Source organism: Mycoplasma tracheobuteonis (assembly GCF_054456995.1).
In genome coordinates, this window is sequence record NZ_JBTKTG010000001.1 from 57672 (window position 1) to 115342 (window position 57671).

Annotated in this window: 52 protein-coding genes (2 of these 52 cut by a window edge); 42 read left to right on the forward strand and 10 right to left on the reverse strand. The window is 29.1% G+C overall.

Annotated features, from left to right (window positions below):
* The 3 genes from ACX1M8_RS00205 to ACX1M8_RS00215 all read right to left on the reverse strand — a co-directional run.
* Positions 1-659 carry the beginning of a GDSL-type esterase/lipase family protein gene (locus tag ACX1M8_RS00205; protein WP_458836537.1) on the reverse strand. Its footprint begins 10351 nt before the window's first position, so only the first 659 of its 11010 coding nucleotides appear in the window; the start codon lies at positions 657-659; its stop codon lies beyond the left edge, outside the window.
* 189 nt (positions 660-848) lie between these two features.
* The gene (locus ACX1M8_RS00210; RefSeq protein WP_458798009.1) at positions 849-2105 is read right to left on the reverse strand and encodes a hypothetical protein; all 1257 of its coding nucleotides are present in this window, start codon (positions 2103-2105) and stop codon (positions 849-851) included.
* A 2-nt stretch (positions 2106-2107) separates the two neighbouring features.
* The gene (locus ACX1M8_RS00215) at positions 2108-2524 is read right to left on the reverse strand and encodes a S1 domain-containing protein (protein WP_458836538.1); all 417 of its coding nucleotides are present in this window, start codon (positions 2522-2524) and stop codon (positions 2108-2110) included.
* A gap of 363 nt (positions 2525-2887) precedes the next feature.
* Between ACX1M8_RS00215 and ACX1M8_RS00220 the strand changes: the two genes are divergently transcribed.
* From ACX1M8_RS00220 to ACX1M8_RS00245, 6 genes are all read left to right on the forward strand, one after another.
* Complete coding sequence (locus tag ACX1M8_RS00220; RefSeq protein ID WP_458616185.1) at positions 2888-4225, forward strand: coiled-coil domain-containing protein; 1338 nt, start codon at positions 2888-2890, stop codon at positions 4223-4225.
* 128 nt (positions 4226-4353) lie between these two features.
* Positions 4354-5727 carry a glycine--tRNA ligase gene (locus ACX1M8_RS00225; protein ID WP_458834981.1) on the forward strand — a complete coding sequence of 458 codons (1374 nt, stop codon included), beginning with the start codon at positions 4354-4356 and terminating at the stop codon, positions 5725-5727.
* A gap of 17 nt (positions 5728-5744) precedes the next feature.
* The gene (gene dnaG, locus ACX1M8_RS00230) at positions 5745-7574 is read left to right on the forward strand and encodes a DNA primase (RefSeq protein WP_458836539.1); all 1830 of its coding nucleotides are present in this window, start codon (positions 5745-5747) and stop codon (positions 7572-7574) included.
* A gap of 8 nt (positions 7575-7582) precedes the next feature.
* Complete coding sequence (locus ACX1M8_RS00235) at positions 7583-9100, forward strand: RNA polymerase sigma factor (protein ID WP_458836540.1); 1518 nt, start codon at positions 7583-7585, stop codon at positions 9098-9100.
* A 1-nt stretch (position 9101) separates the two neighbouring features.
* Positions 9102-9896, forward strand: a complete 795-nt coding sequence (locus ACX1M8_RS00240) for a Nif3-like dinuclear metal center hexameric protein (protein WP_458616181.1) — start codon at positions 9102-9104, stop codon at positions 9894-9896.
* 152 nt (positions 9897-10048) lie between these two features.
* On the forward strand, positions 10049-11140 hold the full coding sequence (locus ACX1M8_RS00245; RefSeq protein WP_458835898.1) for a DNA-methyltransferase: 1092 nt from the start codon (positions 10049-10051) through the stop codon (positions 11138-11140).
* A gap of 123 nt (positions 11141-11263) precedes the next feature.
* Here ACX1M8_RS00245 and ACX1M8_RS00250 read toward each other — a convergent pair whose 3' ends face one another.
* Positions 11264-13384 carry an ATP-dependent Clp protease ATP-binding subunit gene (locus tag ACX1M8_RS00250; protein ID WP_458836541.1) on the reverse strand — a complete coding sequence of 707 codons (2121 nt, stop codon included), beginning with the start codon at positions 13382-13384 and terminating at the stop codon, positions 11264-11266.
* Positions 13385-13671: 287 nt separating this feature from the next.
* On the opposite strand from ACX1M8_RS00250, the gene ACX1M8_RS00255 reads away from it, so the two are divergent.
* Positions 13672-13974 carry a hypothetical protein gene (locus ACX1M8_RS00255; RefSeq protein WP_458616966.1) on the forward strand — a complete coding sequence of 101 codons (303 nt, stop codon included), beginning with the start codon at positions 13672-13674 and terminating at the stop codon, positions 13972-13974.
* A gap of 178 nt (positions 13975-14152) precedes the next feature.
* Here ACX1M8_RS00255 and ACX1M8_RS00260 read toward each other — a convergent pair whose 3' ends face one another.
* The 3 genes from ACX1M8_RS00260 to ACX1M8_RS00270 form a co-directional block, all read right to left on the reverse strand.
* A complete protein-coding gene (locus ACX1M8_RS00260; protein ID WP_458836542.1) occupies positions 14153-15064 on the reverse strand; it encodes a site-specific integrase in 912 nt (303 codons plus the stop codon).
* Between the two features lie 80 nt (positions 15065-15144).
* A complete protein-coding gene (locus ACX1M8_RS00265; RefSeq protein ID WP_458836543.1) occupies positions 15145-18288 on the reverse strand; it encodes a type I restriction endonuclease subunit R in 3144 nt (1047 codons plus the stop codon).
* Positions 18289-18300: 12 nt separating this feature from the next.
* Positions 18301-19473, reverse strand: a complete 1173-nt coding sequence (locus ACX1M8_RS00270; protein ID WP_458836544.1) for a restriction endonuclease subunit S — start codon at positions 19471-19473, stop codon at positions 18301-18303.
* 94 nt (positions 19474-19567) lie between these two features.
* Between ACX1M8_RS00270 and ACX1M8_RS00275 the strand changes: the two genes are divergently transcribed.
* The 3 genes from ACX1M8_RS00275 (at position 19568) to ACX1M8_RS00285 (ending at position 21197) form a co-directional block, all read left to right on the forward strand.
* Positions 19568-20074, forward strand: coding sequence for a restriction endonuclease subunit S domain-containing protein (locus tag ACX1M8_RS00275; protein WP_458836545.1), 507 nt, complete (start codon positions 19568-19570; stop codon positions 20072-20074).
* A 49-nt stretch (positions 20075-20123) separates the two neighbouring features.
* Positions 20124-20612 (forward strand): restriction endonuclease subunit S, encoded by a 489-nt coding sequence (locus tag ACX1M8_RS00280; RefSeq protein ID WP_458836546.1) that lies wholly within the window; start codon positions 20124-20126, stop codon positions 20610-20612.
* Positions 20613-20834: 222 nt separating this feature from the next.
* Positions 20835-21197 carry a hypothetical protein gene (locus ACX1M8_RS00285; RefSeq protein ID WP_458836547.1) on the forward strand — a complete coding sequence of 121 codons (363 nt, stop codon included), beginning with the start codon at positions 20835-20837 and terminating at the stop codon, positions 21195-21197.
* A gap of 34 nt (positions 21198-21231) precedes the next feature.
* Here the strand turns inward: ACX1M8_RS00285 and ACX1M8_RS00290 are convergent, their stop codons facing one another.
* Entirely contained in the window at positions 21232-23871 is a 2640-nt protein-coding gene (locus ACX1M8_RS00290; protein WP_458836548.1) for a type I restriction-modification system subunit M, read from the reverse strand.
* A gap of 243 nt (positions 23872-24114) precedes the next feature.
* Here ACX1M8_RS00290 and ACX1M8_RS00295 point away from each other — a divergent pair, with 243 nt between their 5' ends.
* The 17 genes from ACX1M8_RS00295 to ACX1M8_RS00375 all read left to right on the forward strand — a co-directional run bounded on the left by ACX1M8_RS00295 (position 24115) and on the right by ACX1M8_RS00375 (position 41487).
* Positions 24115-24885: a hypothetical protein gene (locus ACX1M8_RS00295; RefSeq protein ID WP_458836549.1), complete on the forward strand. Its 771-nt coding sequence runs from the start codon at positions 24115-24117 to the stop codon at positions 24883-24885.
* Between the two features lie 209 nt (positions 24886-25094).
* Complete coding sequence (locus ACX1M8_RS00300; RefSeq protein ID WP_458810654.1) at positions 25095-26318, forward strand: replication-associated recombination protein A; 1224 nt, start codon at positions 25095-25097, stop codon at positions 26316-26318.
* Entirely contained in the window at positions 26318-27274 is a 957-nt protein-coding gene (gene pheS, locus ACX1M8_RS00305; RefSeq protein ID WP_458836550.1) for a phenylalanine--tRNA ligase subunit alpha, read from the forward strand. Before ACX1M8_RS00300 ends, pheS begins: the two co-directional genes overlap by 1 nt.
* On the forward strand, positions 27264-27932 hold the full coding sequence (locus ACX1M8_RS00310; RefSeq protein ID WP_458616988.1) for a uracil-DNA glycosylase: 669 nt from the start codon (positions 27264-27266) through the stop codon (positions 27930-27932). Before pheS ends, ACX1M8_RS00310 begins: the two co-directional genes overlap by 11 nt.
* Positions 27932-30160 carry a phenylalanine--tRNA ligase subunit beta gene (locus ACX1M8_RS00315; RefSeq protein ID WP_458836551.1) on the forward strand — a complete coding sequence of 743 codons (2229 nt, stop codon included), beginning with the start codon at positions 27932-27934 and terminating at the stop codon, positions 30158-30160. The genes ACX1M8_RS00310 and ACX1M8_RS00315 overlap by 1 nt, the downstream gene beginning before the upstream one ends.
* On the forward strand, positions 30161-31423 hold the full coding sequence (glyA, locus tag ACX1M8_RS00320) for a serine hydroxymethyltransferase (protein ID WP_458810650.1): 1263 nt from the start codon (positions 30161-30163) through the stop codon (positions 31421-31423).
* A 91-nt stretch (positions 31424-31514) separates the two neighbouring features.
* Positions 31515-33797, forward strand: coding sequence for a lipoprotein 17-related variable surface protein (locus ACX1M8_RS00325; RefSeq protein WP_458836552.1), 2283 nt, complete (start codon positions 31515-31517; stop codon positions 33795-33797).
* A gap of 58 nt (positions 33798-33855) precedes the next feature.
* Positions 33856-34617, forward strand: coding sequence for a hypothetical protein (locus tag ACX1M8_RS00330; RefSeq protein ID WP_458807073.1), 762 nt, complete (start codon positions 33856-33858; stop codon positions 34615-34617).
* A gap of 142 nt (positions 34618-34759) precedes the next feature.
* Positions 34760-35896 (forward strand): methionine adenosyltransferase, encoded by a 1137-nt coding sequence (gene metK, locus ACX1M8_RS00335; protein ID WP_458616999.1) that lies wholly within the window; start codon positions 34760-34762, stop codon positions 35894-35896.
* Positions 35896-36339, forward strand: a complete 444-nt coding sequence (locus ACX1M8_RS00340; RefSeq protein ID WP_458798062.1) for an NUDIX domain-containing protein — start codon at positions 35896-35898, stop codon at positions 36337-36339. The genes metK and ACX1M8_RS00340 overlap by 1 nt, the downstream gene beginning before the upstream one ends.
* Before the next feature lie 343 nt (positions 36340-36682).
* The gene (locus ACX1M8_RS00345; RefSeq protein ID WP_458617003.1) at positions 36683-36934 is read left to right on the forward strand and encodes a hypothetical protein; all 252 of its coding nucleotides are present in this window, start codon (positions 36683-36685) and stop codon (positions 36932-36934) included.
* Complete coding sequence (locus ACX1M8_RS00350; protein WP_458617005.1) at positions 36934-37587, forward strand: diadenylate cyclase; 654 nt, start codon at positions 36934-36936, stop codon at positions 37585-37587. The genes ACX1M8_RS00345 and ACX1M8_RS00350 overlap by 1 nt, the downstream gene beginning before the upstream one ends.
* A complete protein-coding gene (mgtE, locus tag ACX1M8_RS00355; RefSeq protein WP_458798063.1) occupies positions 37587-39044 on the forward strand; it encodes a magnesium transporter in 1458 nt (485 codons plus the stop codon). The genes ACX1M8_RS00350 and mgtE overlap by 1 nt, the downstream gene beginning before the upstream one ends.
* Before the next feature lie 8 nt (positions 39045-39052).
* Positions 39053-39376 carry a hypothetical protein gene (locus ACX1M8_RS00360; protein WP_458617009.1) on the forward strand — a complete coding sequence of 108 codons (324 nt, stop codon included), beginning with the start codon at positions 39053-39055 and terminating at the stop codon, positions 39374-39376.
* A gap of 17 nt (positions 39377-39393) precedes the next feature.
* Positions 39394-39975: an MHJ_0274 family protein gene (locus ACX1M8_RS00365; RefSeq protein ID WP_458810648.1), complete on the forward strand. Its 582-nt coding sequence runs from the start codon at positions 39394-39396 to the stop codon at positions 39973-39975.
* Positions 39944-40618 (forward strand): CDP-diacylglycerol--glycerol-3-phosphate 3-phosphatidyltransferase, encoded by a 675-nt coding sequence (gene pgsA, locus ACX1M8_RS00370; RefSeq protein ID WP_458810646.1) that lies wholly within the window; start codon positions 39944-39946, stop codon positions 40616-40618. Before ACX1M8_RS00365 ends, pgsA begins: the two co-directional genes overlap by 32 nt.
* A gap of 50 nt (positions 40619-40668) precedes the next feature.
* Positions 40669-41487 (forward strand): hypothetical protein, encoded by an 819-nt coding sequence (locus tag ACX1M8_RS00375; protein WP_458834805.1) that lies wholly within the window; start codon positions 40669-40671, stop codon positions 41485-41487.
* Here ACX1M8_RS00375 and ACX1M8_RS00380 read toward each other — a convergent pair.
* A complete protein-coding gene (locus ACX1M8_RS00380; RefSeq protein ID WP_458617021.1) occupies positions 41484-41777 on the reverse strand; it encodes a hypothetical protein in 294 nt (97 codons plus the stop codon). The genes ACX1M8_RS00375 and ACX1M8_RS00380 overlap by 4 nt on opposite strands.
* Positions 41777-42628 (reverse strand): DegV family protein, encoded by an 852-nt coding sequence (locus ACX1M8_RS00385; protein WP_458834804.1) that lies wholly within the window; start codon positions 42626-42628, stop codon positions 41777-41779. Before ACX1M8_RS00385 ends, ACX1M8_RS00380 begins: the two co-directional genes overlap by 1 nt.
* A gap of 413 nt (positions 42629-43041) precedes the next feature.
* On the opposite strand from ACX1M8_RS00385, the gene ACX1M8_RS00390 reads away from it, so the two are divergent.
* The 15 genes from ACX1M8_RS00390 to ACX1M8_RS00460 form a co-directional block, all read left to right on the forward strand.
* Positions 43042-44820, forward strand: a complete 1779-nt coding sequence (locus ACX1M8_RS00390; protein ID WP_458836553.1) for a hypothetical protein — start codon at positions 43042-43044, stop codon at positions 44818-44820.
* A gap of 77 nt (positions 44821-44897) precedes the next feature.
* A complete protein-coding gene (gene rbfA, locus ACX1M8_RS00395; RefSeq protein ID WP_458617028.1) occupies positions 44898-45236 on the forward strand; it encodes a 30S ribosome-binding factor RbfA in 339 nt (112 codons plus the stop codon).
* A gap of 28 nt (positions 45237-45264) precedes the next feature.
* The gene (locus ACX1M8_RS00400; RefSeq protein ID WP_458810641.1) at positions 45265-46773 is read left to right on the forward strand and encodes a lipoprotein 17-related variable surface protein; all 1509 of its coding nucleotides are present in this window, start codon (positions 45265-45267) and stop codon (positions 46771-46773) included.
* Entirely contained in the window at positions 46751-48328 is a 1578-nt protein-coding gene (locus ACX1M8_RS00405; RefSeq protein ID WP_458836037.1) for a hypothetical protein, read from the forward strand. Before ACX1M8_RS00400 ends, ACX1M8_RS00405 begins: the two co-directional genes overlap by 23 nt.
* 191 nt (positions 48329-48519) lie before the next feature.
* On the forward strand, positions 48520-48921 hold the full coding sequence (gene rpsF, locus ACX1M8_RS00410) for a 30S ribosomal protein S6 (RefSeq protein ID WP_458617034.1): 402 nt from the start codon (positions 48520-48522) through the stop codon (positions 48919-48921).
* A 22-nt stretch (positions 48922-48943) separates the two neighbouring features.
* Positions 48944-49513: a single-stranded DNA-binding protein gene (locus ACX1M8_RS00415; protein WP_458810638.1), complete on the forward strand. Its 570-nt coding sequence runs from the start codon at positions 48944-48946 to the stop codon at positions 49511-49513.
* A gap of 14 nt (positions 49514-49527) precedes the next feature.
* The gene (gene rpsR / locus ACX1M8_RS00420) at positions 49528-49791 is read left to right on the forward strand and encodes a 30S ribosomal protein S18 (RefSeq protein WP_458798072.1); all 264 of its coding nucleotides are present in this window, start codon (positions 49528-49530) and stop codon (positions 49789-49791) included.
* Between the two features lie 251 nt (positions 49792-50042).
* Positions 50043-51872: an ABC transporter permease gene (locus ACX1M8_RS00425; RefSeq protein WP_458836036.1), complete on the forward strand. Its 1830-nt coding sequence runs from the start codon at positions 50043-50045 to the stop codon at positions 51870-51872.
* A complete protein-coding gene (locus tag ACX1M8_RS00430; protein WP_458617101.1) occupies positions 51869-52576 on the forward strand; it encodes an ABC transporter ATP-binding protein in 708 nt (235 codons plus the stop codon). The genes ACX1M8_RS00425 and ACX1M8_RS00430 overlap by 4 nt, the downstream gene beginning before the upstream one ends.
* Positions 52554-53576 (forward strand): aromatic motif membrane protein, encoded by a 1023-nt coding sequence (locus tag ACX1M8_RS00435; RefSeq protein WP_458836554.1) that lies wholly within the window; start codon positions 52554-52556, stop codon positions 53574-53576. Before ACX1M8_RS00430 ends, ACX1M8_RS00435 begins: the two co-directional genes overlap by 23 nt.
* A complete protein-coding gene (locus tag ACX1M8_RS00440; protein WP_458617045.1) occupies positions 53566-54597 on the forward strand; it encodes an aromatic motif membrane protein in 1032 nt (343 codons plus the stop codon). The genes ACX1M8_RS00435 and ACX1M8_RS00440 overlap by 11 nt, the downstream gene beginning before the upstream one ends.
* Positions 54569-55516 carry an aromatic motif membrane protein gene (locus tag ACX1M8_RS00445; RefSeq protein WP_458836555.1) on the forward strand — a complete coding sequence of 316 codons (948 nt, stop codon included), beginning with the start codon at positions 54569-54571 and terminating at the stop codon, positions 55514-55516. The genes ACX1M8_RS00440 and ACX1M8_RS00445 overlap by 29 nt, the downstream gene beginning before the upstream one ends.
* Before the next feature lies 1 nt (position 55517).
* Positions 55518-56396 carry a hypothetical protein gene (locus ACX1M8_RS00450; RefSeq protein ID WP_458836556.1) on the forward strand — a complete coding sequence of 293 codons (879 nt, stop codon included), beginning with the start codon at positions 55518-55520 and terminating at the stop codon, positions 56394-56396.
* A gap of 91 nt (positions 56397-56487) precedes the next feature.
* Positions 56488-56625: a hypothetical protein gene (locus ACX1M8_RS00455; RefSeq protein WP_416738816.1), complete on the forward strand. Its 138-nt coding sequence runs from the start codon at positions 56488-56490 to the stop codon at positions 56623-56625.
* A 40-nt stretch (positions 56626-56665) separates the two neighbouring features.
* Positions 56666-57671, forward strand: the 5' portion of a protein-coding gene (locus tag ACX1M8_RS00460) for an ABC transporter ATP-binding protein (RefSeq protein ID WP_458836557.1). Its footprint extends 380 nt past the window's final position; the window shows 1006 of its 1386 coding nt (coding positions 1-1006); its start codon is at positions 56666-56668; its stop codon lies off the right edge, out of view.

Genomic DNA, 57671 nt, shown 5'->3' on the forward strand with positions numbered 1-57671 from the left:
GTAACTAAGTTAGCATCCTTAAGCGCTTCTTTAGTTTGTTGAGCAACTTCTTTAGCATAACCTTTTTGGAATTTTCCAAATCCAAGTCTACCAGCAAATGTTTGATCTAGTTTATCTCAAGATGGGCTATCTGTATAAGGATTTTCGTAAGCAACATCAAGCATCTTGATTCAATCAATTGCTCTAGCTCCTGAAGCAGCAAAGTTAGCAAAACTTTCTATACGGTTATCTTGATTTAAAAGTTGAGCTAAAAATGCAGGATAAGAAGCCCCTTCAATTTTTCCATCTTTAAAAGTACCTGGATAGTCTTGTAATAATCCTCCATCAAATCCAGCTGTAATTGAATCTCCTAAAGCAACATACTTAATTTTTTCATCAGCTTTAATGAAAACTGGAGAAACTTGTCTTACAAAGTTTGTTGATACTTCAGGCTGAATAGGAAGTGGTTCAGGTGGTGTAACTTCAGGTAGAACATCCTTGTTGGGATCAAGAGGTCTAATAGAAGGACCATCAACATTATTTCCAAATTTTCCATTTACAGGGTCATCGGCCACAATTGGACGTGATGAACCTGGCGCCTTACATGCTACAGTTAATGCACTAGCTCCTAAAAAAGCAACGATGCTTACTGTTGTCGTAACTAGTTTATTTTTTTTCATAATATCCCCTTTTGTAGGTATTTATTTATTTATAAATAAATAGTACCACAAAAGACATTCTTTTATACAATGGGGTATGGAAATGCTTTTATATACTTATGTTCCTATTTTTTAGACTTAAAAGTTTTTGCATAAGAAAAATGCTAATACTTTTTTATCGTATTAGCATTCTAAATTAGCATTTGTCGACTATTTAAAAGGATCGAAATCATTTATGATACTGTAGAAAATTTTGCTTCAATAGCATAAAGAAATTAGCTCACCTAAAGCTTCTTCACTGTTATTTTCAACAGCAATTTCTACTGCTTTAACATCATCATTGAAACTAGTTAAATAGTTTAAAAATACATCATAAGATTTCTCATTAAATTGGTTGATTGTATAGCTTTTTAACTCATCAATTACATCATCATTTTCGATGTTTGAAGACAGTTGATAATCAAAAAATCTTTGCTTTAGAGTTCAAAAGATTACAAATTTATTTCTTAATCCAGATAAAATATCTTCAGATTGTCAAGGAATATAATTTGGAAATAAAGTAGAAGTGTTTAATATGTTTTGTTGTAGTGTTGTCTTATTTAAAGATGAAGCAAAAAACTTAACATATTTGTCTAGGAATAAGTCATAAGCGATATTTTGATTAATGAAGCCACCTTGTTGATTCATTTGATCATTTTCGACTAAATAAAGTGCAATTTTTAAAGCGTTATTGAAGTAAACATCGGGATTTAGAATGTTTTTACTTGCTTCCGTATATCCTGCGATTAATTTTTCAATATTAACACCTTGAGTAGCTAGTAAAACTAAACCAATTTCGCTTAATAAAGCATAATCAGAGTGAATATCGTTAGAAACAAAGAAAGCATTTTCTCTAGGTATTGAGATATTATCTATCGTGCTAAAAATATTTTTTCTACCTATAAAATAAATAGAATTCTTGATCAAGAATTCACTTGATTGATAATTAAATTTTGAAATAAAGTTTCTAATAGAATCTTGTTGTTTATCATCATAACCTAAAGAATCTAGAAATAAAAGTGCAATATTATCTTGCTTATTATCATTTAAATAATGGTTGATTATTTTAGAAACAATATGCTCAGGAAGTTGCTCATTAATAAAAACTAGCTCAATTTTTTTGTCTTGATGATAGTCGCTAGCACCAAAAATAAATTGCAAGCATGCTCTAATTGCAATTTCGTTTTCTTTTTTACCTCAAATAATTAAGGTATTAGTTTTTCTGCGATAAAGTTTATTGCAAAAGTCAACAATACGATCAATTCCATTGATCTTGAAGTTTAAAGCAATATCGTCAAAACCTAAAAAAGAAGAGCCCTTAAAGTTGAGTGATTTGACTTTTGCAATTGTCTCACTTGCAACTTTAGCCTCTTGATTTAAAGTGTTTTTTTCTTGATAGTACTTAGGATTAATTGAGATCAAAGACATGCTTATTCCTTAATTTCTTCTTTATTTTGAGTGCTTACTTCATTAAGGCTACTTTTAGTAGTTGAACTAGGTTCTAGATATGAAAGTGTAAAAGCTTTTAAATTATCAAAACCATTTTTAGTTTCCTTAAGTTCATTTTTACGACTTTTACTGCTTGTAAAATATTGTTCACTCTTTAAAAAGTTAGGGTGATTTTTCTTAAATGATCCTATATATTGTTGTGTAGTTGCATCAAAACCAATAATAACGAAGTTTACAATATCTCTAACTTGAAGCACGTCATACACTTGAGTTTTATAGAAATCAGTAATTTCATTTCTATATATAATAATTTTATTATTTAGCTTATCTTCTAAAAGCGCGAACTTGCTTCCTGTTTTTGTTACCTTAGCAGTGACAACTTGTCCTGTTTTATACATTAATTTTGTTTCCATATAATAGAATTATAAAACAGTTTTTATTAAATAGAGTAAATAAACTACTTACTGATTTAATGTTTTAGTCTCTTGCAAAAATGTTTTATAATTAGCGAGCTAAAAGCTGAAAAAGGGAAATCAATTTTGTTTTATTTTACTTGCATATAGCTATAAAAGTCGATTTTTGCCCGAAAATAGCTAATATTTTTTATTTTTTTCCATTTTTTAGTACTTTTAAGCTTATATTATAGAGCTAAACGAAAATGTAAAAATATTATAATTTTACTGTTTAATGTTTATAATTTTTATATAAAGAAAAATGTAAATAACCTATTCAAGGTTAATATGCAAATGAAAGAGGAAAAAATGAAACGTTTACAATGTTTATATAGACCAAATAAAGATAAAAACTATCCATGAGCCTTAAAACACCCAAAAGTAGATAGTCCTTTAGCTTTATTTAAGTCACGTAAAGATGCTATGACTTGATTCTTATCATTAGGATATGATTCTGCTACATGATTCCAAACTGATAAGAAAATCTGAGGTGGATTAGTTATTGCTGAAAAAGAAGAAAGAAAAAACAAAGAAGTAATGGTATATGAATTCAACGTTGATAAATTCGATGGTGGATTAGAATATGATGCTACAGCTACAGAATTAGCTATTGATACAAAAACAGGATTAAGAAACGAAAAAGAAGCAGAAAAGAACTTAAAAGAAGTTGTTGACTTCAAAATCTTAAAAGATCCTGAAACATACTTCCCTGTAGATGATGACTTCAAAATCGAAAGAAAGAAATCAGCAAAAGACTTAGAAATCGAAAAATTAAACAAGAAATTAGAAGAATTATCAGCATTATTATCTTCAAAACACACAACAGACTACGATAAAGAATTACAAGAACTTTACAAAAAATTACAAGACTCTAACTCAGATAAAGAACAACTTTTAAAAGAAATTGATGAACTTAAAGCAAAATCAGAAAAACTTGAAAAAGATGCTACAAAAGAAGTTGTAATCGATGAAGAAGTTGTATTACCAGTTGTAACAGTTTGCGAAGATAAAATTGTAGAATATGCTTACATCAGAGACTTACCAGTTGAAGAACAATTAAAAGTTTTAGCTGTATATGCTGCAAAAATGCGTCGTACAGTTTCTGAATTAGAATACTCAGAAACATCAGTAGAAGATGTTAAAGCAATCGAAAAGAACTTCAAAGATGTATTAGAAGTTGCTAAAGCATTAGAAAAAGACTTAGAATCAGAAGATCTTAAAGAATTACTTGCTGCAATTATGTACTCACTTACAAAATCAGTACAAGAATTTGATGCAAAAATTATTGGTAAACCAGAAATTGCTAACACAGCTGAAAATTGCATTTACTCAGTATGTTCATTAAATGGAAACATTAAATTAGCGCAAAAAACATCATACGTATTATTCAATGAATACCATGTTGGATTTGTACCTAAAGATGAATACCACTACGCAATCTTCATTGGTCACGATGCTCAAAGACAACACTTTATGGTATTCCAAACACCAGCTGAAGAAAAAGTTCAAGAAGCGCCAGCTCAAGCACCAGTTGAAAGAGTTGAAAGTGGAGTAAACTGATTTGCTATCTTCTTACTAGCATTATCATACGGAATTTTAGTAACATTAGTAATCTTAATGGGAATTGGAATTATCCCAACTGCATAGTTAAAAAATTAAAGGCACGCAAGTGCTTTTTTCTTACTTTTCTTAAAAAAATCTAAAAAATATTTTTATTTTTCAAAAATTGTGCTATTAAAAAATATTATTTTTTAATAATGTGGTAAAATAGCAATATGCTAAATAACAAAGACTCCATGCTGACAATCGTTAATCATTTAAAAAATAGTGGATTTGTATTTCAAGGAAGTGAAATCTATGGAGGATTATCTAATACTTGAGATTACGGACCACTAGGTGCTTTATTAAAAGACAACATAGCAAACGCTTGAAAGAAAGAATTTGTTTTAAGAGAGGGTAACAATTTCTTAATTGATTCAAAGATTTTAATGAATCCAAACGTTTGAGTAACATCAGGACACGTATCTAACTTTTCAGATCCTTTAATTGAAAACAAAGTAAATGGAAAAAGATACAGAGCTGATAAATTAATTCAAGAATACGATGAAAGCATAATTCCAGAAAAAATGACTTTTGAGGAAATGACTCAATTTGTTAAAGACCACATCAAAGAGTATGAAGGCGAAAAAACAAATTGATCTGAAATCAAAAAATTTAATTTAATGTTTGAAACTTCACAAGGGGTTATTGAAGGAGCAAAATCAAAAGTTTACTTAAGACCCGAAACAGCTCAAGGTATATTTGTTAACTTTAAAAACGTACAAAGAACAATGAGAGCTAAATTACCTTTTGGTATTGCTCAAGTTGGAAAAAGCTTCAGAAATGAAGTTACCCCCGGAAACTTCATTTTCAGAACTAGAGAATTTGAACAAATGGAACTAGAATTCTTCACTAAACCAGAAGAAGCTAGCCAATGATTTGATTACTACATCAATAAGGCATATAACTTTGTGCAAAAATTAGGAATCAAACAAGAAAGCATCCGTATCAGAGCTCACGAGCAAGAAGAACTTTCTCACTATTCTGATGCAACAAGCGATATTGAATTTAAATTCCCATTTGGATGAGGTGAACTTCTTGGCGTAGCCAACCGTACAAACTACGATTTAACTTCACACATGAAAGCAACAGGAGAATCATTAGATTATCTTGACCCAGAAACTAATACAAAGATTATTCCTTATGTAATCGAACCAAGTATTGGTTTAGATCGTTTAATGCTTGCTATTATTTCAGATGCTTACTGTGAAGAAACATTAGCTGAAAACGATACAAGAGTAGTGCTTAAATTTACATATGATTTAGCGCCTTACAAAATAGCTGTTTTACCACTTGTTAAAAAGCTATCTGAAACAAGTAAAGAAATTTATGCTAACTTAATTGACCAAGGTATTTCAGTTACATATGATGAAGCTGGATCAATTGGTAAAAGATATCGTCGTCAAGATGCAATCGGAACATACTGATGTTTAACAGTTGACTACGATACACTTGAAGATAACTCTGTAACATTAAGAAACAGAGACACAATGGAACAAGTTAGAGTTGAAATCTCTAAGCTAAATGAATTTTTAGCTTCTCATAAATAGTTAAATTTGGAGAAAAAATGGAAAGTAGAAGAATCCCGACTGAATTAGTAAATCAGATAATTACTAGTTCTAACATAGTAGATGTGATTTCCGAATTCATTAATCTAACGAAAAAAGGTAATAACTATGTTGGAATATGTCCATTTCACGAAGATTCAACTCCTAGTTTCACAGTTTCTCCACAAAAACAAATTTTTAAATGCTTCCCTTGTGGAGCGTCAGGTAATGTTGTAGGTTTTCTACAACGGATAAAAAATTGAAATTTTATTCAAGCAATCGAATATCTAGCACAACAAGCTGGAATTACATATGACTTTAGTTCATATAAAAATAATGAAAATATCTCTACATATTCTCAAGAAACACTTGAACTAATTGATCTACTTTCTATAACGAATTCATATTATAAAGTTCAAGTTTTAACATCTCAACCTGCACTTGAATACCTCAAACATCGTGGACTAGATGATATTGCTTTAAGAGAGAAATTTGATATTGGATATGCTCCTAAAAATAAAACGCTTGAATATCTTAAATCATTAAAATATGATACAAGTTTAATGTTAAAGGCAGGATTAATCAACAATGATTTACACGAATTATTCTGAGATCGTGTTACATTCGGAATTAGAAATGAATTTAATGAACTGGTAGGGTTTTCGGCTAGATCCATTGAGCCCCATCCTGTAGCGAAATATGTAAACTCGCCTGCTACTGAATTATTTAATAAATCTAAAATACTATATAACTTTAATAATGCTAAAGAAGCAATTGCAAGTAAAAAAGAAGTTATTATAGTTGAAGGATTTATGGATGCAATTGCATTATATAAAGCCGGAATTACCAATGTGGTAGCTCTAATGGGTGTAGCCTTAACTAAGGAACACTTAAATCTAATCAAAAATAATAAAGTAATTTTATTCCTTGATAATGATGCAGCCGGTATTGATGCAGCACTTCGTACAGTTAAGTTGCTTTTAGAAAATAATTTTGCAGTTTCCTTAATTGAAAATAATTATTCTAAGGATGCTGATGAAATCTTAAATACCTATGGGGCTGAAACTTTGGTGGATTTAATAAAGAATTCTCAAGTATCGGCAGTTAACTTTATTTACGAAAAATTAAAGTTAAAACATAAGGTAGATGAAATTAAAGATTATGAAGCCTTTTCTAAATTTATTTTAGTACTTAAGTCTTACATTGATTTACTAGACTATGAACAACAAAAATATATAGCGAGCTTATTACTTTCTCAATATAACTATACCCTAGAGATAAAAGTAAGTGAAAGTCATCCTGTATATGAAATTTATAATCCAAATAATTTCACTACAGATTATAAAAATACTAGAAACTATCAAGAAAAGCTTAATTTGCTCACTAATCAAAATCGTTTAGGACTACTAATTAGGGCTATGAGTAATGAAAATATTCTTGAATTGCTAAAAAGTACAAGTGATGTAGGTTTACTATTTGTAAAGCCTGAAAATATTAAAGAACTATATGAATATACAATCAAGCTTGAAAACAAGCAAGATGCTGATGCGATTTTTGCTAAAATCAAGGACTCAATAAATGCTATGTTAAATACTATTGATAATGATTCAGAAATTAATAATGCTATTATCAAAGATTACATAGATGAAAATATACAACAAGCTCAAATTAAGAATGGTTCATCAATACCATTACAACCAATTTTGAGCGAACAAGTTACTGAATGAGAAAAGTTTAAAAACTTTTTATACCCAGAGACAGGAAATATACCTGTTCCAACTTATATACAAGACCAAATAAGTCTACTAATTAAATATAAACACAAGCGTCTAACGCTTAAGAAAAAATAGGAGGTTGTATGGATAATAAATTTGACTATAACACAGTGATTACTTATCTGAAACAACAATTAAAACACAAGCATAAGGATTATTTCACTCAAGACGAATTATTAGAAGTTTTAGCAGCTAAAAACTTATTTATTGATGATGCTGAATTCGATGATTTTTTAGAAGAACTAAAAGATAATCACATTATTGCTGAAGATGAAGAAGAATTTTTAGATGGTGATTACTCAGCAGACGATTTCTTAGAAGAAATTAATCAAGACAAAAAAACATCAAAAAGCAAGTCAAAATCTAAATCAAAAACAACTGAAGATCTTGATTTATATGATGAAGATGATGCGCCGGAATTAAATAGCGATGAAATTGATTTAGATTTTGTCGAAGATGATAAAGATGACGATTTTGTTGATGATGATTATGTAGAAGAAGATGAAGTTGATGAAGACTACTACAAAATCCCAGACGAAGAAATCGAAGATGATGAAGAAGAAGACGAAGATGAAAGTGAAGAAGAAGACGAAAAATTAAATGAAGTCTTCTTTGAAGAAAACGATGATTTAGACATTAACCTTAATGCACTTTCATTTGATTATGTTGAAGCTATCGACCTTAATGAAACACCTAAGAAAAAAGCTGACTTATCAAACAAGCTTACTGAAACAAATGATATTGTTAAATGATACATGAGATGAATTGGTAAGTATGGTGAACTTCTTACTGTTGAAGAAGAACGTAAGCTTGCTGAACAAATGGAAAAAGGTGGATTCAGAGGAAAAAGAGCTAGAGATAAGCTAATTCAAAGAAATTTACGTCTTGTTATCAATAATGCTAAAAAATACAAAAATAGAGGTCTTTCATTTATCGATCTTATTTCTGAAGGTAACTCAGGTATTTTAAAAGCTGTTCAAAAATATGATGTAAATAAAGGGTTTAAATTCTCTACATATGCAACATGATGAATTCGTCAAGCAATCACTCGTGCTGTAGCTGATCAAGCTAGAACAATCCGTGTTCCTGTTCATATGGTTGAAACAATTAACAAGATTTCAAAAATCGAACGTGAACTACAACAAGAATTAGGTAGAGAACCTAGCGATGATGAAATTGCAGAAAAATACGGAAATGGCTTTGATGCTGCTAAAGTTAGATACATTAGAAAAATTAATATCGATCCAATCTCTCTAGATAAACAAGTTGGAAAAGAAAATGATTCATCATTCAGTGATTTTGTTAAAGATGAAAACATTATTTCTCCAGTTGACTATGCCTCACACGAAGAATTAAGTGAAATTCTTGAAGATATGATTAATGAACTTGATCCTGAAGATAAGAAGGTAATTTGTAAACGTTTTGGTGTTGGTGTAGATGAAAATGGTGAAAGATACCGTGTACACTCTCTTGAAGAACTTTCAATTGATCGTGGTGGAGTTTCAAAAGAACGTGTTAGACAAATTGAAAATAAAATTCTACGTAAGTTAAAAAGTAATGTAAAACATGGTAAAAACTTAAAGGATTATTTAAAGAATTAATATGCCTAAAGAAAAAAGTTTAAAAATAAAAGACTTTATTGCTATCGTGAATTCAATGTATCCTAATGAAAATAAAGAAATTTGAGATCCATCAGGATATAGTGTTAAAACATTGCAAAGTAAACGTTTTAAAGGCGCTATACTAGCAATTGATTTAACTTTTGAAGTCTTGCAAGAAGCGATAAAAAATGATTGTAATGTAATTTTAACTCACCACCCTTTTAAATTTGAGGCTAGATGAGTTGATGAAGATAGAAAAGCTCCATATAAACGTGAGATTTTAGCTTTACTTAGAAAACACCAAATTACAGCCTACTCTATGCACACAAATTATGACTGTGATCCTTATGGAACTTCATATCAAATTGTGAAGTATCTAGGACTACAAGATAATATGTTATGAGATAAAACACAAACTTTTTCAGCTGTGTTTAAGGCTGATAAATCATTATTAGAATTAAAAGACTTATTAAAAGATAAAATAAAACTAAATGAATTTAGAACAAATGTTGCTAAAGAAGATTACAATAAACCTATTAAAACAGTAGCAGTATTATCTGGTAGTGGATATATAGGTCAAATTGTTGATTTAGCAAATCAAGTTGATTTAATTATTTCAAGTGATTTTAGATGGTCAGATTGAATAGTGTTTGATCAAAATAAAATCAATATTTTAGAAGTACCACACTTAGATGAACAAGTATATGCATGACATATGTATGAAATTCTAACCAAAATGCTTCCTGAATATAAATTTGTTCTAAAAGAAATAAAAGAACCATATCACAATTTATAATGTTTTAAACCCCTTGAATATTCGAGGGGTTTATCATTTTATTTTTAAAAATCAAGAAATTAAAAAAGTATTAAAAATTATCTTTTCCTAGGAAAATGCTATTCTCAAGCATATTATTATTGTGTAAACATTAATAATAGATAGGAGAAGTTATGAAATATATAGATTCAATTATTAAAGGTGATTCTATTGAAGTACTAAAAACCATACCAGATAACTCAATAGATTTTATATTTGCAGACCCACCTTATTTTATGCAAACTAGAGGTCAATTATTTAGAGTTGAAGGAATAAAATTCAATGGAGTTGAAGATGCATGAGATAAATTTGAAGATTTTCAGCATTATGACCTATTTACCATTTCTTGACTTAAAGAATGCAAAAGAATCTTAAAACAAAATGGAACTATTTGTGTAATTGGATCATTCCAAAACATCTTTAGAATAGGCTACTTTATTCAAAATTTAGATTTTTGAATTCTTAACGACATTATATGATATAAATCCAATCCAGTACCTAATTTTGCAGGAACTAGATTTTGCAATGCTCATGAAACAATGATTTGAGCTTGTAAAAATAAGAATTCTAAATTCACATTTAACTACAAAACAATGAAGTACCTAAACGGAAACAAGCAAGAAAAATCAGTTTGGAATATTGCTTTATGTAACGGAAATGAAAGACTAAAAGATGAAAAAGGTGTAAAGGTACATTCTACACAAAAGCCTGAAGAATTACTTTACAAAATAATACTAGCAAGTACAAAACCTAATGATGTAATATTAGATCCATTTTTTGGAACTGGCACTACTGGTGCAGTAGCAAAACGCCTAGGACGTAGATATATTGGTATTGAAAGAGAAGATAAATATATTAAAGCTGCAAGTGCAAGAATATCAAAAGTAAGAGTTGATAACAACCCCATTCATCAATTAGAATTAGAAGTGAAACCACCTAAAGTACCACTAAATAAGCTTGTTGATATAGGATTTATAGCTGTTGGAGATGTTCTATACACTAAAGATAAAATAGCTATGTGTAAAGTTGCTAAAGAAGGTAAAGTTCAAGACATTAAAACAGGTGAATTACTTTCAATCCATAAAATGAGTGCTAAATATCTAAACAAGTTAAATCATAATGGATGAGATTTCTTTTATTGTTATGACAGAAATGGTGATTTCGTTATACTAAATGAATTAAGATATGCATATAAGCAAACTAATGAGAATGAATCTAAGTCATAATAATGCGTTTGAAATGTAAATAAGTCTATCTTGTAGGATTTTTAGTAAATACAAAGTATAAATTTAAAAGCTCACCAAATTAGATGAGCTTTAAATTTATCTTCATTGCTTAATGCTAGAAAACTATTTTTCCAATTGAAAATCATTTTTTACTACTGTAATTATATTCTTCGTTTCGGGTATTAAACTTCCATCAATAATCTTGAGAGCTATATAACTTTCAAGGTATTTTTGTATATATCTTTTAATTGGCCTTGCACCATATTCAGGATCGTAAGCATCCTTAATGATTTTATCAATTACGTTTTCATCAAAGTCTATAATAATCATTTTACTATCGTAAATACGATTGTGAAGTTTATCAAGTTCAAGACGAATAATTTTTCTTAATGCCTCTGTACTTAATGGTTTAAATTGCACGATTTCATCTATTCTATTGATAAATTCAGGCTTCATAAATTGAAGTAGAATTTTTCTTAATTCATTAATAGGTACATCACCATTCTTTTTAATAATTTCGCTTGCTCCTAGATTTGAAGTCATAATAACAATTAAATTACGACAGTTGATTATTTTACCACTTGAATCGTTGATAATACCATTATCTAGTAATTGTAAGAAGACATTTAACACATCAGCATGAGCTTTTTCTATTTCATCCAGTAATAAAATGGTATATGGATTTTTTCTAATTTTTTCAGCTAAAGTTCCTGATTCATTGAATCCAACATATCCAGGAGGAGCACCAATAATTTTAGAAACTGAGTGTTTTTCCATGTATTCAGACATATCTAGACGAATCATTTGCTTTTCGCTATCAAATAGTTCGTAAGCTAGTTTTCTTGCTAATTCTGTTTTACCTACTCCTGTAGGACCAAGGAATAAGAAGCTTGCTAGTGGTTTATTTGGATCGTTAATATTTGCTTTAGTTCTTAAGATGGCTTGAGAAACAAGTTTAACTGCTTCTTCTTGACCTATAAGGACTTTATTTAGATTACTTTCCATATTAATAAGTTTAGTTTTTTCTGTTTCAAGTAACTTGTTAACAGGTATTTTAGTTCATTTAGAAATAATTTGAGCTATTTCTTCTTTTGTAACAATATCCTTAATTAAACTATCTTTTCCTCTTGTTGCCTTAAGCAATTCTTCTAGTTTAGTTTGCTTAGTAGGCAATTCACTATATTTAATACGTGAAGCTAGTTCATAATTACCATCGTTTTGAGCATTGTTCATTTTGAATTTAAGATTTGAAATTTCGTTTTGCAGTATAGAAATATCGTTTAAATGAGCTTTTTCATCGTTTCATTGTTTTGATAATTTTTCGATTTTTTCGGTGAGTTTTGCTATTTTTTCATTAAGTTCTAAAATAACAGGATCATCTTTTTTATGAGAAGAAAGTAGAGCTGCTTTTTCAACTTCAAGTGTTATTCTCTTTTGTTGAGCTATTTCTAAACTTTCGGGTTTAAAGTTCATTTCAGTCTTAATTGTAGCAGCTGCTTCATCAACTAAATCAATTGCTTTATCAGGTAAGAATCTATCTGTTATATAACGATTTGATAAGTTTGCAGCTGCGATTAAGGCATTATCATCAATTTTAACTTTATGGTATTGTTCTAATCTTCCTTTAATACCACGTAGAATAGTAATGGTGTCTTGCACACTTGGCTCATTTACATCAATTCTTTGCATTCTACGTTCTAAAGCTGCATCAGTTTCAATATACTTACGATATTCATCATAAGTAGTAGCTCCAATTAGATGCAAGGCACCTCTAGCCATCAGAGGCTTGATAATGTTAGCTGCATCCATACCAGAATTAGATCCAGCTTTACCGGCTCCAATTAACATATGAATTTCATCAATGAATAAAATTATTTCATTTTTAGATTCTTCAACTGCTTTTAGTACTTCCTTGAGGCGTTTTTCAAATTCACCTTGATATGAAGCACCTGCGATTAAAGAAGCTAAATCTAATTCAATAACTTCAGCATTTTTTAAATTTTCAGGTATTTGACCTTCTAAAATTTTAATTGCTAATCCTTCGACAATAGCTGTTTTACCAACACCAGGTTCACCGACTAATACAGGATTATTCTTAGTTTTCCTACTTAGAATACGGATCATTCTTCTGATTTCTTCATCACGGCCAATAACGGGCTCTAGTTTATTTTCTTTAGCTAAATCAGTTAAATTTCTTCCGAATTTCTTAAGTGGATTTACATTTGGTTCATATTGCATATCCATATTTACCTCCTAAATTAAATTTTATCACTTCCTTTTGCCTTATATCTTTAAGATTGGTTTTTAACAAATAAATTTTTTCCTAGAGATTGTGCAAAAAGTTCCTTTTTATTCACATTTTTTCATTTTAAAAAATGAATATTTTTATTTATTTGTGTTATGCTTCTAAAAAATAGAGACAAAAATTTTACCAAAACCCTTTGCATATATATATATATATATAAAATTATTATTGAGGAAATTTCCTCATACACAAATTAATTTTATTAATCAAATAATGGAGAATAAAAATGAATTTTAAAAAATGATTATTAGTAGCAGCACCAGTTGTTACAACAGCTGCATTACCTTTAGTTGCTATTTCATGTAATAAAAGTGCAAGTGGTAAAACATTGGCACAAAAAGCTGTTGATTTAGCAGTAAAAGCTCGTACCATTACAGAACCTGAACAAGCAGCTGAAATATTAAAAGAAATTGCCGACATTCAGAAACAAGTTGTAGAACTTTCAAATGATGAGAAAAAGGAATATGTAAAAGAATACAACAGATTAGCTAAAGAAAATGGACTTCCTACAGTTCCAAGCATTGACTAATAAATAATATTCTAAAAAAAGATGATACTTAATTATATAATTGTTTATCATCTTAATTAAATGTTTATCGACAATTATTATTGTCGATTTTTACATTTTCATAATATAGATTACCATATGTTGAAAAACACCACCAAATAAATGATGGTGTTATTTTTTTGCCTGCGGCATAGGCTTATTAGCTTAAAGATGATAGCGATTTCATAACTAAATCTATATCTCTATTTTCTAATTCATTAATAATGTGTAAGTAGACTTTTTGAGTAGTAGACATATTAGAGTGACCAAGCCTTTGAGCAACTGAGGCTATTGAAACTCCTGCATACAGTAAGACAGAAGCATGAGTATGCCTTAGCCCATGTACACTGATAACGGGTACGTTGGCTTTCTTACATCTTCTTTCTAAAGCATCATTAATTGTTGAATTATAGATATTATTGTTAATAAAAATAGGTTTATCTAAAGGCAAATCTTTTGTCAGTGCACTAAATTGAGTCGAAATCATTCAATCAATTTGAATTTTACGGATTGATGAGCTGTTTTTCGTTGGTTGAAAATCTCTTGCTTCCTTATAGTCTCAAGTTTTATTAACTACTACTATTTGTTTGTTAAAGTCAAAATCTTGAGGGGTTAAAGCGATTGCTTCAGAAAATCTCATTCCAGTTTTAGCAATAAGCAAAATTAATCAATCTGTATTAGGTTTAGCGCCTAATTTAAGCACTTTAAGTAAACTATGTAGTTCAAATTGATTAAGATATTTAGCTTTTTTTGTTCTTGGATTTTTTCCCTTAATAATAACCTTTCTACAAGGATCTTTTTCTATAAAACCTTCATCTAAAGCATCTTGAATGGCTGGTTTAAGTAAACGATGGAAATCCATTGTAGTTTGTTTTTCATGACTTAAGGCAAAATCATTAAGCAATTGTTGATATAGTAATCTATTTAAATCGTTGATATAAAGATCGGGTGCTAATTTTTTAATTCAGCTTAAAGCTAAATAATATTTTTTCAAGGTAACACTTCTAATTGCACCTTCTTTGTAAATTTGTATTCATTGTAAGTAATAATCTGATAATAATGTTTTTTTCATTGTAACTTCCTTTTAAAATTTTTATGGAAGTGTAATGCCGATAATTATATTAAAACTCAACCGAGTTGATTGAGTTTTGATTATTTATTATGCTTAATGAAATTATTAACTTCTTCATCACGATTTCTTGAAAAATTTCTACTACCTGAATTAGGATATTTCATTTGGATATATTCTCAAGCTTTGTCTTGATCTATTAGTTTATCAATATCGTCTTTTATACCATACTCATTAAAATTATTGAGGCTTGAGGCTTCTTCAAGCAAATCTTTAAATTTATCAATTTGAGTAATACCAAAATTATTGCAAAAGTCCATAATAGCTTTATCTTTGTCAGAGATCAAGAACTCATTTAAATAATCTCTAAAGCTTTTATCTTTTTGAATCACTATTGAACCACTATCAAGGCCATGTAGTAGGTGAATAGCATATTTTTGTTCTTGTTGGTTTAAAAGAACGAATGAATTTTGAAGTGCATCTATTAGCTTCTTTCTTTCTTCTAAATCAGGATTATTACTTGAGTAAGATTGGATTAATTTATTAAAGTTATCTTGAATATAATCAACATCAATTTTAAGAGAATTTTGCTCATTAATATATGTAGTTAATTCATAATTAGATTGTCCGACACTTATTAAAGATTTTTGAGCTGTGTCTTGTAGATCACAGTATCTACGTTCAAGGGTTAAATAGGTTTTATAATCTAAAAGATTTCTAGTGATTTTTCCATCGTGTTCGTAATCTTTAAATTCATACCCTTGAACTTTAGCTGATTGAATTTTTCTATTAAGTTGAGCAAATAAAGAAGCAAATTTATTAGCTTGTGGTGTGCTTTCAGGAACTTTAGCAAAATCCTTAATATCATTAGCGAAAAATAAGTTAGAGATTTGTTTATAAATATCATTGATGCTATTCATATTGTCGGGCAATTTATCAACGAAAATACCTTCTCTTCGATTTCCTGAGTAGTTATCGAAGGCAATTTCAATATTTTTAGCCATCAAGTGAGGACGACGGAAGTATTTGATTACTCCATGTGTTTTTTTAGCGTCATGTATACGATTTGTTCTAGAAAATGCTTGTACAAGATTTTCATAATCTAAAACCTTATCTAAGAAAAGTGTGTTAACAAATTTAGAATCATATCCTGTTAGCATTTGATCAACTACGATTAATAGGTCTAAGTAGTAGTCTTTATTGGTTTTTCCTTCTTTGATAAGAGGTTTAAATTTGTGAGCTAGTCTAATTGCGACATCTTTTTTGAAGTCAGCTCAGTCTTGTACATCAATAGTTTTATCAAACATTTTGTTGTAGTCTGCAATGATTTCTTCTTTTGCAAGTTCTTTTTCAAAATTCTTGTCTGTGTCACCTGCATTATCAATAGAAGGATCGAATAATATTGTGATTTTAAGTTTCTTATTAGGATCGCTCGTATTAGCTATAGCTTGCTTGAATTTTCTATAGTAAGTAATTGCTTCAGGAATGGAGCTAGTTGCAAATATTCCGTGGTATGTTCGTTCTACACTGGTAATATAGAAGTCATTTAATATTGCATCAACAACTTTATTTTGATATTCTTCTTTTCTATATTGACTATTTGGAATGCAATCTTCTATTCCTTTAACTCTTTCACCAGTAGGAGTTGTGTAACCTAACATAGGAGCCTTAAACATTCAATAATCATAAACTTGGCTATTATCTGATTTTGAATCTGCATCTTGACTTGCTTCTTCAATAGATTTATAGTTAGCTTGTTTTAAAGCAACTTTAGTTCGCATTTCTCTATCGTTGAATATTTTTATTGCATAAGTATCAAAAGGAAGAACATTCTTATCTTTAAGTCCTTCATATATTGAATAGCGATGTAGCTCATTTCCGAAAACATCAGTAGTGGTGTTTTCTTTTTTACTATTTTCTTCAAAAATAGGTGTACCTGTAAAACCAAAGAAAACTGATTTGTTAAATAATTTCTTAATGTTATTAAACATATCTCCAAAAGTTGAACGATGACATTCATCGACAATGAACACAATTCTTTGTTTATCGATAATTGAAAGGTCAGAATCTTTAATGTTTTCATCGGTAGCTAATTTGTTCATCTTTTGAATAGAAGTGATTATTAAAGGTTTTTCACCTTTAGTAAGCTTTTTGATTAAATCATAAGTACTGCTTGTTCCTACGATATCATCATCAAAAGTAAAATTACTATATTGTTCATATGATTGGTTAGCAAGCTCAATTCTATCTACTAAAAAGACTACACGATCGGCATATCCTGAATCAGCTATTAGCTTAGCAGCTTTAAATGAAGTCATAGTCTTACCTGAACCTGTTGTATGTCAGATATAACCACCTTTAGCAGCGTTTGTGCCTCAATACTTCTTATTATCGATTTCAAACACTGTATCATATATTTTATTTACTGCATGATATTGATAGCTTCTTAAGATTTTTAAGGTGTGATCTGTCGCATCTGCTACTGAGTATCTTCCTACTAATTCATGAAGTCTAGGGATAGATAAGAAAGAAGAAGCAACATCTTGTCAATCATCTATTTGGTTATGTTTTTCATCTGCTCAATGAAATCTATATTCAGGTTTAAAGTTCTCAGCGCTACCTGGATTAGCGAAATAAACCATTTCTTCAGGATTCATAGCAACAAAAATTTGTATTAATGAAAAGAAGTTATGACTAAAGCTTCCTTCTGTATAATAAAGCTTAATTTGATTAATAGCATCATTAATTGGAACACCTGTTTTTTTGAGTTCGATATGAACTAAAGGAAGCCCATTAATTAATAACATTAAGTCACCACGGTTATTACGATGGTTATTTTTAAGCATAGGTTGTTGAGCTATTTGATAAACGCTTTTACCACCAGAAATTTCTTTAGCATCAAAGATAAAAAGAGAAACTTCTTTACCATAGTTTTCAATGTCATCTTTATTATCACGTTTAATTGAAGTTGTTATACCCGTAATAAACTCATTAAGTTCATAAGGGGATTTTAATTCTCTTATCTTATCAAGTAATTGATCTTTTTCACCTTTGGTTAAGGGATAATCACCTAATCTGTTCTTTTCTCTGTTGTTGTTAAAGATGATCTTTGCTCAATTATCAATTAATTGTTCTTCGTTTGGATGGTTAAGCACTTCACCTCAACTTCTATTTTTTAATTGCTTAATAAGGGCTTCTTCAAATTTTGATTCTTCATTAAAAGCCATATTTCCTCCTTATTAACAAAACATCTTTTCTAATAGTGATTTTTTAATATTTTCAAGCTTGTCACACTTACGCTTATAAAAGGTGATTAGATTAGTTATTTGATCAAAAAATATAGATATTGATTTCTGCTCTAGAATATTATGAGGAACTTTAATTTCCATATCTGTTATCATATTTAGTCTGACTGAATCTACTGTTGCTTTTGCAGACATTTTAATAACTCTTTCATAAAAGAATGTAGAAAACACTCAATAAAAATATTTACCCGAAATTTCTTTAAAATTAGCTATTTTATAGCATCTTTGGTGTAAATCATACTTGCCATTTATATAATGAAATACACGACCTATATTACCATCACCAATGGTTATTACAGCTTCTTCATCAAATATAAATCTATTACTTTTTAGAGGAGTTTCAGATCTTATAAAAAATGGATAAATACCTGTTGCACTATTATCTTGAGTGTTGCTTAAGCCAGTTGCTGTATCTGCTACATTTTTAACCAATCGCTTTTCCCAAGCGTTAGTAAATCCTTTGAATCTTATTGCAGGAAATTGTTCACCATCACTTACAAACATCTTTTCTAATAGTGATTTTTTAAGATTTTCAAGCTTTTCAGACTTACGCTTATAAAAGGTGAGCAATGAATCTATGAGCATTATCAAATTAGATACTTTATTTTGCTCTTCCAAGTCTTTAGGAATTAAAATATATTTTTCTAATAAAGTAGGGAATTTAAAACAAGTTCTAACTCCACCTTCTTGGTTTAAATTAACGATTCTATTAAATAAATCAGATTTTAATCAATATCATAAGAAATATGCATCAACAACATCTTGATAAACCTTAAAAACTTCATACATTGGACTAATTAGTACCGAAACAGAGCCATTTCAGTATCCAATTGATCCGACATCTAATCTAGCTGGGTTATATGCAAAAGTCTGTGGAGTGATTATTAATGATTTACTTTTGTCAGCTATAGTAACTATTCCACCATACTTAAATTGTTCTTTTTGACTTATGAAACCATCTTTATTAGAAACAGAGTAACTTTCTAAAGGAAAAGAATGTACATTTCTCTCACCTGATTTATAAACGATATCATTAAATTGTTGCTTTTCCCAAGCGTCAGTAAAACCCTTGAATCTTATGGATGGTTTTAATTCATTTTTATTCATATAACTCCTTTGATTTTAAAAATGATGAATAATTTACACTTTTTATTAATTTTTTATCTAATATTATGTTATTTTTGCTCTTTATCCTTTGATTTTGACTAACTCTTGGGAAAAGCAAGATTTAAGCAAGATATGTAATATCTATGATGGAATACATGAAACTCCAAAATATGTTGATAGAGGTATTGAATTTATATCTGTAGAGAATATTCAAACACTTCAATCTCAAAAATATATTTCTAAAAGGGATTTTCTTTCAAAATATAAAATTCTTCCCGAATATGGCGATATCTTTATGACGAGAATAGGCACCATAGGCGAAGTAAATGTTTATCAAAGAGACTTGCCTGTAGCATATTATGTTTCTTTAGCTTTACTAAAAAATATTAATTGTAACCAATATTTTTTAAAATATCAAATGTATAGCCCTAGATTCAAGTTTGAATTAAGTAGTAAAACAAATAAGAACTCTTTCCCGATGATTATTAATAAAGAAGATATCAAAAAACTGAATATTTTTACAACATCGCAACTAGAAGAACAAAAATTAGGCTCAATATTTAATTATTTAGACAATCTAATCACCTTTTATAAGTGTTAGTGTTTTTTCTCATTTTTTATAAATTTTTTTAATATTTTTTTAATCAAAAATGCTGAAAATAACTAACACTTGGGAAAAGAGCGAGATATCAAATTTATTTAACATTACTCGTGGTTATGTATTGCCTACAACGATGGTAAAACAATTTATTAGTAAAGATTTTATATATCCCGTATTCTCATCTCAAACTCTTAACAATGGACTACTCGGATACTATAATAAGTATTTATATAATGACTGTATAACTTGAACTACAGATGGTGCCAATGCAGGTACTGTAAATTATAGAAAAGGCCCATTTTACTGCACTAATGTTTGTGGTGTACTACTTGAAAAGAATTTAAAACCAACAAGATGTTTAGCTGAAATTTTAAACAATAAAGCATATAAATACGTCTCTAAAGTTGGCAATCCAAAATTAATGAATAATGTTATGCAAAGCATCGACATAACATATCCAAAAGATGAGCATGAAGATAAGAAAATAAGTGAACTGTTTAATATTTTGGACAGTATAATCACCTTTTATAAGTGTTAGTGTTTTAAAATAAAGCATAAATCAAGGCTATTTTCAAAGTTAAAATAAGTAAATTTATGTAACACTTGGGAAAAGTGCAAATTAGATGATTTTCTAACAATAAATGATGAAAGAAATATAAGAAATGAATTTAGCAAAAATGATGTTCTATCTATTTCTTGAGAATATGGTGTTGTTAATCAAATAGAATTTCAAGGCAGATCATTTGCAGGTAAAACTCTTTTGAATTATCGTGTTTTTAACACAAATCAACTAATTTATACAAAATCTCCACTATCTAAATGTCCATTCGGAATAATTAAGGCGAATGACTATAAAATAGGGATTGTTTCAACTTTATATGCAGTTTATGATACGAAAAATGATTATTCATCTAAATATTTTGAACTTTATTTTGAGCCAACACATAAATTAAATAATTATTTACGTCCATTAGTACAAAAAGGAGCCAAAAATACTTTACTTATTTCAGATCAGGATGCATTAATGGGTAATGTTGTTGTGTCAACTAATAAAGAAGAACAAATTAAGATCGCAGATATGTTTATAAAGATAAAAGATATCATCACCTTTTATAAGTGATAGCTAGCAGTATTTTTTTAGTGTTTGGTTATATTTTTTAGCTTAAAAGTAGTTTTTTGAACTCTTCAAGACCTAATTTATCACTTTCGCTTGCTTCGAGTTCATCTAACATTGAAACTAATTCATTTTGAGCTTTAATAATTTCGCTTTCAATGTCTAAGAGTGTTTCTGAGTATTTCTTTTTAAGTTTAGATAATTTATCACAGTAGTCTTCTAAAACTACTTGTGGTAATTCTCTTAAAGAATCAATTAAAGGATTAATTCATTTAATTGCAAGTAATTCTTTAGCTTCTTGATCACTTAAGTTTTCAATAATATTTTTGCATTCAACTTGGATTTGTGCTTCAAGTTGCTTTTTAGTTTTAGCAATTTCTTTTTTAGAATCATTTAATTCAACTATTTGACCAACTCTTTTTTCAATTTCGTCTGGTTGTTTGTTTTGCTCAATTAAACGACAGTATGCTTTATAAACTTTTTTAGCTTCCTTATCTTCGAATTTGCTTCCATCTTCACTGAATAATTCTGGATAAGTTTCTTTATCTTCTTCAGTAAATTCATTAAATAGCTCTTCTACATTAGCTTCAATATTTTCTAGTTTTTGTGTGGCTTCTTGTAGTTTAGCTAAATCATTTTGCATTTTATTTTTAATTACTAAATCATAAGGAAGAATGTATCCTGCATAACCATCAGAAATTTCAGCAGTAGTTCCATCTTTTAATTTCTTAGATACCATATTGTCTACGACTTTAGTAACTGATGAAAATCCTTCACTTTGAATTATTTCTAAATCGTTAGAAATGTTGTTTCAATCATCATCGAGCAATTGGTAAGCTTTATAATAATCAAGCAATTTATCACCATCAAGAATTTTGTTTACTTCTGAAGCAATATTATCTTGTTCAAGATGAATATTTACATTATCCATATTATCGATTAATTGATTTTTTAAATAGTCAACTAATTGATCTAATGATTTGTGGAATTTATTTATGTATGCAACTACTTCCTTGTTTTTGAATAAAATATCTGAAATTTCTCCATCAGCAAAATTGCTATATTCATTGTTTTTGGCTGTGAATAAATCATTTTTTAATGTAGGGGATTGTGTTCATAGGTCTGAAAATTCATCAATTTCGTTGTTAGGAGTTCCACCTAGCATAGTTGCATAAATATCTCAAGATTCTGGTGCTTGATTTGAGTCGACATATCTAGGGATATTTAAGTTATATTCGTTATCTCTGATTTCTTGACGAGAAACCTTTTTAGCAAATTTTGCAATATCTTCTCTACTTATGTAAGTATCTAAAATACGTTTAATATCACTTGATTGAAGTTTGTTGTTCTTACCATCTTTAATAAAGTATTTAGAAGCATCAATAATTAGCACATCATCATTTGTTCTTTTCTTTTTAAGAACCATAACAATTGTTGGAATTCCTGTTCCATAAAAGATATTAGCTGGAAGCCCGATAATTGCATCAATGTTGTTGTTTTCAATTAAGTTTCTTCTTATTTTTTCTTCTTCTCCACCACGGAATAAGACACCATGAGGTAAAACAATTGTTAAAATACCATCACTATCTAAGTGATATAAATCGTGAAGTAAGAAAGCATAATCAGCTTTAGATTTAGGTGCAACACCATATGCAGCAAAACGAGGATCATTTTCTTTGTTTTCTGGATCTCAAGGTTGTGAGTATGGTGGGTTAGAAACAACAGCATCTACTAAAACAGGTTGAGCATTTTCGTGTCTATCTTCATAAAAAGGTCAATCTTCTTTAAGAGTGTCACCATTTCTAGTCATAATGTTGTCTGGTGAAATACCTCTCATGACTAAGTTCATACGTGTTAAGTTATAAGTTTTATCAATTAACTCTTGAGCAAAGTATTTGATTTTATTCTTATTGTTGTATTTAGAAATACTTTTTCCTATTGTGATAAGAAGTGATCCTGAACCTGAGGTAGGGTCATAGATTTGAATTTTATCTTTCCCTTGTAGGTGGTGAGATACAATTTCAGACATTAAAATAGAAACTTCATGTGGTGTGTAAAATTCACCAGCTTTTTTACCTGCATTAGATGCAAACATTGAAATAAGATATTCATAAATGAATCCAAGTACATCATAGTCTTGTTTATCATCCATTGGGATATCTTTAATAATGTTGATTAATGCTTTAATTGCAGAAGTTTGACTTTGTGTAGATTCTCCTAGTTTAGAAAGTCCTGTTTGTAAAGTGCTAAAGATATTTTCAAATACTTTTTTGTGAGAAGGTGAAATTCTTCTTTCGAAATCTGCTAAAGCATCTCTAACCATGCTTACATCAAATTTATTTCCAAGCTCTAATCAAGTTGAAAATAAATTTTTGTATGAAATGTAGTAACCTTTTTTATCTTGTAGTCATTTGATGTCTTTAATGTGATCTTGCACGTCTTGAGGAAGCTTTTTAAATTCTTCTTCATTATCCGCGATTGAAAGATCATAGTTTTCATCAATTAAGTATTTTAGATCCTCTTTAGTTCATCTGTTAGCAAGTAATTCCTTTTCGATTTGCTCAGATAAAAATTTGTAAAAAATGAAACCTAAAATATAGTCTTTGTATTCATTAGCCTCTATTTTAGAACGCATATTATTAGCTGAAGCCCAAATACGATTTGCTAGCTCTTGTTTATTCATATATTCCTTCCTTTTTCTTTATTGTAAAATTTATTATAAATAAATTTTACTATATTATCGCTTAAACTAGGTGTTAGTGCATTAAATGTTTTTTGCATCAATAAGCCTATAGCATAGGGATAAAAGTCATAATCAAATTAAAAAGCTAAATAAATAGAAATTATGTTCCAAACTATATTAAAATTAGATTAATAAATACTTACATATAGGTTAATAAAAAAGGATAAATAGGAGATTAATAGAATGCATTATACAAGTAATTGAGAATCACCTTTTACATGAATTGCTTTATTTTTAGGTTTTGTAATACTAATAAAAGGCTTCTTATTCCAAGGCTTTATTGACAATATAATAAGAATGTATTTTTTACCTCTAAATGCTAAACGTCATGAGATAAAGCTAAAAATACCTACAATATGTAATATTAAAAAATATAACGAAGGTTATCAGCTTGTTTTATGTGCTATAAAGCAAAAGATTAAATTAGTTATAATCTTTGATGCAATTTTATTTACTATATATCTACCATTTCAATCTTTATCCTTTACTTTTGCATTACAAGATGGGTATTTTACCTTTTTAAATGTGTTCATATGAGTAGCTGCGACAGTGTTTTTTTCAGACTGAGCCGGAATTTTGAACATGAGAAGATTAACCAAAGTTGATATAAGCGAGCAAATCCTTGTTGAAGGCACAAATTTAATTGAAGAGTTCTCATATAAAAATAATTACGAAGATTACGATAAATTTAAATTTGTCTTAAAAACTTATTTGCCTAATGCTGACTTTAGCAAAGGTGGAATATATGTTTATAAAATAAGATTTAATAAAAAGTTTTGATCTAGAAAAGGATTTGATGATGAAGAAATTGAAAAAATATTTTACTTTATCTTTTCAATGAGCTATCAGCTTGAAAACTTTTTAATAAATCCTGCTGAATCATTAGAAAAAATTAAGTATGTTTATCATAATTTAAAGGATTTAAATTCTAATAAAATAAGAAATAACTTTTAGAGCTTTATGCTAGGGCTATAAGTTCTATATTGAAATACTACAACAAGAATAAATAGGCTGTAGTATTTTTTCTTAAATTTTGACTAAAACACCTATGATATAGTAGTTTTTGGATTTAAACAGATAAATAGAATTTTACAGTGTATAAATTTAGATAGTTGTATAATTTAATTAAATATTTATATTTAATTAAAATATGAGGTTTTAATATGAAGAGTCAAAATTTAGCTAATGCTTTAAGACCTAAAACATTAAGTGATATTGTTGGTCAAGAACATGTTATTAAGTTACTTAAAAAGGTAGTTGTAAACGGAATCAATAGTAGTTTCTTGTTTTTTGGTGAAGCAGGAACTGGGAAAACTTCTACAGCAATCGCATTAGCTAATGATTTGGGATTAAAGTACGATTACTTTAATGCTTCAGTTGACTCAAAAGCAAAATTAGTAAATATTTTAGAAAATAACCAATGCATTATTATTGATGAAATTCATAGGTTAAACAAGGATAAACAAGATATTCTGCTTTCATATGTGGAATTTGACAAAATCATTGTTTATGCTACCACAACTGAAAATCCGTATTTTAAAGTTGTGCCTGCTGTTAGAAGCAGAATGCAAATACTACAGTTTAACAAGATTTCAGAAGTTGATATCGTAAATAAATTAGAGCAAATTACAAAAGACAACTTTCCACATTTGAAAGTTAATCGAAGTCAATTACTTGCTTTAGCTAAATTATCTGCAGGTGATTTACGCTCAAGTATAAATAATCTTCAAATGTTAGCTAATTGTGTCGATGAAGGTGATGAAATAACTGATGAAGTAATTAAGACAGTCGTACCTAATGTGAATTTTTATTCAGATTTAGATTCATGTGTACATTACAACAATTTATCAGCATTTCACAAATCACTTAGAGGTAGCGATCCTGATGCAGCACTTTACTACGGTATGCTAATTTTACAATCAGGTGATATTGATGGTTTATTTAGAAGAATGTTATGTGTTGCTTATGAAGATGTAGGATTAGCTTCTCCTAATGTTTCACTTAGAGTGGCTGAAGCAATCAGATCTTTTGAAAGACTCGGACTACCTGAAGGAAAATTACCAATAGGATTTGCAATAATTGATTTAGCACTTGCACCTAAAAGCAATGCTTCATATTTAGCAATTTCTCAAGTAGACCAATTGATAAATTCAGGTGGAATTTATGAAATTCCTAAACATCTTCGTGATGCACATTATTCATCAGCAAGTAAATTAGGTGATGGGGTAGATTATAAATATCCTCATGATTATGCTAATAATTATGTAAAGCAACAATATTTACCTGATGAAATAAAAAATATAAAATTTTATTGACCTCAACAAAACACAAACGAATTAAATTTAGAAAAATATTGAAATCTCATTAAGAAAAATAAGGAGCAATAATGGAGCTTAAATTAGAAAATATAAACACTCTTGAAGACTTAAAGCAAGCTAAAGCAAAAGCTTTCGGAGCTAATGGTGAAATTGCACAGTTACAAAATGAATTAAAAGCTGCCCCAGTTGAAACTAAAAAAGAATTAGGAGCAAAAATTAATCAATTAAAAACAAAATACAATGATTTTTTTGCTCAAGCTGAAATCCGTATTAAGGAACTTGAAATTCAAGCTAAAGTTAATTCTGAATTTATTGATGTAACTGCACCATTAAATAAACCAGCAAGCTTACACCCGATAACAATTGTTGAAAATAGACTTAAAGAATGATTCTATCAACATGGATACTACCAACAAGAAGAAGGTGAAATCGTAACAGATCTATATAACTTTGAAAGATTAAATATCCCAAGTGATCACCCTGCTAGAGCAATGCATGATTCTTTATACTTTAATCCAACAACTTTACTTAGAACACATAACACAGGAATTACTGCTAAAGTACTTGCTGAAAATCCTAACAAAGTATTTTCAACGTTTGCAATTGGTAAGGTATATCGTAATGACGAAGATGATGCAACTCACTCACACCAATTTACACAAGTTGATGTTGTTTCAGTTGGAAAAGGAATTTCTTTTGGAAATTTAATTTGAACTCTTAAAGACTTGCTTTCATATGTTCTTGAAGAAGAAGTTGAAATTAGACTTAGACCAAGTTACTTCCCATTTACTGAACCTAGTGTAGAAGTTGATGTTCTTTACAAAGGAAGATGAATAGAAATTCTAGGAGCAGGAATGCTACATCCTAATGTGTTAGCGATGGCTGGCTTTGATCCTGAATTTAACGGACTTGCAGCTGGATTAGGAATTGAGAGAATTACAATGATTAAATATGGATTTAATGATATTAGAGACTTATACAGAAACGACTTAAGAATTATGGAGCAATTTAGAAATGAAAGATAGTTTTTTAAATATATTACAATCAGAAGGCAAAAAACCATATTTTGAAATAATCATTAATAAGTTACAAATTGCTGAAAAAGAAGCTCAAGTATTACCACATCAAATGGATATGTTTCATGCATTCGACTTTTTCCAAGTTCATGAGACTAAAGTTGTTATTTTAGGTCAAGATCCTTACCATACAATTGGATATGCTGATGGATTAGCATTTTCTACTGGAAATGGTAAAACCACTCCTTCGCTTAGAAATATCTTTGCAGAAATCAAAAAGGACTATCCAAATGCTAAATTAGATAATACTTCACTAGTTTCTTGAGCTAAGCAAGGTGTGCTACTTTTAAATACTGTTTTAACAGTTTCTGAAGGCAAAGCTAATTCACACTCAAGTTTTGGATGAGAAAAATTCACTTATGAAGTATTACTTCAAGTAGTTAGACAAAACCCAGATGTTATTTTAGTTGCTTTAGGTAGACAAGCTGAAAAATTTATTTCTAAATTACCAATTGATAAGCAAAATGTTATTGTAACATCTCACCCAAGTCCATTTAGCTACAAAAAAGGTTTTGAAAATTCACACATTTTCAAAGAAATCAACGATAAGTTAATTGAAAAAGGTATAACTGCAATTAACTGAGATACAACTAAGGAGGCAAAATAATGTTAATATCATTAAATCGCTTAAATAAAATGTTTCCAAAAATGACTTTAACAGCTGAACAAGTAGAAAAAACTTTAAACAGCATTGGATTTGAAGTTGAAGAAGTTAAAAAATTCAGTGATGTTAAAGGTCTATTGTTCTGTGAGGTTCTTAGTGTTAAACAAAACCCTAACAGTGATCGTTTAGATATTGTTGAAGTAAAAACTAAACAAGGAAACTACATAATTCAAACAAATAATAGAATTTTAAAACCTGGAGATTTAACAATTTGCTTCCCTGTAGGTGCTTCTAAAGGTGATATGACTTTTGGAGAAGTAGAATTAAAAGGATATTTATCACAAGGTATGTTTGGTGCTTGAAGTGAAATTGGTTACGATTGAACATTATTAGCTCATAAAGACCAGATCGTTACTTTTGATCATTCTTTTGCAACAATTGAAGATGATCCTATTACTAAATTAGGTTTAGATGATTTCATGATTGAGATTTCAATTACAGCTAACCGTAACGATGCTAACTCTTACTATGTTATAGCTAAAGAATTAGCTGCTTACTACAACACAGAAGTAAAAGATATCAATTACTCAAATAATGAAGCAGGATTACCACTTTCATACGAAATAGAGTTTAACTCAGAAAATAAAGCAATTCAAGATGTTATCTATTTAAAAACTAATAATGATCTACATTGTTCATTAGAAGATAAATTATTATTAGCTAAACATGGATTTGACACTAAAGTTGCCGATGCTTACAATCTTGCAAACTTAACTTTAATTTTAACAGGTGTGCCTTTACAAGTTTATGACTATTCTTCTCTACTAGGTACAGAAGGTTTAGGTAAAAATTTAAGCCTTAAGAAATACAGTGGAAAAGTAACTCTACAAGGTGAAAAAGAAGTAGAAGTTAAAGATGTTCTTACAGTATTTGCTTCAAATAAACCTGTAGCACTAGCAGGTGTATGTGTTTTAGACAAATATCAAGCAAGAGAAGATTCAACTGAGGTAGTTTTTGAATTTGGACCTTTTGATCCAAGTGAAGTAAGACATACATTAAGAGAAATTAAAACATCAAATCCAGCTGCAGCTCAAGCTTCTAGACCTATCACAAAGGCTTCAGTATTATTTGCAGTTAAGTACTTTATTTCAGAAATTTTATTAAAAGATCAAAATCATAAAGATGCGAAAGATTTATACGGAATAGAAGAAAAAGTTATTCCTTATGATGAAAATAAATTATTTATCTATGGAGGAAACTTAAAACCAGAAAAATTAAATAAAGCTTATGAATCTTTAGTTAGTTTAGGTTTTAGTTTTTCAAAAAATAATGATTTAATTTATGTTCCAGCATATAGATACGATGTTAATGTAATGGAAGATGTTATTGAAGAAGTTCTTCGTTTCTACTCATATGATGGAATTAAAGAAGAAGTGTTACCAAGTGTACCACTTAAAACAATGAAATTCAATCCAATTCCAGGTAACTTTGTTGCTCAAGGTTATAATGAAGTTAGAACTTTTACCCTTGTGTCACAGGAAAAAGCACAATTTAATCCATTCAATTTTGCTACAAATCAAACATTACTTACATATGTTTCAAAAGAACGTGAAGTAGTACGCAATTCTATTGTTACTTCACTTTCTGGTGTTGTTGAATATAACTTAAAACGTAAGATTACTGATTTAAATATCTTTGAAAAAGGTATGATCAATAACAATATTATGGTTTATGGTGTTGCAAGTACAACTAAAACATTTAGACAAATGCAAATGGATTTAATCAATATCACTGGAAAAGAATTAAAATTCGTTCCTTTAGCTGATAATGAAATGATTCATCCAAATGTTTCTGCTGAAATTATTTATCAAGATAAAATGGTAGGATGAATTGGAAAAATACATCCAAAATATGATGCTACAAATGGTGCATTATATGCTGAAATTTTAGTTGATGTATTTGGAAATAACAATAAAGAAATCAAGTTTAATGCAGTTAACTTAGAACCATTAAAAACCTTAGATATTACTTTTGAATTAGACGAAAACGACTATGTATCAACAGCGCTTGATTTTGTAAATCAAATTCCAAATGCCGAAGTTGAATTAAAATCAATTAAAGTAATTGATCAATTCAAAAAAGATAATAAAGTAAACACAACAGTTCGATTCTTAGGAAGCGATGAAATAATTACTCTTATTGATGCTAAATTCAATAAAAAAGGAGAATAGATGTATAAGAATTTAGAATTACATGACAAAATTGTGCAAGATGCAATCAATAATGAACTTGCACGTCAAGAAGATCACATTGAATTGATCGCTTCTGAAAACTATGTTTCAGAAGATGTACTTAAAGCACAAGGTTCAGTGTTAACAAACAAATATGGTGAAGGATATCCTGGAAGAAGATATTACGGTAGCTGTGAAAACGTTGATGTTGTAGAACAAGCTGCAATTGATCGTTTAAAAGCTATTTTTGGTGTTAAATACGCTAATGTACAACCATATTCTGGATCAGTAGCTAATGCTGCTGCTATTGCTTCAGTTGTTCCCTCTGGTGGAAAAATTATGGGACTAGCACTTAATTGTGGTGGTCACTTAACACATGGATATAAGATTAGCTTTAGTGGAATTTTCTACAATTCAGTATCTTATGAACTTTCTAAAGATGGTTTATTAGATTACGATGCTATCTTAAAACAAGCTATGGAAGAAAAACCAGACTTAATTATTTGTGGATATTCAGCATACTCAAGAATAGTTGATTTTGCTAAATTTAGAGAAATTGCTGATAAGTGTGGAGCTAAATTAATGGCTGATATAGCTCACATAGCAGGTTTAATTGCTGCAGGATTACATCCATCTCCAGTAGGATATGCTGATATTATTACTTCAACAACTCATAAAACATTACGTGGTGGACGTGGTGGTATCATCATGACTAATGATGAAGAAATTGCTAAAAAAGTAGATAGATGAGTTTTCCCTGGATATCAAGGTGGACCATTATTCCATGCGATTGCAGGTAAAGCTGTTGCCTTCTATGAAGCTATGCAACCTATGTTTAAAGAATATGCAAGCAACATTATTAAGAATGCAAGCGAATTTTGTCAAGCATTTAAAGACAAAGGTGCAGTTATTGTTTCAGGTGGAACAGATAACCACTTATTTATGGTTAATGTTTTAGAAACATATAACATTAATGGTAAACAAGCTGAAACACTACTTGAAAAAATTAATATAACAATTAATAAAAACACTATCCCGTTCGATACACTTTCACCTACTTTAGGAAGTGGAATTAGACTTGGAACAGCTGCTATGACAAGTAGAGGATTCACTAAGTGAAATGAATTATGTGATATTATTGACTATTCATTAAGAAACTTAGATTACTTAAATTCACCAGAAGGTGAAGAAAAACTTGCTGAACTTAAACAACAAGTTATTGCTCTAACTAAAGAATTCCCTATCAAGAAATCTTATTTATAGTTAAATAAATACTAATGTGGAAAGAAGCTGTTTTTCCACATTTTTTATATCAATTTTGACTTAAAGCAGTAATATTAAGTACAATTAAAATATGAAGAAAATAAAGTCAATCATATTAAGTTTAAACTCACTAAGTTTAATTAGTGCTCCAGCAGCGATATCTGCATGTAATGTTGAAAAAAATAATGAAGAACAGGAAATAAATAAACAGCTTGATAATACTGAAATTAAGGCGAATTTATCTGTAAGTGATATTGCAAAAATTGATGCTTCAGATATTAATGATTCACAAATTAATGTTTCAGGAATCGATACAAATTTATTTGAAGTTAATATTGAGAAAACTCCTAATGATAACGATGGAAGCTTGGATGTAGTTGTAAAAATCAAATCTAAAAAGTTTAAAAACATCCATAAAGAGTTTAGAAAATCTTTTAGAGGATTTGGAAGAATTAGAAAAACAATCAAGGATAAATTAAATGCAACTACTACTAATACATCTGTAAATTTAGTGCCTGAAATAGATCCAGCAAACACGCTTCCTTCAAAAATTAATCCTTCTCAAGTGATAATAAGTAATTTAGACACAAAATTATTTACTTATACTGTAGATAAGTTATATCCTAACGATAAGGCAGGAACATTAGGAATTAAATATACAATTAAATCAAAGAAATTTGAAAAGATCAATAGCGAAAGAGCTTTAGTGCTTGAAGGATTTAAAATTAAAGAAGAGTCACAACCCATAAACTCTGATCCAAAAGTTATTGAAAATCCTATAATGGCTGTTTATAATAATGATTCTGAAATATCTCTTTTAGATTTACTAAAAGAATGAAATGAAGGTAAAAAAGAAGCTAAATATTCATTTGAATATGATTCAAAAGATGGATTAGTTAAACTTATCACTTATGATGAAAATGATAAGGAATACATAACACCATATTTTGCTGTCGATACTTCAAAATATAGTATTAAGCAAAAACCTCGTGGAAGAAAAAATGATTTTGCACTAGAAGGAACATTTAAACTAGATGAAGGTACATTGGCATTTTCATTTTATGAAAAAAATATCAAAAAGATGGTTAATGTAGTATTTGATTTAAATGAAAATAAATTAATAAGTCAAGAATTAACAGAAGTAACAAATCAAAATCCTTCTCAAGGTGGAAAAGATGATAATGGAGAAAAACCCAAAAATCCTGATTTTACACCTATTGAAAATGTTGATGTTAAGCCAGTTGAAACTAAAAAAGGTGAATTTATTGTTAAGTCAGAAGATAAAACAGTATATGTTAGACCACCATTTGGGGCTCAATTTAACTTAAAAGATACAGATATTAACTTTACAACTGTCTTTGATCATTTAGATTCTCCTGGAGCAAAAGGTGCTGAAAAATCAGTTAAAAAAGGAACATTAGATGGATTGCAAAAAACAGCAGGTTCTCAAGAACTTTCAGAGTTTTTAGCACTTAAAAATGTAATGGAAGAATATGAAGACTTATCAAAACCAAATTCTTATTTAATTTTTGGTGGAGACACAAATATTTATGCAGAAAACTTCTACCTTCAAAAACAATTTGAAAATGATTTAAAACCTACAATAGGTTCACTAGGAGAAGATAAGAGTTACTACACTTCAATTTCGGTACAAAATGGATATTATGTAAACCCATACGATAAAATGTTCTTCAAAAATAAAGCCGATAACAAATTAGAAACATTAACAACAGCTAATACTCCTGAACTTCAATTTAAATTAGATATTTTAAGAGCATTTAACGACAATATTATTCCTGAAGAATATAAAGATCTCAGCTCATATGGTTCAAATTTAAAGGTACCTTTAACTAGAATTTCAGATCATGCACCTGTATTTACTGATATTAAATTAAAGGATAAAAATCTTGAATCTAATGTTTCTGTTAACATCTACCCTAAAGCCGAAAACACAATTAGAATAGCACATTGAAACATACTTAATTTTGGTAAAGCAGATGTAGAAAACACAAGAGTAGATAGTGAATTTAAGTGACTTTCAATTGCTAAAATTATTGAAGCTGGTGGTTTTGATATTATAGGATTAACTGAAATAAATTATGGAGCATCTGATAGTGTAAAATTAATTGTTAATGAATTAAACAGAAAACAAGGTGCAAACTTTAAAATGATTGTGCAAGACCCAAGCGAAGCATCTTGAGTCGGAACTGATTGAGGTCGTTTCGAATCACAACAAGAACAAATTGTAATTATTTATGATGCTAACTTATTTAATCCGATTGAATTTAATAATAAAAAAATAGGTCACAGCTATAGAAATGAAATTCCTTCAATTATGAAATTAGGGCCTGTAAAACAAAAAGGAAATAACTAAATAATAGTATAATTAACTCATTATTATAAATAATGAGTTTTTTATTTAAGGAGGTTATATGATTCCGTTATGATTAATCTGAGTTATGGGTCTTTTTCCATTTTTAGCTTTTGTTGTTGTGGTAATCACTAATGCTAAATTTATTAATCACGTAAAAATTAATCACTTGCATCTACATAATAACGAAAAAATGCTAGATAAAGTTATTCTAAATCAAAATATGTTTAAATACTGGAAAATAAGATTTTGAATTTTAACAGCTCTAGTAATAATGATTGCTTCTGTAACAATTGCTTACACACCAATTGCATTTATATTTATTTCTCAAATCTTCCAAGAAATAAACAAGGATGCAGATAAAGTAAGTCAAATAACACAAACTGGGGTTGCAGTTGTATTATGATTACTTGATTGCTTCTTTACAGGTTTATTATTATGAAGCATCTGAAGAGAATTATTTAGCTGATACAAAGAAATGAATATTTGAAATCTTAAAGAAAATAGCGAAGCTAAAAGTTTTTATGAATTTTTAAAAGATAATGAATCAAAAAGAGATTTCCCTGCTAAAGTCAAACTAACAAAAATTCATTTCTTCAACCGTAAAACTACTTTAAGCTATGTAACAGTTGATTTAACTAAACTAGCAAATAGTAAACACTATAAACCTTGATATAAAGAAGGAAAAATCTTATTTGATACCTTCCTTGATTATAATCAAATTTTAATAGAAGATCGTACAGTAGAAGAAACTGATTTTGTTGCAAAATTACTAAACTTGCTCGAAAGAAATGATAAGAATTTTATATCTAAAAAAAGATAATATATTTATAGCTATATGCTAGTGTTAAAACATCTAGTAGCTAGTTAAAATAGATTTTAAAAAATAAGTTTTTCTTTTATAATTTATTTACATTTGAAACAAGGGCAATCCTTGTTTTTATAACCATTTAGAGAGGACTAATATGAGAAAATTATTTAGTAGTGAATCAGTCGGAAGAGGACACCCAGATAAGGTTTGCGATCAGTTATCTGATGCAATCTTAGATGCATACTTGTCTTTAGACCCAGATTCTAAAGTAGCTGTAGAATGTATGGCATCAGGTCACAACATTTTTATTGCAGGAGAAGTAAAATCTAATGCAGATGTAGATGTAATTGAAATTGCTAAGAACATACTAAAACAATTAGGTTACTATACAAATGAAACAAGCTTTATCACAGACATTAAACGTCAAAGTGAAGATATATCAATGGGGGTTGAATTAGGAGATGAAATTGGTGCAGGTGACCAAGGAATTATGTTTGGTTATGCAACTGATGAAACACCTGAATATATGCCTTTAGGTATTACTTTAGCTCATGCTCTAGTTCGTAGAGCTGAAAAGCTTAGAACAAGTCTTGAATTTAAGAATGCTAAAGCAGATATGAAATCACAAGTTACATTAGATTATACTGATCCTAACAACGTTTTTGTTGATACAGTTTTAATGAGTATTCAACACTCAAAAAACTATGATGAAGCAGAATTTAAGGATTACATTAAAAACCATATTATTCTTCCTGTAATGGAACAATATAATTTAGCTGAACCTAAAAATATTTTAATAAACCCAACTGGTAATTTCGTTATCGGAGGACCTATTGGTGATACTGGGCTAACAGGTAGAAAAATTATTGTAGATACTTATGGTGGATCAGCACGTCACGGTGGTGGGGCTTTCAGTGGTAAAGACTCAACCAAAGTGGATCGTTCAGCAGCATATGCAGCTAGATGAATTGCTAAAAATATCGTAGCAGCTAAATTAGCAAAAAGAGTTGAAATTCAAATTGCTTATGCAATCGGAATTGCTAAACCAGTTTCAATTATGATTGATACTTTTGGAACAAATTTAGTTCCTGAAGCAGTAATTGAAGAAGCTGTAAGTCAAATCTTTGATCTTACACCTAAAGGAATTATTGATGCTTTAGGTTTAAGAAGACCAATTTTCTTACAAACATCATACTTTGGACACTTTGGAAGAAGCGATTTAAACCTTCCTTGAGAACAATTGAACAAAGTAGAAGAATTACAAAAGAAAGTGAAAGAGTTAAACAAATAATGTTAGAGAAATCCTGTGGGGCCATAATTTTTAGAAGATTTCGTTTTTCAACAAAAGTCTTATTAGTTAAGCAACTAAACGATATTTGAGTATTTCCTAAAGGACACATCGAAGGTGATGAAACTCCTGTGGAAACAGCTCATCGTGAAGTAATGGAAGAAACAACTATTAAAAACTTCCAAATCATTTCTGATATCTCTTACGTAGATAACTATGTTGTTGCTTCAACTGGAAACGATAAAGAAGTAACATACTTTTTAGCCTATACACAAGATGTAGAAGTTCCACATCATGTTAATGGCGAATCTAAGAGAGCGAAATACTTCTCAATTAATAAGGCCTATAAAAAATTAAGTAATGAAGCACCTAAACAATTTTTATTAGATGCATATAAGAAATACTTATCTTTAAATATTTCTAAACCAAAAAAATTCAAAAAATAATGCAGCAAATAACTGCATTTTTATATACCAATAGTATAGCGATAAAAGCTAGCAATAGAAGTCAAATTAGTACGCTTAACTACCATTTTATAATTAAATTATTTAACTTGAAATTTGATCAAAAAATTGAAGCACCAATATCTAACTAATTTTGGAATAAGTATGTTTAAACTTAAATAACTTTTTTATCTATGTGCAAGGGTTAAAAGTTGTTTTTAGAGTTATATCAAATTTAATTTTGCATTAAGAACTGCTAAAAGCTTAAAAATAAACTTTTAAATTTAAATATTTTTATTTTTAATAAAAAAATTTAAAATTTAAATAAACAAGAAGGAGGCGTTTTATGGGACAAGAAAAAGACGAAAAAGAAACCAAAAAAACAAAATACATCGATTTAGTTGAATTCCGTAAACAAGAAATTCAACACGCCATTCTTTCGGCTCAAAAACAAAATGAAAAGGAAGAATATAAAACATCTCAAAAGGCATTGCCTTGATATAAACGAGATTTATTTATAAATCTTCTAGGTGCAACAGTTGCACTAAGTGTAATGATACTTATTATCTTAATTGCTTACTTGATTAAGGGGTTATAATGATTAAATATTTTGCTGAAGCTGCAGTTGCTAGTGCAAATGAAAAAACAACTGTAGTTTCTTCTCAATCAATCACAGCGTTAATTGTTATAGCATCATTAGTTTTAATTGTTGCTGTAGCAATTTTAGTACTATACCTATGACCTCATGTTTATAGTTTTATTGCTTCTAAGATCAAGAAGACTAAATATGAAAAGTTAGGTAAAAGTAGTCAAATACGTTTAATTAACCAATTAAGAGAAAGTGTCGAATATTTTTCAAAAAATAAGATAGGTGCTTTAATCACTATCGAGAATAATGACAATATAGACAATTTAAGAACAGATGGTGTTGTGTTAAACTCAAACATCTCTAGTTCTTTATTAATTGCTATCTTTAACAAAACAAGTCCACTACACGATGGGGCTGTAGTTATTAGAGATAACAAAATTTATTATGCTGCAACATTCTACAAAATTACACGTAAGAGTGTAGATTCAAAATATGGATCACGTCACAGAGCAGCTATGGGTATTTCAGAACAATGTGATGCTACTACAGTAGTGGTATCTGAAGAAGATGGAAGTATTAAGATTCTTAAGGGAAGCATTATACAACCTGTTAAATTAGAACAATTCCAAGAACAACTAATTAAATACTTAAAAGAACAATAATGGAATTTACTCCAGAAGCAAAAGAAACTTTAATTAATGACTTAGTTTCATTAATTAAAGATAAAAAGATTATTGCAGTTCGGGAATTGTGTGAAGAATATCCATATGCTGATTTTGCAGAAGCAATTGAAAGCTTAACTAAAGAAGAGCAGCTTTATGTCCTTAGAGTTTTAAAAACAGCAGAAGCTGCTGAAGTCTTTTCTTACTTAGAGGATGACACTAAAGTTAATTTAGCTAAATCATTCACCGAAGATTGAGGAATGAATATTCTTCAAGATCTTGAAAGTGACGAACTTGTTGACGTTCTAGAAGATTTACCTGTTAACTTTACTAAAAAAATTCTAGCTCAAACACCTGATGAAAAAAGAGCTAAATTAAATAACTTACTTTCATACGATGATGAACACGTTGGAAGTATTATGTCCGTGGATCTTTCAGTACTTAAAACTTCATGAAGTGCTAAAAAAGCAATCAGAAAGATTAAGAGAGACTATAAAAGCAAGATTGAACTTAGCCACAACTTCTACATTACTGATGATGATGGATTTTTAGTTGGGGATATTACACTTGAAGAATTAGTCTTTGCTGATGATGAAAACGAAACACTAGATAATTTATACAATGTAGTTGCTGCTGTTCATCCTTACGATAATAAAGAAGAAGCAGCTAATATATTCGCTGATCACGATAGATCAACGCTTCCTGTTGTATCAGCTGACAATAGACTTATTGGGATGATTTCTTCAGATGCTGTTATTGATGTTATTCAAGAACAAGCAACTGAGGATATGTATAAACTTGCAGGGATTAACCCAGATGCAGCTGAAGAAAGCTACTTAAAGACTAAACTATTACAAATAGTTAAATCACGTGTAGTTTGACTTATTATTCTTATGATATCAGCTACAATGTCTCAATACATTATTCAACAGTTTTCAAATATCTCTGAAAACTTCATTAAGGGTTTAGGAGTATCAGTTTCAACAGGTATTATTGTTGGGCTTATTCCTATTATTTCAGGATCAGCTGGTAATGCTGGTTCACAGTCTTCAACAACAATAACACGTGCCAGTGCACTTGGCGAAATTGAGCACAAAGATATTTGAAAAGTTATCCGTAAAGAAATATCAGTTGGAGCAGTAATTGGTGGAATTTTATTCGTCGTAAATATCGCCAGATTATATATTTATTTCGCTATTCCTTCTTTCAGAGATGGAAGTGGATGAGGACCTATTTCATTTATTATTTTAGCAAGTTCAATTTCTCTCTTTGTGGTAGTTATTTTTGCTAAGTTCTTAGGTACAATCATCCCTCTTATTGCGATTAAATACAAAAAAGATCCTGCAGTTATGTCAGCACCTATTTTAGCTACATTATCTGATGCGATCTCAACTCTAATTTTCTTCGGATTAAATATTGGAGTTTTAGCTCTAGCACACTTTGCTGGATGAATTTAAGGAGAAATATGAAAACAGCAGATATTGAAAAAGTAAAACTTTTAGCAGAAAACTATTTACAAGCTAAAGCTGATATGAAGGAATATTTAAATGCTATTAAGCAAGAAGTTGCTGATACTGAAGTAGCTATTTCTGAGCCTTTAAGTCAAGGTGGAAGAATCTTATATACAGAAGTGACACCTAAAGCTAGTTTTGATTTTAAAGGATATTCAAACTATCTTTATACAGCTATGATTCAAGGAATTACATATTCTGAAGAAGAATTAGATGAAATCATGAAACAATTCGTGGTTAAAAAAGACTCTAAATGAGTATTAAAAATTACTAAATAAAATTAAAGGAGAATGATATGGGTATGGATGCAACAATCGGGATTTGAATACTGTTTGCAGTAGTAATGGTCCTATTTATCGCATGAATTTTATATCAATACATTAAAGACAAACGTCTAAAGAAAAAAGCTGCAGCTCAAATGGTGGAAATTAGCAAAAACGCAGCTGTTTACGCCTATGAGCTAAGCTTAATGATGAATGAATTATTTGAACTAAATCGTAAAAGTTTAGAAGAATTTGTTCCTAGCATTGGAAAATACACAATGGGAGAAATTAATTCACATACACGTAATATAGTTCTTTCATTATATAAATCACCTGAATTTCATGATTACATCAAGGAAATGCCTACAAACGATTATAAAGAACTTGAAAGCAACTTAATAGCCTTAAGAGATCTAAATGCTAATTTATGAGATAAAAAAGGTGTTAAATATATTGAATACTTCACAACTAAAGCGCCAGAACACTTTAGAAAAAAAGTTGAAGAGTTTGATAAAGTAGAAATTGATTCTTTATTTAAAGATAAAGAAGAAATTCTAGCAAAAATAAGAGGAGTGTACACAAATGAGTTTGAAAACAATGAACAAGCCAAATAAGCTAACTCTACTTCGTTTAGTTTTAGTTATTCCTACTTTCTTATTAATGATTGCAGGATATTACACCTTATCAAAAGGTTCTGAATTTGGTGGTAATTTAGCTAACTTACATGAGCTTGGTTACAAAATTGCCTTTTCAATTATTACTGGATTTATTTTAGCTCTATTTACTGGGGCAATGATTACTGACTTTTTTGATGGAAGAATCGCTCGTAAACAAAATTTAGTTACTGACTTTGGAATCGTTTGAGATCCGATTGCAGATAAAGTAATGACTAATTTAACTTTAATTTACTTTGGTGTAATCAATGTTCTACCATTTTGAGCAGTAGCTATCTTTATTTTAAGAGATATTATTGTTGATGGTGTTAGAATGTTTTTAGCTAAAATTGGTGTTTCAGTAGCTGCTAAAAAATTAGGAAAAATTAAAACATTAATTCTTTCAATAGGTATTTGTGTTACATTATTAATGTTAATTTGATTACCATACACAAACTTTACAACACAATACCACTTCATGTACTTAATTAACATCCCAATTTATGTAGCATTAATTTTAAGTGTTATCTCAGGAACTATTTATGTAGTTAAGGGATCAAAACACATGAAACAAAATTCAAGAACAACAGAAAGCAAAAACTAATATTCAGATTATAATTTATATATAACAAGCTTTATATATAGGAGACATAAGTGCAATATTTATTAACCAATAACTTCATTTGAGAATTCTTTGTAGCAGAACTCATTAGTGTTGCGTTTTTAACACTTATGTCTTTTTTATGCACCCATTTAGCTAAAGCATATAATAAACGTAATTTCATTTATCCTTTCTTCTATGCTTTAGCCACTTTAACATCTGCCTTTATTTCATTTGCTGTACTTAGAATACTTGCTCAATTTTTTGAGCCTAAATCAATGTATGAGAAAATCAATAACAACATTCCTCCTATAGTTAACCCTATGGTAACGCTCTTTTATGTTTTTACCTATGTATTTAATCCAGTAAAAACCCAAATTCATGTGGCTAATATTTGACTTATAATACTAGGACACGTGATCGGAGGTATTATAGGTGGTTTAATTTGAGCTTGCATCAAAAGAAAAAGACCTAGCTTAAATAACTCTTATAAAAATGTTTCAATGATTCAAAGAACTGAATTAACTTGAGATACAGGATTTGTCTTTGTCTTTACTTTACTCACCTTCATTATTCAATATGTAATCAACAAAAAGTCAAACAACTATATTCTATCTTCAAGTTATACAGGATTACTAACCTTTTTAATGTTACTTTTAGCCTCATGATTGCTTAGATTATCATTCCCAACTAACATTTATGTTTCTACAGGATCCTTTATTGTTTCACTCTTTTATGATAGAGATAAAATAAAAGCCAATGCCTCATATTTATTATTTGTGGCATTAGCTTATATAATTTCAACTGCATTAGTATCGCTAGTTTATGTTGAATTACCAATTAATCATAACTCAGCACTCTTTATTCACTAGCCTGCTCAATGATAAACAATGGCTAGAATAATAATGATTACTAAAGCTACAATTAAAACAATTGAACCTATCGCAAGGATATAAGCTCACTTATTCTTGCGATATTTTTTGATCTCAAATTCATCTTGTTGGTTTTCAATAATAATACTATCAACTAGCTTTGTGAAACGCTTATCATTTAATGATGTAGTACTACATTTTAGCTCATCTTTTAAAGCTTGATTTTTAGATCTTTTTCTAGGCTTACTTGTTTTTGTTTTAGTAGTTGTTTTCTTTTTTGTTTCTGGCATTAGTCTTCTAAGTTTAATTTAGGCATTACTGTAATTGCAAAAGCTTCAGGTCCTGTGTGAATTGCAATTACGCTTGAAGTAATTTGTTCATGAGCTAAATTTATATCTAACTCTGCACATTGTTTCTTGACTTCTTCATTGATTTCTGTATCAATACCGTGCATTCAGTTAAATTCGTAATTTTCTACACCATCATCAGGGAAGTTGTAAGCTTTTTCTACTGCTTTTTCAATAGCGCCTTTTTTAGTACGTTTTAAGAATACTGGTGTTACTTTTCCATCTGAAGTATATTCAAGAATTGGAATTAAGCTTATTTTAGTCATAATAAACTTCTTAACTCCATGTAATCTACCACCTTGAATCATATACTTCATATCAAATGGTACTAAGTATGTTGCTGAAGCATTATCAACATCTGTTAAAAGCTTGAAAATTTCTTCCATTCCTAAACCTTGGTTATGGAGTTTTAAAGCATATCTAGCTGCATTGTATAATTGAATTCCACTTCAGTGGTTTTCGAAAATATAAACATTTTTATAATCGCTTGCTACTGTACGTACGTGACTTGAAGTTGAACTTAAACTTGGGTGAATTCCAAGATAAATAACTTCATCAAATTCTTCACTAGCTTCTTGAACAATTTTGTTAATTATTTCTAATTTAGGGCTAGATGATTTAAAACTATTTGCTTTAGATAAAACTTCTAACACTTTAGTTTTATCTTCTAAACCATCTTGATATACTATTCCATCTAAATCAACTTGTAATGGAATAAATTTAAATCCTGCTTTTTCAGCTTCTTCTTGATATAGACCACTAAAAGAGTCTAAAATAATTCCTAATTTTTTCATGTTTTAATTATATAGAAAAATTAAAAAAAGTCTGCTGTAAAATTTTAACCAAAAAATCTCTAATTAAATTAATTTAAGCACTATTGTTAAGGAACAAAATATTAATTTAGCATTTAATTTTAGCTGAATAAAACTACCTATTTTTACTAGCTGAGTGTTTTAAAAGTGCATATGTAAAAATGACACAAAAAAATCAAAAATCTTACATAGCCCTTCATCGGGATGTGGTAAAATATTTTTGCTACTTAGGTAGCAACAAAACAGAGGATATAAGTCATCTTGGTAACGAGATGGCTTTTTAATTTCCATATTTTTCCATAATTTATGAAAATTTCCATAAATTAAGAGCTAAAAACAACCTTTTATGCCTTATTTATAGGTAAAGAATATAATTGAAAATATATGGAGGATTAATGAAAAAATTAAATTTAGTATTTATGGCACTATCAGGTGTCGCAATAACGACATTGCCTCTAGTTGCTACACAATGTCAGAAAAATAGCAAAGATGTCGAACAGCCTAAAAAAGATCAACAGCAAAACGTAGGAGGTACGCAAAATTCTGATAAAAGTGGTGTTCAAAATCCTATTCAAGGTGGAGAAAAAGAACAACCTATCCCAGAACCACAACCTGCTCCTAAACCAGCTCTAGTTAATAAAGACTTTTTAGCCTTAGACAATGATGCTTTAGTCAAAAAATATATTGGAGAAAATAAACCAAAATTAAAAGCAGAATTGGTTAATAAAAAAACATCTTGAGTCGCTGAACCTGAAGATTTGGATCAAATAAAATTTATTCCAAGTCAAACTGAAGAAGTTAGTGTTTTAGAAGTCAATATGCCTTCAGATGAAGATAGAATGAATCATCTAGAAGATTGACTAAAACAAGGTAAGATGAAAGTTGATTATCGCTTTAAGGTAGTTTCAAAAGCTGATCCTACAGTATCTAAAGAATTTACTTATTCTTATGAAATTGGTGAATATATTGATGAAGCAAAAGCAAATGAAATATTTGCAAATTCACTTAATTTACTTGATAAAAGTAATTATGAACTTGATCGAAGTAAATTAAAAGTATACCTTGATGATAATAAATATGCAAGTATGAATAATTCATACAAATTTAAGCAAGGAGTCTTCTGAAATAAATCAGTTGAAAAAGCAATTACTGTTAAAGACACTGGAACGTTAGCTAAACTTTCATTTGAATATAATTCAGAAGCTGCTCTTCCAATTTTAGAAAAAAGCAACGCTTTACAAATTCAACCATACTTATATTTAGATGACAAGTCATATGAAACTTTCTTTGCATACAAAAATGGAAAGCAATACTTAGAAGATGATATTGATAAATACTCAATAACATTTGAAAATATGCCTGCTAAAGCATTAAGTGCTGTAGCGATTGCTACAAATTACAACATTCAGCAAACTGCTAAAATTGATGCTAAAAAATTAGAAGCTCTAACTGGTAAAAAAATCAGTGAAGTACCTACAAAAGATATGACTCTAGATGTTATTAAACAAACTTTAACATTTAATCCAATGGAATTGAGAGGAAAAGCTGATAAAAATGGATTAGATAAGTTTGACTTTACAAAAGATTTTGTAAAAGCATCTGGAATGCATTTAGTAAAAGTAACACCTAATGAATATAACGGATCAATCAAGGTAGAATTTGAATTTAACACCATTGTAAATAACGATCCAAATGGAACAATTTACCTAGGACAAGGCAAAGAACAAAGTTTTGATCCTAATGAAGAAACATTCAAATCAGCTAAATTTGACATCACTTTTAAAGGATTTAAAGTTACAAAAACTATTGATAAAAGTCAATTTGAAGAAAAAGCTATTTTTGATCTAAATTCAGAAATGACTTTAGCAAATGTAAAAGAATCTTGAAATGCAAAACCTGATAAGAGAAAGCACAATGGAGCATTCCAAAAATACGATAAAGCTAAAATACCTTTTATCGGATTTACTTCATTAGGTCAAGGTGTTTCTAATAAAGTTTTCACTCTAAAATTAGGATCAAATCTAAACTTGAGTGATATTTTAACAACTAGCCTTAAGGGAGATAACAAATATCTAGAAGGTAGTTTTGATGAAGAAACTAAAGAACTTGTAATTAACTTCAAAATCCGTGGTGATGAAGATAAAATTTACAAGCAAACTTTCACATTATCATAAAAGTGGAAAAATATTCAATAATTCAAATTTAATGCTTATATAAATATATTTACTTAAAAAATGGATATAATTAAGATATGAATGAAATCAATTTAAAAAGAAAAGAAGCGAGATTACAACAACTATTAGCAGATATCGTAACAAACGATATCACTAATGTTAATGTAAACGATCCAGTAGTCATGGATGTTTCGCTTTCTAACGACTTATCACATGTTAAAGTTTTTGTCTCATTTTTAAATAATGAACAAAAAGGAATCGAAGCATTAAACAATGCTTCAGGATATGTTAGAAAGGTGCTTTCTAAATCACTTGATTGAAGAAAAGTGCCTAGTGTACACTTTTACTTAGATGAAGTATCAAAAAATGGCCAAAAAATAGAAGAGATACTTGCATCAATAAAAAACGAAAAATAAAACTTAATTAAGTTGAAAGGACAATTAAATGTCAAAGGTCGGAAAATTTTTACTTGTAGTTGTAGGGGGACTTGCAATCGGTTCAGCTGCTGTTGCAGTACCAAGTGTTATCTACAAGAATCAAAGAGATTATCAAGCTCAAGAAGCTAAATTAAAACAAGCTCAAGCAAATATCGATGTTTCTTTAGCATCAACAGTTAACAAAGCTGAAACACTTGCTTCAGCATTAACAAGCAATGATGTTTTATTTGCTGGATACGACAGAGCATCATTCGATGTTTCAGTTGTAACATTATCTGCAGATAATTCAAAAGGAACATTAAAAGTTACATACAAAATTCAATCAAAGAGCTATGCAAAATTATTTGCTAACAAAGAAACAAGCTTTGACGGATTCAAAGTTGAAGTTGTAACACCACCAGCTCAAACACCAGAAAAAGCTCCAATTGATACAGCTGCTGAATCAATCGTTGAACCTGTTAACTCAGCATATGCAAATATTGCAAATAATGCTACATACAGTTTAAGCGATGAACAAAAAGAAGTAATTACAAATTACGCTAAAGAAGTTGCATCAGGATTACAAGCTGAAAGCAAAAAAGTGCTAGAAGCTGTTAAAGCATTACCTGCATCACAATACCAACCAGTATCTGCTTTATACAATGAAGTTGCTTTAAAATTAAATGACGTACTTGTTAACGCATTAAACAACGCAATCGTAACTAAAGCACAAGATGGTATGGCTTCAATTAAAGAATACATCATCCCAAGAATGGGTGAAATTAAAAACAATGTTGCTGATATCTTGATTCAAAAATCTCAAGATATTGCAAATGTTGGACAAGCAATTTTTGAAACATTAAGAACAAATGATTCTACAAAGAACTTACCAACATTAGACAACTTTATTACAGGTATGACAGCATACTTCAAAACAGCTATCGAAACATACGCTGGAAAAGTTAAAGAAGTTGTATTTGCTGATGGAACAAAACCTACAAAAGCTCTAGAAGAATTAGAAAAATTCTTACCAGAATTAAAAGCTGAAGCTGCAGCTAAAGCAAAAGAAATCTTAGGAACTGACTATGATGCTGTTAAAGCAGTATTAAAATCAGAATACTTAGCATTAGAACAAACAATTGCTTCAAACAAATCATTATTAATTAACGAAACTGCTAAACTTGCAAAAGTTATTGATGATTTAAAACTAGTTAAAACAGAACAAGGTGGCGGACAACCTGCTGATGGATCTAGTCCAGTTCAAGGTGAACCAACAAACCCTAGAGATGAAAAACCAGCACCTAAACCAGTTGATGGAGAACAACCTGCTGACGGAACAAAACCTGGTACAGGTGAACAACCTGTAACAGGAAATCCTACACCAAGCGATGGAGAAAAACCAGTTGAAGGATCAAAACCAGGTGATGAAAAAACACCATCTCAAGGTGGAGAACAACCAGGAACTGAAAATCCAGCACCAAGTGAAGGTGAACCTAATACAGAAGTTCCTGCTGATGGACAACCTGTGAGGAACTAAGGACTCAGAAGCTAAAAAAGCAAGTGAATTAACAGAAGAAGAAGTTAATACACTTATTGGAGAAACAAAACCAACATTAACAGAAGCTGCTACAAAGAAAACTGCATTTAGCGCAGTAGCTGACGATTTCGTTGCTCCACAATTTGCTGAAAACAAAGATTACACAATTGAAGCAAGTAATCCAGTATTTGAACAAGTTGTTTTAGCAAACAAAACAATACCAAACGAAGTTAGAGAAGCTGCTAAAGAAAAAATGCTAAATGGAATTAACACAATTTCATACACAATTACAGTTACATCTAAAAAAGATGCTACAGACAAGAAAGAAATCCAAAAATCATTTGATGTTAGTGGATTTATTTCAAAAGTTGCTGCTGAAGAAATCTTTAAAGCATTAACAATAGAAGATAAAGCTAATATTGATAAATCAGTAGTTAGAATTGAACCATCTACTGATAAGGGTATGACTAAAGCATACAAATTTATGCACGGAACTTACAGCCCAAGCTCATTAGATAAATTAGATTTAATTACTGTAACAAAACCTGAAAATTCAGTAGACATTTTAGTAGGAAATATAATTGATTCAACAGATGTTGCTCAAGCAACAGCTAAATTAAGACCAATTGTATATTTAGATAAACCTTCTAAAGAATATATCTTTGCGTACAAAGATAAAACAGATACAAAATCAGAATCAAATCTTGTAACTGTAACTGAATTACCTACACCAATTTTAAGTGCAAAAGCTATTGAAAACTTTTATGCTAAAAACTCATCTACAAAAATTTATGAAATTAATGTAGAAGAAACAGTTAAAAAACTAGGAAAAGCATTAGATCAAGTATTACCTTCAGAAATTACAAAAGACCAAATTGTAATTGCTGCTAAAGCTGGAACATTAACAGCTCAAAATAATGATCAAGATACTTTCCAAGTTACACCAGAAATGTTAGAAGCATTCAATGGCGCTGTTTCTGAATTAACACCTTTAGATGACCAAGGAATGTTATTTATAAGAGTATCATTTAATACTGTAATTAAACCTAATGCAATCTATATGCTTGCTAACAAGTCTCAAACAACAGATGCAGAAGTAGCTAAAAAAGAATTAGGTGAATTCAAACTTAAACTCGAAGGATTAAAAGTTAAAGAAGCTGTAAGTGAACCTGCTACAGGTGAAGAAAATAAACCTGCTGAAGAAGCTAAAGTTCTTCAAGGTACAGCACTTGTATTACGTGATAACGCAACTGCTGAATATGTTGCTAAAGTAACAGCTGAAAAAGCTAAGTCAATAGCATCAAAAGGAATTCTTCAATGATATTCTAAAGATAATAAATTCGGAATTACTTCAGGTGGTGCATATAAAGAACAAAATAATATTATTGAATTAGCAAGTGGTGTTCAATTAAGTGATCTTAAATTAATTAAATCTGGAAAGAACTCTTACATGCACGGTTCATATGACCCTGAAACAAAAACATTAAAAGTTCAATATTCACAAAAAATTAATGGTGAATTTAAAGATGTTGAACAATCATTTGTTTTAAAATAATTTTGATAAATGCAGCATTTTAATGTGCTGTATTTTTCTATATTTTTAAATTTATAATAATAAGCCTACTACACAGTGCTTGAAAAAATAACGCTAAAGTTACAAAAATATACATCTCTTGTATAATATACAAGAGTATATAGCAATACTCCTTGGCTAAAATAGCCCAGAAATGACCATAAGGAGAAAAAATGAACAAATACGAAATTATGTCAATCGTAAACCCTAAAGCTGATGTTAAAGTTTTAAACGACTTATTAACAGAAGTTTTTGGAAAAGGTGTTTCTAAAGTTGAAAAACTTGAAAAGAACGAACTTGCTTACGAAATCAACAAATCAAAACACGCTCAATACGTTTTAGCTTATGTAGAAGCTGAAGGAAAAGCAATTGCTGAATTTACACGTCGTTCAAATATCGTTAAAGATATCTGAAGAGTACTAGTTATTAACCTTGATACAGAAAAAGGATTTAACAAAAAAGCTGATGATAAAGCAAAATCACGTGGAAGAAAAAGAGTAGCTAAAGAAGCTAACTCAGAAAACGCTTCAAAACCACGTCAACCTAGAGTTCGTAAAGAAAACTCAGAAAAATAGTTTTACATTTTAAAGGAGTAGTATGTATAACAAAATTACACTTGTTGGTCGTATTACAAGTACACCAGAATTATCTCGTACATCAAACAATGTTGCATATGTTAGATTAACATTAGCCGTAAATAGACCAAATTTCGGTGCTAACAATGATATCACTGATTTTATTCCACTTGTAGCATGAAGACAATCAGCTGAATTTATTGCAAACAATCTAACAAAAGGTTCTTTAATTTTAGTTGAAGGATCTCTTCATTCATCTACATACAACAGCAACCAAACTAATCAATTAGTTAGATCACTTGACGTTACTGTAGATCGTGTTGTTGCTTTAGAATCTAAAGCAGTACGCGAAATGAGAAGTGGCAACACACCTGTTGCAAATAACAACACATTTACACCAACATTTAACAATGTGCCTTCAAATAATAATAATCAACGTACATACACCAGAAATGAAAATGTTGATTATTCATTTAGTGAAAAGACACAAACTCCAAATGTAACTACTGAAATTAAACAAAACGATGCTAAATCTAATGAAGTTGAACAAGACATTTCTGCCTTATTTGACTTTGGCAGTGATTTAGATTAATAAAGGAGACAAATATGGCTTACATTAAACGTAACAAAAAAGGTTTTGGAAGAAGAAAATCATGTGAATTTTGTGATAACCACATGGAATATGTAGACTACAAAAATGTTGAATTATTAAACAAATTTGTATCAGCTACAGGACAAATCAAAGCTAAATCATCAACAGGTACATGTGCTAAACACCAAAGAAAAGTAGCAAATGCTATTAAAAGAGCTAGATTTATTGCTTTAATGCCTTACCACGTAGTTCGTCCACGTGTTGCAAAAAGCAACTAATATATACTTATATATTGCTAGTCACAACTAATCATAAGTTGTGATTTTTTATTTGCTAATTTTTTTACAAGTGTAGTTTAGCTTTCTAAAAAATATTACTGAATAGTAATTAAAGCCTAGAAAAAAATAAAAAATTACAAATAAGCCTAAAATATAGGGATATATGTTTCTTTTTCTAAATTAACTTATGTATATAATATTCATATATAAATATTACTGATTAGTAATATTATGAAAAATAGGGAGAAAATATGAAAACAACATTAAGTTATATTTCGTTTTTGCATAAAATTATCTTAAAAAAGAAATCAACATTAATAGTTCCTTTAGTGTGAATGCTAATTTCAACTATTTTAGCAATCGTACTCTCAACACTGGGGCTTAATGATTTAAAAAGTAATTTCGTTATTTATGCAATTGTGTTTGCAGAATTACTTATAACAATATTTTATGCAAGTTTAAAATCGTTACATATATATAAGGATCTTGAAGAGGAAGGGGTTGAATTATTAACTTACTCTAAACCTATTTCGAGAAAACAAGTATTTTTAGGAAAATTTAGTATTTTTATAATTTTTGGAATGTATTGAGCACTGGTAATGCTATATTCTAATTTATTTATAGGATTAGGACTACATTATAAATATTTAGCAGCTTATACATTATTATCATTTGTAGTGTTTTTATTAAGCTACATAATGTTTGGAATGATAGCTTCTATCATCGGATATAAATTAAATGGAAAAATAGCTTTAGCTGTACCTATGGTGGTATTTACGCCATTAGTTATTGGAGGAACAGTTATAGCTTCTCAATCAACTTCAACAAGTAATAATTTAGCTTACTATTTAAATGCAAAACGAGAGCTACAACCTGCTGGAAATAAAGCAAATATTGAGATGTTTTATTTAAATAATGATAAAGACGCCTTCTATATTATCCCTAATGGATATGAAGATAAAAGTTTTTCTCAAAAGCAACAAAATTACATTGCTAATTCATACAAATATGCTTCTTCATCTGCTAAAGGATGACAAGCGTATTCATGACTAGTAATGCCTTACCAATTAATAGATATATTTAATATTGATAATGATAATGTCTTTGATAGTTTTTCAAGTAATAAAAATAGTAATTTAGATAATTACATATATTACGATCATTTAGATTCGCCTGCTTATAGTTATGATCTAAAAGAAAATACAGGTTTACCTAAATATCAAATTACTATGCAAGATGTAGATAAAAATAAAGTACAAAAAGATGTTTACTTAGTACCTGGCGCACTTAAAAATCAAGTTAACCCAACATTAACAGGTATGTATGTTGATACAAATATTATTTATGCAAGAAATGGGGCTGATAAGTTTAACATTACCTTCCCTGAAGATTCATATAATAATACAACTGGAGATAGTTTAGTTGGGAAATTAAATTGAAGTTACCTAAAAGAATTGCTTCAGTCAAAAGAATTTAATAAATATGGTCAAAAATTCACTCGTGAAATACTTGAAAGTGATGATTACAAAGATTTAGATTCAGATGATTTAACAACTATAGCAAGTATGGTTTTTGATAAATTACAAAGCGAAATTAGTGATGAGACCTCAACTTTAAATAATTTAGATGACGATAGCGTTACTGTGTTAAATGATGCTTCAATCAATAATAAAATTATTAAGTCAAAAGTTGAAAAACAAATTTACTTACTAACAGGAATGATTTATTACATTTACTTTAACTTCTCAGGTCAAAGCCTAGGAAATGCAGTCTTATATAATTCAGCAACAAGTAACTATACACCTAAAACATATCAATTCAATATTGGTGGATATGACTACAATATTGGTGGATATGCATCATACAACACAAAACAAGAAGTAAAAGATAGTAAAGTAATTATTAGATATGACCTAATAGCTTCTAATAACTACTTATTCCAACCTTTAGAACAAATTTATCAAGTAGCTAGAGATAAACAAATAATTAATAAATATGGTTTCATAGGAATATGAATTGCTTTAGGATTTATATTTATCTTAATGAACAACATTTTATACATCAGAAAGGACTATAGATAATGGATATACTACAAGTAAATAATTTAAGTAAAATCTATAAAGATAAAAAAGAAACTCGTGGTATCTTTAACATTAGTTTTAATGTTAAAGCTGGATCATTTCATGCTTTTATAGGTGAAAATGGTGCAGGGAAAACTACAACAATAAAATCTATTATTGGTTCTTATGATAAATATGAAGGTGAAATCTTAATTAATAATATTAATGCAAGGAAACCTGCTTCAAAAGCTAAATTAGGATATGTACCTGAAGCAGCAATCTTTCCAAAGGAATTAACAACTTGAGAATACCTATATTCAGTTGCGCTTTTATCAGGTATGAATAAAAATCAAGCAACAGAAAAAATTAATGAGTTACTTGAAAGATTTGAAATTAGTAATTTAGCTAAATCAAAACCATATTCTTTTTCTTCTGGTCAAAAGAAAAAAGTTTTATTAATTCAAGCTTTACTTAATGATCCAGACTTAATAATTTTAGATGAACCAGCAGCTAACTTAGATCCTACTGCAAGATATCAATTATTCTCATTATTAGAAGCATTACACAACGAAGGAAAAAGCATATTTATTTCTTCTCACGTTCTTAGTGAAATAGATAAATATGTAGATTCATATACTCTTATTCACCACGGAGAAATAGTTTCTTCTGGAGAAAAGAAACAACCACTAGAAGATATCTTCTATGAAAAAGTTATTAAGAAATAAGATTTTCCTTTCTAGTGTAATAGCTTTACCACTATGTGCGAGTGTTATATCTTGCTCAAATACTAAAAATTCAGATAACGATATTAAAGTAAAACCAATAAAAGAAATAACTCACAATGAGATCATTTTAAAAGATATATTAAACAAGTTAAATAGCAATATACAGGAACAAGATGTTTATTTAAGAACTCAAAAAAATATTTCTAATTCTATTTTTACTGAGTTAAAAGCTTCAATGATATATGCAAATATTTCAAACAACAATGTGCTTGAAAAATCACCAAGCGAACTAAATAATCAAGTAAAAAATGCAATTGATGCAATTACAAATATGCTTACTATTAATTGATATTGATATTTAGACCATTTAAACAATAATACATATGTGTTTAATCCTTATAATTCAGACTTTAAAAATATTCCTAGTTCTAAGAAAGAAGGAAGTAAAACTCCATCAGGAACTAAAGAGTTATTTGACTATGTCAAAGAACAATTCGACTCTTGAGCATTCGAAATCAAAGATAAAGAAATTTCTCAAATTAAATCTTTTGATTTAGAAAATAAACAATCTGATATTTATAAGAATAAGAAGTTAAATTTCTTAGTGTTTGGCAATGATGCTTTTATTCCTTATTTTACTTACAGTAAGGAAGAAAACTCAGGAGAAGAAACCATTACTAAGAATTATATTTTAGTAACTCCAGATGTCTTTAGAGTTATTAATGAAGCAAATATTGATGAATTAATTAATAACTTTATCGATATATTTAAAAAGTCATATCAAGATATCATTCAAGATGATATAAATTATGCTATACAAGTAGGCGATGATAAAAGTGAAGCTACTATAAATGCATATAAGCAATATAGTGATAAAAATTTAATCAGTTTATACAATCCTAATAATTATTCAAATGTGTTCTATAGAACAGTAAATAATCTAAATAATGACAAAATGCAAATTTTAAGATATACATGAGGTGAAATCAATGAAAACTAAATTTAAATTTCTTCTTTCTAGTGTTGTAGCAACACCATTATTTTTAATGCCTGTTGCTTGTCAAGATTATAGCCACAATGAAGAATTGAATACTTATATAGACACTGATAAAGATATTTCACCTATGAAAACTTCTAAAGAAGCCATAAAACATAAAGCTATCATGAACACATTGCTTTCAAGAGTTTATAAAGCTACACCACAGGCACAAAATGCTAAAGAAGTTTATATTCTAGAACAAGAAAGAAATGCTGATCAAATCCTTGAAAAATTTAGTGAAATAGCAAAAGCCTTCAGCAATGCTTATGTAGATACTTCTAAATATAAGAAAGAAATAGCAGATATAGAATCTAAACTAGTTTTCTATAGATTTGATCCAAACAAATATCAAGAAGCTTTAAATAGAATTGATGAACTTAAAAGAATAATTAAAGAAGCTGAAGCTAATAAGCCTAGTGTTTCACCATTAGATTATTTAGCTCAATATAAAGAACTAATTTCTAAAAATTGATACTTTATTTTAAATAACTTAGATAAATTTAATTGAAATTTTGTTTCTTGAGCTTTCGATCCTTTTATTCCTACAAGCAAGGAATTAAAGGTATCTCAACAATATGTTAAGGAAGCAAATAGACAAACTCCTTATTCAACATTAAATTTCAAAGATAGTTATCTAGATGAGATAAAAATCGGAGACGAATCATACGAAATTGGTGATAACGATATTTACTACATTAAAAAAGACAAATTAGTTTTCAGATTTATGATTAGAGATATTTCAAGTGATATTTCTAGAGTAGAATTAAGTTTTGTAGGAATTTATTTTGGAGGAGCTTCAGCTAACACAATTTCAATTAACTTATTATCTCAAACAATACACAGTGGATTTATTCATGGCTATGAAGAAGGACTAAAACAATACCAAGAAGATATGCCTAAAAAACAAAGATATGGATATCCAGCATTTGTATTCCCATTTGGAAAGGAGCATGATGAAAAAACTAAAGAAACTGCTAATTAGCCTTTTAACACTATCAGCAAGTTGTACAATTCTTGCTCCTAGCATTTCAGCCATTAGCAATAAAGAAGCATCAAACGATATCGAAGAAACAAATAAAGCTACAGCAAAAGAAGAAAACGATTTTGAAGATGATTTAACATTAAAATGAAAGATGTTTCTAAAACAAGAAGCAGTCTCTTCACTTTTGGATGAAATTTATGGTGATGATCTTGAAGCCAGAAATGAATATGTAGCATCTCAAAAAGCTTTATTACATAATAACTATATTGAAAAAGTTTCAACAGCTTTAAAATATTCTAATGTAATTACACGTCAATCTTCTAAATACGAAGAGGATTCTCCTTATCCTTGAATAACTACAGTAGCTGCATTCCCTTATTCTGTAAAAGAAGGTGATAAAATTATTGATGAAGCAAATGAAAAGAATTGATTATGAAGCTTATTTAATATTAATCGTTTTACCTTTATGCAAAATTATGCATTTACTCGTAATAACAATGAAAGTCAAGAATCATTTAGCTTAAGAGATAGTGAAAATAAGTTAATTTACTCAATTTTCTCTAATATTAAGTCAAATAATATTATTCAATTTGTTAAACAAGGTGAATCTTCGGATGATGAGTTACACTACTACTTATTAAATGAAAATGGTTTTATCTTAAAATTAGATTTAAGCATATATATTGATACTGAAACTCAGAAAAAAAATGTAAAAACTAAACTTTTTAATTATATTGTTTCTTATCCAAAATTACTATCTGCAAGCAATAAAAATGCAATCTTTAATTTAAATAAATATGTAAACTTATATGGGAACTTTGATTTAAGTAATTCAGGTAAAACACAAACTGAAGAAGTTTTATACAAAGATTATTATGGAGGTATTCTACTGAAATATGCACCAGTAGATGTAAAGTAGTATGAAAAAATTAAGATGATTATTACCCTTAGGAATCTTACACTTAGCAGCATTACCTGTAGTTGCTACAGCATGCTCTACTACAAATAAACTCAAAAAAAGAGAACATATTATGCAAGGGATTAAAGATGAATTAGCTAAATATGGTGTTAATTTTTCTAAAGAACAAGAAGATGCATATAAAAACTTTGATCAAGCAGCTTACGACAAGCTTTCTTCTCAACTGCAAGCTAATGCAAGTAAAATTTTTGCTCTTAATAAGGAAATAAATGAAGTAGAAATGGCTCCTGAACAAAAAGAAGCAAAGCAAGCTCAATTAGATGCTTTACTAAAACAACAAGGAGATTTACTTTCAAAAAACATCCTTCCTTATTTTGCTTACTTATATAATTTCACAACTAAATTTTATGACTATGGATTATTGACTAAAGCATTAAAAAGCGATACACATGCCGTGCACACACCTCTTTATGTTCACTATGCAGCTAATGTACAAAATGAAAATTCAAATGATATAGCTGCACCTCATACTCACTTTACTTACAACCGTAATGAAGTAAAGCCAAACGTATTAATGAAAAAGCTAAAATATTCTAGATTACAAGAATCTCCTAAATATCCTGGATACCGTGTAATGTATGTAAGTTTTAAAAGAACTGTATTTAAGATTTATGTATCAGCACAAGGTCAAGTTACTTTAGATCCTTTATGTATTTATTTCACAAAATCAAGTGATGCCTACCCAATTGATCCAACGGATACATTTGATGCAATGGAAAAAAATGAAGCTACATTGACTAAAGAAGACATCATTCTTTTTGAAACAAAATTCGCTAAAAGATATGATGTTCAATATCCACAATTTAATTTAATTTATTAGTTTACTTTTATAACTTAAAAACAGTAAGATTTGATTTTTAAAAAAAGCAAATTTTTACTGTTTTTTTGTTATCTTTTAGTACAATTTCAATATGAAAAATAAGGCAATGTTAATTCAAATTCTTCAGGTTAAAAATATCTTTAGAGTTTTTAATGATATTGAATATTCAAGTGCACAATACTTAGTTGAAGAATACTCTGAAAATTTATACGATACTGTCTCCCTGTAGATATTAATTGATTTTTAAATTAATATGAAAGGAGAACAAAATGGCAAAGAAAAAAATCAATAAAGACGAACAACCAGTTATTGAACTAATTGATGTTGTTAAAGAATTTCAAGATAAAACTGTTTTGCACAGTATTAATTTGCAAATTAAACGTGGTGAATTTGTAACTTTACTTGGACCTTCTGGATCAGGTAAGACCACAATTCTAAGATTAATTGGTGGTTTTGAGTGAGCTACCCGTGGTGAAATTAAATTCGATGGGTACGATATTAAAGACTTAGAACCTTACAAAAGAAATGTATCAACAATTTTCCAAGATTATGCTTTATTCCCACACTTAAATGTTGAAGGTAATATTGCTTATGGTTTAAAACTAAAAAGAGTACCTCGTGAAGTAATTAATGATAAATATAATGCTTTATACCAAAAGAAATTAGCTCAATGAACAGCACTTTCAGAATCTAAAATGGCTCAACTTGATAAAATTCAAGAAAAATACGAAGCTGAATTAGAATCAACTAAACCAGGTACATATCAATACAGAAAACGCCAAAATTGACTTGACGATTCTGACTTCAAATACTCATACTGAGAAAACTATGTAAATCAAAAATCTGAAGCATTTAAAAATCGTTACTTTAAACGTAAGATGACTAAAGATGAAATGAATGCTAAAATAGCTAAAATGATTGATTTAGTTGGATTAACAGGAAATGCTACTAAACCAATTAGTGCACTTTCAGGTGGAATGAAACAACGTGTAGCTTTAGCTAGATCACTTGTTATTGAACCTGAAATCCTATTACTTGATGAACCTCTTTCTGCACTTGATGCCAAAATTAGACAAAAAATGCAAGTGTTACTTAGAAGCGTACAACAAGAACTAGGCCTTACATTTATCTTTGTTACTCACGACCAAGACGAAGCTTTAGAATTATCAGATCGTATTGCTGTAATGCGTGATGGTAGAATTGAGCAATACGATACACCTAAAAACATTTATGACTACCCTGTAAATATTTGAGTAGCTAAATTCATAGGTGATT